Raw genomic sequence first — 55,909 nt, 5'->3', positions numbered from 1 at the left:
GGCAGGGCGGGCCGGGCGCCCTGCGGGCCCCGGCCGCCGCCCGTGCCGCCGGGGCGGGCCGGGGGCCGGCCGTTGCGGCGCTCCTCGATCAGGCCGACCGCGTGCTCGGGCAGCCAGGCGGAGGCGGTGCCGCTGTCGTCGGAGCCGGAGCCGAAGAGGTGCGGGGCGAGCTGGGCCTGGAGGTCGGCCGGGTTGGGGCGGGCGGTCGCCTCCATCTGCATGCACGCCTCGATGAGCGGGCGCAGCTCGTCCGGGAGCCCCTCCAGGTCGGGGCCCTCGCGCAGCAGCATGAACACCGTCTCGACCGGGTTGGCCCCGTGGAAGGGCGGATGCCCGGTGGCGGCGAAGACCAGCATCGAGCCGAGCGAGAAGACGTCGCTGGCGCCGGTGACGCTGCGCGAGTCCTTCGCCTGCTCCGGGGACATGTAGGCGGGGGTGCCGACGGCGACGTTGGTCATCGTCAGCCGTGTGTTCGACACCCCGGAGGCGATGCCGAAGTCGATCACCCGGGGGCCGTCCTCCACGACCAGCACGTTGGACGGCTTGAGGTCGCGGTGCACGAGGCCGGCGCCGTGGATCGACTGGAGCGCCTCGGCGACGCCCGCGGCCAGCCAGCGCACCGCCTGGGCGGGCATCGGGCCGCACTCGTTGACGATCTCCTCCAGCGAGGGCGCCGGGACGTAGGCGGTGGCGAGCCAGGGCACGGCGGCACGGGGGTCGGCGTCGACCACGGCCGCGGTGTAGAAGCCGGAGACCGCGCGGGCCGCCTCCACCTCGCGGGTGAAGCGGACGCGGAAGAGCTGGTCCTCGGCGAGTTCCGTGCGGACCGTCTTGATCGCCACCCGCCGGCCCGACGCCGAGCGCGCGAGGTAGACCAGCCCCATGCCGCCGGCCCCTAGCCTCCCCAGCACCTCGAACGGCCCGATGCGCCGCGGATCGTGCTGCGTCAGCTGATCCACCACTTGCCTGCCACCTCCCCGTACGAGCCGCGTCGCCCACATCCGGACGCGACCGAAGTGCAGCGTCTCACCACCCCGCCGCCATCGCGGCACGCCCCCCGATTGTTCCTGTCCCGGGCGCTGCTGGCGAACCCCCGGACAATCCGGGTGTCTCGCCAGAATCCCGGGCGAAGGACGGCGGGGGGCGGGGCGCGGGGGCGCTTCAGCGTTGCAGTACGGCGAAGGAGGCGCCCTGACCGTCGGAGACCACGGCCACCCGCCCGTAGGACGTCTCGAACGGGGGGACCTGCACCCGTCCGCCGAGCCGGGCCGCCTCGCCGAGCGCCGCCTCGCAGTCGCGGACCAGGAAGTGGACCAGGAAGTGCGGCGGCATCTCGGCGGGGAAGACGTCGAGGACCCGGGCGCGGCCGACGTCCGGGTCGGCGCCGGGGCCGAAGAGGGCGTCGTGGAAGAGGTCCCCGTAGAAGGCGTTGGCGGCCCCGGTGTCCCGGGTGTACAGCTCGGCCCACACGAACGCCCCGGGCACCCGGCGCCTGCCGAAGCCCGGGAAGGGGCGCAGGTCGGTGGTACGGGGGCGGGCGGTGCCCGTACCCGCGGGGGCGCCGGCGCCGCCGGACGGGGTGCCCTCGGCGGGCGGCGCGTGCCCGGCGTCCTCGGCACCCTCGGCGTGCCCGGCGTCCCCGGCGGCGGGGGCGGCCTGCCCGGCGGCGGGGGCGGCGTCCCGTGCGCGGCCGGGGGCCGGTCCCGCCTCCCACAGGGCGAAGACGGCGTTCTGCGGGTCCGTGACCAGGGCCGCCGTGCCCAGGTCGGCGACCGGGTGGGGCGGGACGACGACCGTGCCGCCCGCCGCCCGGATCCGCCCGGCCAGGGCCCCCGCGTCGTCGGCGGCGAAGTACACCGTCCAGACGCTGGGCAGCCGCCCGTCCGTCTTGGGGACGAGCGCGGCGACCGGTTCGCCGTCCAGCAGCGCCCACACCGACCGGTCCTCGCGGCCCGTCTCCTCGAAGGTCCACCCGAACAGCCCGCCGTAGAAACGCTTGCCCGCCTCGATGTCGGAGAGCTGCGCGTCCACCCAGCAGGGGACGCCTTCCGTGTACGCGGACACCCTCTCCGCGGATGCACCTTTTTCGGCCATGCGGTCAACGTAGCGGTCCCTCCGGCACGCCGCAGACCAGGAATCACCCGTACATATCGCCCCCGCACCCCATTTGCAGTCGGCCGAATCGCGCTCCCACCCCCCGTCGGTAAGCTGACGGCATGACAGGACAAGTGCGTACCGTCGACGGCCGCGTGGCCGGTCGGCGTGGGCAGGCGACCCGGCAGAAGCTGCTCGACTGCCTCAGCGAGATGCTCCGTTCCTCTCCCTACCGGGATGTCAAGGTCATCGACGTCGCGCGCAAGGCCGGCACCTCCCCCGCGACCTTCTACCAGTACTTCCCGGACGTCGAAGGTGCCGTGCTGGAGCTGGCGGACGGCATGGCCGCCGAGACCTCCGACCTCTCCGCGCTGCTGGCCGGCCGCTCCTGGGCGGGCAAGGCCGGCTGGCAGACCGCACAGGAACTCGTCGACGGGTTCCTGGAGTTCTGGCGGCGCCACGACGCGATCCTGCGGGTCGTGGACCTGGGCGCGGCCGAGGGCGACAAGCGGTTCGCCAAGATCCGGATGAAGGTCCTCAACGCGGTGAACTCCTCCCTGTCGGAAGCGGTCGCCGAACTCCAGGCCAAGGGCCGGGTCGACCCGGACGTGAACCCGGCGGCGGTCGCCGGTTCGCTGGTCGTCATGCTCGCCGCCGCCGCCTCGCACCAGAAGGGCTTCACCTCCTGGGGCGTCAAGCAGGCCGAACTCAAGCCCACCCTGGCGCTGTTGACCTACCTCGGTGTCACCGGGAGGAAGCCCGCCCGGTAACCCCCGCCCAGCTCCGAGCGACGCCGCGGCAGCCTGTCATCCCTGCCCCACCGCACCGTCCGCCCTCCACGTCCTGTCCCGCAGGCGGTGGCCCACCCCGAGAGTGGGCCACCGCCTGTCGTGCTTCCGGGGCCCCGCGGCCCCTCCCTCCCCCACCGCCGAAGGAGACCGTGATGGCCCTCACCCGCGAAGAGCGCGAGGCGTTCCTGGCCGAGCCCCACGTCGCCGCGCTCTCGGTCCACGCCGGGGCGGACCGCGCCCCGCTGTCCGTGCCGATCTGGTACCAGTACGCGCCCGGCGGCGAGGTCTGGATCATGACCGGGGCGGAGAGCCGCAAGAACCGGCTGATCCAGGCCGCGGGCCGGTTCACCCTGCTGGTCGACCGGGTCACGCCCACCGTCCGCTACGTCTCGGTGGAGGGTCCCGTCGTCGACACCGCCCCCTCCACCGCCGAGCGGCTGCGGGAGCTGTCCGCCCGCTACCTGCCGGCGGACAAGGTCGACGCCTACGTCACCGCCGCCGCGGCCGGCCACGGCGAGCAGGTCGTGCTGCGGATGCGGCCCGAGCACTGGGTCTCCTCCGACCTCGGATCGCTCTGACCCGGCCGCCGCCCCCGGCCCCGGCCCTCTCCGTCCGGCCCGGCGACCGGGCCCGCGCCGCGGTGACCGCCGGCCCGCCGGCCGCGTGACAATCGGGCCATGGGAACCGATCTCGACGTACTGCTGCGCTCGCTGCGGGTGTGGGACCCGGACGTCACCGGCCTGCCGCCCTTCGACACGGCCGCGGCGCCCGGCGAACCGCTGGAGCTGTTCACCCGCTGGTTCGGTGAGGCCGTGGCGGCCGGGGAACGCGAACCGCACACCATGACGCTGGCCACCTCCGACGCCGAGGGCCGCGCCGACGCCCGCATCGTGATGCTGCACGGCGCCGGCGCCGACGGCTGGGCCTTCGCCTCGCACGCCGACAGCCGCAAGGGCGGCCAACTCGCCGCCCGCCCGTACGCGGCGCTGGTCTTCTACTGGCCGGTACTCGGCCGCGAGGTGCGCGTGCGCGGACCGGTGGCCACCGCCCCGGCGCGGGAGGCGCGGGCCGGTCTGGGCGCCCGTTCGACCGGCGCCCTCGCCGCCGCGCTCACCGGCCGGCAGAGCGCGCCGCTCGGCTCGGCGCGGGAGCTGGCGCGGGCCTCGGAGGCGGCCTGGGAGCGGGCGGCCCGGGAACCGGACGCGCCGGTGCCGTCCTGGACGCTGTACCGGCTGCGTCCGGAGGAGGTGGAGTTCTTCCAGGGCGAGGCCCGCCGCCGCCACGTGCGCCTCGTCTACCGGCGCACTGGCGAGGGGCCCTGGGAGCGCGGGCTGCTGTGGCCGTGACCGGCGCTCAGGGCAGGGCGGGCGCCTCGGGCTCCTCGTCCCCCGCCAGCCGGGCGTGCAGGTGGGCGTCGCGGAAGGCGTCCTGACGGCCGGCTTCGAAGAGGGCGCCGCGCATGGTGCCCTCGTGGCGGTACCCGCAGCGCTCGGCGACCCTGCACGAGATCACGTGTCCCACCGCGTGGCCCAGTTCCAGGCGGTGCAGGCCCAGTTCGGCGAAGGCCCAGCGGGAGGCGAGGAGCAGGGCGCGGGTGGCGACGCCCCGGCCGCGCGCCTCGGGGAGCACCCAGTAGCCGACCCGGGCGAGCTTCATCGGGCGGTTGATCTCGTTGACGCCGATGTGCCCGAGCGCCGTGCCGCTCTCCGCGCCGGTGATCCGGAAGGAGGCGGACCGGCCCTCCCCCGCGTCGAGCGCCCGCGCCCGCAGCGATCGGCGGGCCGCGTCCGGCCCGGTCAGCACGGTCAACGGGGTGTTCCAGCGCAGGAACTCGGGGTCCTGGAGGCCGCGCAGCCAGGTCCGTACGTCGGCGTCGGAGCCCGCGTCCCAGGCGCACAGGCGCAGTCCGTGTCCGCGCGGCTCGGTCAGGGAGGGGGCGAGGGTGCGCATCGGTGTGTGGGCCATCCGCCCATTCAATCCGACCGGCCCGTCCCCCGGCCCGCCGTCCCGACGCGACGGCGCGACGGCGCGACCGCCCCGGGGAGGGGCCGGCGGGACAGTCGTGATCGATTCGCAACCGATTTCGGTCTTGACCGATACCCATCAAACCGGTGCGATATTACGCTCGGCGCATGGCCGACTCCTCCGCCTCCGCCGAGCCCCCCTCCGCTCCGTCGCGGACCGCGCCCGCGGACCGCCCCGTGTACGTCGTCGGCGCGGGACCCGGCGGTCTCGCCGTCGCCCACGAACTGCGCGCCCGGGGACTGCGCGCCGTCGTCCTGGAGCGGTCCGACCGCGTGGGCGCCTCCTGGCGGAGCCACTACGACCGGCTCCGGCTGCACACCACCCGCCGCCTGTCCTCGCTGCCCGGACTGCCGATGCCCCGCCGCTTCGGCCGCTGGCCGGCCCGCGACGACGTCGTGCGCTACCTGGAGAAGTACGCCGAGCACCACCACCTGGAGATCGTGACCGGCGTCGAGGTCTCCCGCGTCGAGCCGCTGCCCGACGGGGGCTGGCTGCTGCGCGGCTCCGGGGGCCGTGAGCTGACCGGCGCCGCGGTCGTGGTCGCCACCGGCCACAACCACACCCCGCGGCTGCCCGACTGGCCCGGCCGCGACACGTACACCGGCGAGATCCTGCACGCCCGTGACTACCGCAACGCGGCCCCCTACGCCGGCCGCGACGTCCTCGTCGTCGGCGTCGGCAACACCGGTGCCGAGATCGCCGTGGACCTGGCCGAGGGCGGCGCCGCGCGGGTGCGGCTCGCGGTGCGCACGGCACCGCACCTGCTGCGCCGCTCGACGGCCGGCTGGCCCTCCCAGTACACCGGTGTCCTGGTGCGGCGGCTGCCGGTCGGCCTGGTGGACCGGCTCGCCCGGCCGGTGGCCCGGATCAGCGTGCCGGACCTGTCGGCGCACGGGCTGCCGCGCCCCCGTACGGGCCTCTACAGCCGGGTCGCCGAGGGCGCGATACCGGTGCAGGACGCCGGGCTGATCGCCGCGGTGCGCGCGGGCCGGGTCGAGGTGGTGGCGGCCGTCGAGGGGTTCGAGGACGGCGAGGTGCTCCTCGCCGACGGCGAGCGCGTCGCCCCTGACGTGGTCCTCGCGGCCACCGGCTACCGCCGCGGGCTGGAGCCGCTGGTGGGCCACCTCGGGGTGCTCGACGAGCGGGGCCGGCCGGCCGTGCGCGGGGGCCGCTCCCCCGAGGGGGCCCCCGGGCTGTACTTCACCGGCTTCACCAACCCGATCAGCGGCATGCTGCGCGAGTTGGCGCTCGACGCGGAGCGGATCGCGCGGGCCGTCGCCCGCCGGGACGCCAAGGGCCGCTCGGGTCCCGTCTCCCGCCTCCCCCGCTGACCCCCGCCCCGCCCGCGCGGACCGGAGGTCAGGCCGGTACGGGCACCGGCCGGCGCCGGATGACCAGCGCCGTCAGCGCGCGACCTGGCAGGTGCCCGGCGCCGCGCCCCGCCCCCCGGTGGGGTCGGTCGCCGGTCGGGGCGGCCGGAGGCGCCCCCCTGGAGCCCCCGGCCTCCGTGCCCGTTCGCGACGGTCGTCCACAGGCTGTGGACGGCGGGCCGCCGGCCATCCCCCCCTGCACCGGCGACGGCGTGGCGATGTCCGCCCCGAGCATGGCACCGCCCGCCGCCACTCGGCTCCGGCGCTCCCGCCCCGGCTTCTCCCCGACCCCCCGAGTCGTCCCCCGGGAGAAGCGACGCCGCATCACGACCCACACTCGTCGAGGGCTCCCGTCACCGAACCCTCGTCGTCCCCTCACGGCGAATCGTTGCCTACAGCGTGAGGAAATGGTCACGATCCGTCAACAGGGCCCGGGGTATTCCTCCCGTATGCCCGGTTGGTGTGGTGCGCGCACGGAAGCACGCCCCGGCGCACCACAGCATCTCGCCGCGAGGGAACGGGAGTCCGTGCCCCCGGCGCACCCGAGGGGCCCACCCCCGGTGCGCGGGGCGCCCGCACCCCGGGGCCCCACGGCCCGCCGCAGGGCCCGGAAGAGGGGGCGTCAGACCGCCTCGTACGCCAGACCGCCGTACGGCACGACGCCGGTGCCGCACGCCGCGGGCGCGGAGGTGCCGCCCGTGCGGTCGAGTTCGCACCAGACGCGCTTGCCGGCGCCCTCGCGGCTCCAGCCCCAGCGGTCGGCGAGCCCCTCGACGAGGGCGAGGCCCCGGCCGCCGGTCGCGTCGCCGCTCGGGCAACGGGGCGCCGGGGCACGGCCGCTGATGTCGTCCACTTCGAGGCGGACGGTGGCCCCGTCGGCCGCCTCGGCCGGCAGGTGCAGCCGCAGCACGGCCGGACGGCCGGTGTGCACCACGGCGTTGGTGACGAGCTCCGAGACGAGCAGGGCCATCGTCTCGGCGAGCGACTCGTCCGCCGCTATCACGGACGCGGCGAGCCGGGAGCGCGCCCACCTCCTCGCGCGCCCCACCTCTGCGGGGTCGGGCCGGATCTCCAGCTGCACTTGAAGCACCTGCACCGCTCACACCATCCGAACCGGCGGACATGAAGGCTCTCGCCTCATGAGGGCCACGATCGTAGCCATTCTCTGCATGGCCAGAACAAAGGCCGACTCGGGGATCACGGACCGTGATCCCCCTGTGGGACAGCATGGTTGACGTACAGTCACGCCAACAAGCGCTTCGGGCATATTCCCGCGCGAAGGAGTACCCGTGCGGCATACTGTGCGACGCTCGCCGCGGGGAGTCGAACAAGCGGCGGCGGACGGCCGTTCCGCCCTGCGGGACAAGGCGTGTGCCGCCGGCGGCGGAGCCGTCGCCACCGCCGCTCCGGCGTGGCCGGGGCCCGGGACCAGTCGCATCCCGCCCAAGGTACCGGAGTCCGGCGCCGACTCCGGGCCGTGACGGGTCACGCGCCGGACACGACCCGGTGTCGACGCTCCGTGACGCCCTGTCGCCACGATCCGTGACATCCGGCGGCCGGGCCGCCGCCGGAATGCCACCTTCGGCGACGCGTCGAACGCGTCGGACGCACCAGGGCCCCTCGCTCGGATCACGCCGGGCTCGCAGGATCCGGCCTGATCCACACGAAAGACCTAGTCGGGGACCGTGAAGTAGCGCGCGAACGCCGGGACGACCTCGGCCTCCCCGATCCGCCCGTCGCCGTCGGTGTCGAGCGCCGCGGCGGCCGTGCGGGCCGCCTCGCCGGGGACGCCGAGGACGGTGAGCACGCGGGCGGTGTCCGCGACGGTGGCGGTGGGGCCGCCGTCCGCGGCGGCGACCCGCAGGGCCGCGCGCAGGAAGGGGCGGGCGATCTCGCCGAACCGCTCCGGGTTGTCCCGCAGCCGCTTGACCGCGCCGGTGACGAACTCCTGCCGGGTGATGCGCTGGTCGCCGTCCCGGTCCGCGATGCCCGCCATGCCCTGCCAGAACGCCTCGGCGCCGTCGTAGAGCGCCTGGCCCCGGTCGGAGCGGGCGGCGACGCCGAACTCGGCGAGCAGCGCCTTGGCCGCCGTGCTGAAGTCCTGCCGGTCGATGCAGCCGTTGCCGTCCTGGTCGAAGGTGGCGAACCGCGCGGCGATCCGGCGCTCGTGATCGTTGCTGACCATGTCTTCTCTGGCCGCCTTACGTCGAGGTCGAAGGGTGATCTCGATCGGAGCGTACGACGCCGGGGCGCGGACCGCCGCGTGATCGCGTCCCGTCCACCCGTGAGGGGAGGCGCAGGTCACACGCGGGGGTGCCGTCAGGCGGAGAGGGGGCGCGGTTCGTCGCCGGTCGCGGAGTCGAGGTCGGGGTGGACGTCGAAGAGCCGGCGGACGCCGAGCGCGGCGAGGACCCGGTTGACGTGGGAGCCGTCGGCCGCCCCGCGGGCGGGCAGGATCAGGCGCAGCCGGCCCTGGCAGGAGCGGATCAGCCGCCGGGACGCGATGAGGACGCCGACCCCGCTGGAATCGCAGAAGAGGACCTCCGTGAGGTCCAGGACGAGGCTGTGCCGGCCCTCCGCCACCTCGCCGTGCACCCGCTGCCGCAGCACCGGTGAGGTCACCATGTCCAGTTCGCCCGACACCTGGAGCACGGCCCACTCGCCGCGCTCGCCGCCGGTCACGTTGAACGCCACCACCATGCCCTTCATTCGCCGGAACGTCTGGTTTCACCCGAAACGGAAGCCATGGCTACGCTTCTTGGCCGCGCACCTGCCCACCGGCCGTTCCCGCAAACCCGGGGCAGAAAACGGACGCTGATCAAATACGGCTTGTTTCGTATGCTTTCGATCCAGTTCAATCGAATCCGGTCACACGAGGGAGGGTAAGCGACCGTGCGGGGGTACTGCCAAGTGCCCCTACCACGGACAGCCCGCCAGGGGCGCGCATTGGCACAAAGGGGAGTGCGCCGTCCCGCCCGCCCATTACATTCGGCGGGAACGCACGACGAGCACCACGGGCACGACAGGGCACGAGACGAGCCGGGGGTGAAGGGGCAGCATGGCGAAGAAGGAGACCCCGCCGCGCTGGGACCGCACGATGCAGCGGCGCCTGGCACGCGGCGAGGCCGCCGCCCTCGGCGAGCTGTACGACCGGTTCGCCTCGCTCGTGCACGGGCTGGCACACCGCGTCCTCGGCGACGAGACGGCCGCCGACCGCATCACCCGCGACGTCTTCGCCCACGTCTGGGAGCACCCCGACACCTACGACCCCGCCGAGGGGCCGCTGCGCACCTGGATCGCCGGGCTCACCCACCGCCTGGCCGTGCAGCGGCTGCGCGCCGCCGAGACCGCCGCCCTCGCCCGCGGCGGGCCCGGCACCGCCGAGGAACTGGAGCACAAGGTGCGCCACGCCTCCGTCGCCGCCCGCGCCGACTACATCGTCCAGTCCATGCCGGCCCCGCTGCGCGCCGCCCTGGAACTGGCCTACTTCCAGCGCCGCGACTACCGGCAGACCGCCGCCGACCTCGGCGTCACCGAGGACGAGGCCCGCCGCCGGCTCCGCCTGGGCCTGCAACTGCTCGCCACCGCCCGCGAGGCGGCCACCCCCGGGCCCCCGCCCGGCCATCGGGGCACCACCCCGCCCGGTTACGGGGGCGCGGCGTGAGCGGCGCGCACCACGAGCACGGGGGGTACGACGGCGCGGGCGCACCGGAGCCGGCGCCCCGCGTCCCCCTGCCGCGCGCCTCCGCCGAGGGCGGAGCCCGCCCGCTGCCCGCACCGGCGCCCGCCGCGCCGCCCGTCCTGGAGCACCACGTGCTGACCTCCCTCCTCGGAGCCTGGGCCCTGGCCGCCTGCTCCCCCGAGGAGGCCGCCGCCGTCGACGCGCACCTCGGCGACTGCGAGGGCTGCGCCGAGGAGGCGCTGCGCCTGCGCGAGGCGGTCGGGCTGCTCCAGCGGCCGGAGAGCCTCGACCTGGACCCGGCGTTGCGCACCCGCGTCCTCGACGGCTGCCTGGAGCGCCGCCCGCCGCGGGTCCCGGTGCCCGAGTGGGCCACGCCCTACGACGCCGAGACGGCCCGGCTGGACGCGCTGCTCCAGGACATCGGGGACACCGAGTGGCACGCGCCGGTGCGGCTGCGCTGGTTCGAGGCGGACGACGAGGCGAGCCGGCACACCACCGTCGCCGGGGTGATCGCCCACCTGCTCACCGTCGACGGGCTGGTCGCCCTCGCCCTCGGCCTGCCCGACCCGCTCGCCGGCATCACCGCGCCGGCGCCCGAGCCCGCGAGCCGTACCGAGGCGTACTGGCGGGCGTCGCGCCGGCCGCCCACCCGCGCGGTGCGCCGGCCCTGGCGGGAGCAGAGCCACGACATCGTGCGGACGGTCGGCTTCACCGGCGGCGAGGGCCCCGCCACCGGCGGCATGCCGGTCTCCTACGGCGGTTTCGCGCTGCCGTTGCGCGACGCGATGCTGGACCGGGCCTTCGAGTGCTGGGTGCACGCGGAGGACATCGCCGAGGCCGTCGACTACCCGTACGAGCCGCCCGCGCCGCGCCACCTGCACGGCATGATCGACCTCGCCGCGCGGATGCTGCCGACCGTGCTCGCGGCCCGCCGCCGGGAAGGGCCCGCCACCGCCACGGCCCGCCGGCACCTGGTCCCGGCGGGCGAGCCGGGGCGCAGTCTGCGGCTGGAGATCGAGGGCTCGGGCGGCGGCGAGTGGCTGATCCCGCTGGACTCCCCGGGCGCGGTGGGCTCCGCCGACCACGAGGTGGCCCATGTCGCCCTGGACGGCGTGGAGTTCTGCCGGCTCGCCGCGGGGCACGTACCGCCGGCGGACGCGGCGGCCGGGCAGGTGGGCGACCGGGAGGCGATCCGGGACGTGCTGTTCGCGGCGGCGAGCCTGAGCCGGATGTAGCGCCCGCCCGGGTCCCGCGGAGCGACGGTCACCGGGGCGCACGGCCCCGTGCGGCGTACGGGCGCCGGCGGCGGTCGGCCGACGGGTCAGCCGAAGACCACCGTGCGGTGGCCGTTGAGCAGGATGCGCCGCTCGGCGTGCCACTTCACCGCCCGCGCCAGTGCCTGGCACTCCACGTCCCGCCCGATGGCGACCAGTTGGTCCGGGGTGACGTCGTGGCCGACCCGCTCCACCTCCTGCTCGATGATCGGCCCCTCGTCCAGGTCGGCCGTCACGTAGTGCGCGGTCGCGCCGATGAGCTTGACGCCGCGGGCGTGCGCCTGGTGGTAGGGCTTGGCGCCCTTGAAGCTCGGCAGGAAGGAGTGGTGGATGTTGATGATCCGCCCGTTGAGCTGCTTGCACAGGTCGTCGGAGAGGACCTGCATGTAGCGGGCGAGGACGACCAGTTCGACGCGCTCCTCGCGCACGATCTCCAGGAGCCGTGCCTCCGCCTCCGCCTTGGTGTCCCGGGTCACCGGCACGTGGTGGAAGGGGATGCCGTAGGTGCCCACCAGTTCCGCGAAGTCGGTGTGGTTGGAGACGACGGCGGCGATGTCGACCGGCAGCGCGCCGGTCCGGGCCCGGAACAGCAGGTCGTTAAGGCAGTGGCCGAAGCGGCTGACCATGAGGACGACGCGCATCCGCTCGTCGGCCCGGTGGATCTGCCAGTCCATCCGGAAGGCGTCGCCGATGGCGGTGAAGCTGGCCCGCAGCTTGTCGACGGTCACCGGGGCGTCCGCCGAGAAGTGGACCCGCATGAAGAACAGTCCCGTGTCGTGGTCGCCGAACTGCTGGCTGTCCTCGATGTTGCAGCCGGTCATGAACAGGTAGCTGGAGACGGCGTGCACGATGCCCTGCTTGTCGGGGCAGGACAGGGTGAGGACGTACTGGTCGGCCGGGGCGGCGACGGGGGCGGACTGCTCGTTCATGCGGGACAGGGTCCCACACCGGGTCACGGCGCCGGAGGGCGTCCCGCTAGGCGGACCGGGTCAGGAGGTGGAGGACCTCCAGGGTGCGGGGCTCCGTGTCGGGGTCCTCGCCGTCGCCGGTGGCGAGCCGCACGTGCGCGTCCCGGGCCGCCCGGACCGCCTCGGGCCAGTCCGGGTGGTCGAGGTACGCCTGCACCGGCGCGTCGGGCCCCACCTGGTGCATGATCCGCAGCACCCGCAGCACGGCGGTGTCGACGAGCGCCGCCTCCTGGGAGTCGCGGAAGATGGTGCCCACGTACTTCTCCGCCGACCAGTGGTCCAGCCAGGTGTCCTCCACCAGCCGGTACACCGCGTCGGTGACGTCCCCGTAGCCGTCCACGCCGGCCAGCCAGACGTCCCGCTGGAAGGCGGGGGTGGAGAGCATGTGCAGCGCGGAGCGCACCTGGCTGCGCCAGCGCCACCAGGGCATGTCGTTGAGTGGCATACCGCCCATGGTGGAGGAGCGACGGCCGCGACGGGAAGTGTTCTCCGAACCTTGCACGATCACCGATCGTACGTTTTCCCCGCCGGGCGCCCCCGCCGCCCCCGCTCTTCACCCCGGCGTCACCATGCGTCGACCCAGCGTCACCTGCCGGTTGGCCGTGTGGGGGAATCGTGCGGGTCCATGACCGGTAGGCAGCGCTTGAGCAGGATCCTCCTCCCCGGCCCCCGCGGCACCCGGGGCCCCGTCGGCCCGTCCCGCCGCTGGACCGCCGCGGGCGCGCTGGCGGCGGCCGCCGCGCTCACCGCCGGCTGCGGGGTCGTCCCCGGGACCACGGGGGGACTCGGTCACGCCCCGGTCACCGTGATGACCTGGGCCCCGCAGGAGACCAACGCGACCAACAAACCCGGCATGCCCGCCCTCGCCCGCGCCTACGGCCGCTGGGTCAACGCGCACGGCGGCCTCGCCGGACGCCCGCTGAACGTGCTGACCTGCAACGTCCGCAACGACGGGGTCTCCGCCGCCCGCTGCGCCCGCGCGGCCGTGAAGCAGGGCGCGGTCGCCGTGGTGGGCTCCTACAGCCAGCACGCCGACTCCTTCCTGCCCGTGCTGGAGGGCGCCGGCATCCCGTACCTCGGCGGCTACGGCATCACCAACGCCGAGTTCACCAGCCCCCTGTCCTACCCGGTCAACGGTGGGCAGCCCGCGCTGCTCGCCGGTCTGGGCAGCGCGCTGGCCGAGTCCTGCGGGCCGGTCGCGCTGGTACGTCCCGACACCCTCGCGGGCGACCAGTTGCCCCCGCTGCTCGACGCCGGGCTGACCTCCGGCGGGCACGCGGCGGCGCACGACCAACTCGCGCGGGAGGACGCCACCGAGTACGACGGCCAGTCCGGCCTGGCGCTGCGGACGGCCTCCGCCGACCCGGCCGCCGCGGGGTGCGTGGTGCCCGCCCTCGGGGACCGCACCGGCACCTTCATGGACTCCTTCCGGCGGGCCCGCCGGGACCACCCCGCGGTGCGCACGGCGACCGTGCTCGGCAGCGTCGACCAGTCGACGATCAACACCTCGGGCGGCGCGTCGGGGCCCTACGAGGGCGCGTACGTGACCGGTTGGTACCCGCCGGTGGACGACCCGGGCTGGGACACGATGAAGGAGGTGATCCAGGAGGAGGCGTTCGGCGACAACACCGTCGACCCGGCGGACGCCGGGGTGCAGACCACCTGGATCGCCTACACGGTCCTGCGCGGCATCGTCGAGTCGCTCGGCTCCCCCGAGGACGGGGTGAGCGCGTCCTCCCTCACCCGCGCGCTCAACGGCGGGCTGTCGGTGGGCACCGGCGGGCTCACACCGAAGCTGCGCTGGCGGTTCCAGGACAAGCTGGCCTCGGTCGGCTTCCCGCGGCTGGTCAACGCCGAGGTCACCCTGCACGTCGTCCGGGAGGGCCGGCTGGTCTCGGCCCGGGAGGGCACCCTCGACACGACGCCGATCCTGCGCAGCGCCCGGGTCCGCTGACCCGGGCGGGCCCGGCGCCGGGTCAGAGCTGGGTGGGCTCGCGCTGGGTGAGGCCGTACCGCTGGGCGATGGCGTTCCACAGCTTGGCGGCCTTGGCCTTCTCGGCGGTGGCCGTGCCGCTCTCCCGGTTGCCCGCCTGGGTCTCGGAGGTGGTGCGGGCCTTGCCCTTCTTGCAGCCCTTCTTGCCGGCCGTCTGGTCGGCCCAGGCCGCGTAGTGGTTGTCGGCCGCCTCCGAGGCGTGCCACGCCTTGGTGAGGGCGTCGGTCAGCTCGGCGTGCCGGGGCAGCCGGTCCACGGAGAGTTCGGAGAGGCTGGTGACCAGCCCGGCGCGCTGCGCGGCGGCCTCGCGCAGGTCCTCGGCGGCCTGCTCCAGGTTGTTGCAGGACTTCACGTCCGCCACGGCCTGGATCACCGTGGCGCGGCTGCTGCCGCTGTCGGCGAGGAGCTTGTCCAGCGCCTCGGCCTGTTCCCGGGCCGGGTCGGCGGGCGGCTCGGACGGGGCGGGGCTCTCGGGTTCCGCGGAGACGGGCGCGGTGGCGGAGACCGTCTGCCCGTCGGCCCGGTCGTCGCCGCCCCCGGCCATCAGGGCGCCCGCGCCGACGCCGACGACGGCGAGGCCGACACCGACGGCCGCGAAGAGCGGGGCGCGCGAACCGGTACGGCCCCCGCCGCCCCGGCCGCCGTCGCCGCCGCGTCTGCGTCCGCCGCCGCCACGGCCCGGGGGACGGCCGGGGCCGCCCGCCGGGGGCATGGCGTGGGGTACGTCCATGACCGGCATCTGCTGGGTGGAGGAGGAGCCGCCGTCGGCGCCGCGGAAGAGGTTGTCGAACTCGGCGGGCGGCTGCCGGCCCTCGTCACCGTAGGCGGGGCCGCCGGGGACGGGCGGGATGTACTGCGTGGCCTCGGCGTCGGAGCCGCCGTGCGGGGCCGGTCCGGACGGGACCGGCGGGATGTACTGGGTCGCGTCGGCGTCTGCTCCGGGGGGCTGCTCGGGGGGCAGGGCGCCCGGTCCGACGGGGGGTATGTACTGCGTCGCCCCTTCGTCGGATATCGGCACCGGCGGCAGGAACCGGGTGGCGCCCTCGTCGGCGGGGGGCGGCACGGACGCCTGGCCGCCGTACTGGCCGTGCCCGCCGTGCTGTGGGCCGTGACCGCCGTGCGGGCCGGGTGAGCCGTGCGGGCCGGGTGAGCCGTGCGGGTCGTGCGGGTCGTGCGGCGGGTAGTACGGGGCCGGGGCGCCGTAGGCCGGTGCCCCGTAGCCCGGGACGCCCGCGTCCTCCGGGGGCAGCGGGCCCGGAGGCGCCTGGGGCGGCAACGCGCCCGGGGCCTGCGGCGGGGGCGCGGACCACGCCTGCGCGCCGACCTCCGGGGCGCCCCAGGGCTGGGCACCGGGCGGGGTGGGCCAGCCCTGGTCGGCGCCGGGGGCCTGTCCGGGCTGCGCGGGCCCCCACGGCTGGTCCCAGGTCTGGCCGCCGGGCGGCGCCGAGGCGGGGGCGGGCGGGCCGGCCTGCGGTCCGGCGGAGGCGCCCGCCGAGCCCGGCAGCAGGGGCTCGCCACCGTCCGAGGGCAGCACGATGCCTTCGTGCGCGGGCCGCGCCGAGGGCTCCTCGCCCTGTCCGCTCTGCGTCACCGGGACTCCTGTGCGTGGGGGACCGTTCGAAATCGTCGGCTCACGCTACCGGTACCCCGGGCCCGTCGGCACGCCGCACCGGGCCTCCTCCCCTTCCCTGTGACCGCAGTAACAAAACCGGGCCGCGGCACGCTGTTTTCCCCTTTCCGCCGCGCACCGCGCCGCGTGCCGCGCGTTCGTCCGCCGTCCGCCCGCGGTTCACGCCGCCACAGGGAGATCCAGCCGGGCCCCGAACTCCCGTACCACCGCCTCCTCCCGGTACGGCTCCAGCCGCTGGCGGAAGTCCTCCAGGTACTCCGTGCCGCGCTGCGAGCGCAGCCCCTCCAGGAGGTCCACCGCCTTCAGCGCGGTGTGGCACGCCTGCTCGACCTCGCGCTGCTGCACCTGCGCGGTGGCCAGCAGCACCTGCCCGATGGCCCGGCGCCGGACCCGGGTGGCGGGGTGCCCGTCCAGGGCGTCCCGGGCGCAGCGGGCCGCGGCGTCGGCCTGCCCGAGGTCGCGGTGGCAGTGCGCCAGTTCGTCGGCGAGGTACGCCTCGTCGAAGTGGGCGATCCACGCCGGGTCGTCCCCGGAGCCCGCGTCGGCGGCCGCCAGCGCGTCGACGGCCCGGCCCGCGGACTCCTGGGCCGCTCTCGCGTCCCCGAGAAGCGCGTGGCCCCGCGCCTCGGCAGCGTGGAACATCGACTCGGCGCGGGGGGTGACCCGCCCGCGCGCGCCCTCCTGCGCGGCCCGCGCCAACTGGGCGATCTCCCGCGGGTTCCCGAGCTGCGCGGCCAGGTGGCTCATGGACGCGGCGAGCACGTAGCCGCCGTAGCCGCGGTCGCCGGCCGCCTGCGCGAGCCGCAGGGACTGGATGTAGTACCGCTGCGCCAGGCCCGGTTGGCCGGTGTCGACGGCCATGTACCCGGCCAGCTCGGTCAGCCGGGCGACCCCGGCGAACAACTCCCGCCCGACGGCCTCCCGGTAGGAGCCCGCCAGTAATCCGGAGACGACGCTGTTGAGGTAGTGCACGACCACCGGGCGCACGTGCCCGCTGCCGTGTTCGTGGTCGAGGTCCACCAGCGCCTGGGTCATGGCGCGTACGGCGGCCACGTCGGACCGGCCCACGCGCGGACCGGCCGACCGCGACACCTGCGGGTCGGGCGCGGAGATCAGCCAGTCGCGGCTGGGCTCGACCAGCGCCGAGGCGGCGACGGACGAACCGGACAGGAAGTCCCGCCGGCCCACGTCGCTGCGCCACAACTCGCAGACCTGCTCGATGGCTCCCAGCACCGTCGGCGAGAACTGGAGGCCGACGCCCGACGCGAGGTTCTTGCCGTTGGCCATGCCGATCTCGTCGATCGTGACCGTCCGGCCGAGCTTGCGTCCGAGCGCCTCGGCGATGATCGCCGGTGCCCGGCCGCGCGGTTGCTGTCCGCGCAGCCAGCGTGCCACCGACGTCTTGTCGTACCGCAGGTCGAGCCCGTGCTCGACCCCGCACATGTTGACCCGGCGGGCCAGGCCCGCGTTCGAGCAGCCCGCTTCCTGAATGAGCGCCTGCAGCCGTTCGTTGGGCTGCCGCGCGACGAGAGGCCTTGCGGCCATGGCGTACCCCCATGCTGTCTCGGCGGAACGAAAAGATCCGGCCGGGGAGATCAATGCCCCGTCGATGTGCCGACAATGCCAGACTTGCCAGGATTGCCGGGGTAACGGCCGGCGCCGGCCCCAGAGCTGGCTACCCAGCTCCCTTCGCGGAACCTCCCGCGCGCCCCCGTGGATGCATCCGTGCGCCCCGGGGCCGGGCCGGTGCTCCTCCCCCGCGCAGGCGGTCCGGCCTGCGACGACGACCCCCCGGGCACTGGGCGGCACCGACCGCGGGGCGGGATCGGCGGGCGGGGCGTAACCCGGCGTGAGCAGGGGAGTTGAGCTTCGCGTGGAAGACACTCTCGCGCCGGCCGAGGCCGCCCAGATTCCGCAGCAGCGCGGGGCATCGCTGCTGGAGACCGCCGCTCGTTACGCCGAGGAACGCCACTGGGAGGTGGTCCCCGGCGCCTGGCTGGAGACCACCGACGGGGTGCCGCGGTGCTCGTGCGGGGACCCGGCGTGCGCCAGGCCGGGCGCGCACCCGGCGCGCGAGGACTGGGCCGCGCAGGCGACCGGCAGCGTGAGCACCGTGCGCCGCATGTGGCAGGCGCGCCCGGCCGCGTCGATCCTGCTGCCGACGGGGCGGGCGTTCGACGCGCTGGAGGTGCCGGAGACGGCCGGGTTCCTCGCGCTCGCACGGATGGAGCGGATGGAACGGGCGATCGGCCCGGTGACGCTGGCCCCCGACCGCAGGATGCGGTTCTTCGTACTGCCGGGCGCCGCGGCGAAACTGGCCGATCTGGTACGCGGGATGGGGTGGTCGCCGCCCTCCCTGGACCTGACCGCGCTCGGAGAGGGCGGCTACGTCGCCGCCCCGCCCACCCGCTACGGGACGCGCGGCGCCGTGCTCTGGGCCCGCCGCCCCACCCCGGCCAACCGCTGGCTGCCGGACGCCGAGGAACTGGTGCCCTCCCTCGCCTACGCCTGCGGCCGGGACCGGTAGCGCGCCCGCGCCCGGCCGGGGGCACCCACGTCCGCGTAGGGTGCCTGTGACGGAGGGAGTGCACGGTGGGCGAGAGCGCCGTACGGGTACGGGGACTGTGGAAGCGGTTCGGTCAGCAGGTCGCGGTGGCCGGGGTGGACCTCGATCTGCCCGCGGGCAGGTTCATCGGCCTGGTCGGGCCGAACGGGGCCGGGAAGACGACGACACTCTCCATGGTCACCGGGCTGCTCCGGCCCGACCAGGGCTCCGTCGAGGTGGTCGGCCACGACGTGTGGCGCGACCCGGTCGAGGTGAAGGCGCGGATCGGGGTGCTGCCGGAGGGGCTGCGGCTCTTCGAGCGGCTCTCCGGACGGGAACTGCTCGCCTACTCCGGCCGGTTGCGCGGACTGCCCGGCGCCGAGGTCGACAAGCGCGCCGGCCAGCTTCTGGACGTCCTCGACCTGGCCGGCTCCCAGCACAAGCTGGTCGTGGACTACTCGACCGGCATGCGCAAGAAGATCGGCCTGGCGGCGGCGCTGCTGCACAACCCCGAGGTGCTGTTCCTGGACGAGCCCTTCGAGGGCGTCGACCCGGTCTCCGCGCAGACCATCCGCGGCGTCCTGGAGCGCTACACCGCCTCCGGCGCCACCGTCGTCTTCTCCTCGCACGTGATGGAGCTGGTGGAGTCGCTGTGCGACTGGGTGGCGGTGATGGCCGCCGGCCGCATCCGCGCCACCGGGCCGCTGGCCGAGGTGCGCGGCGACGCCCCCTCGCTCCAGCAGGCGTTCCTCGAACTGGTCGGCGCGGGCGGCCGGGACGCCGGTTCCGACCTCGACTGGCTGGGCGGCGGCGTCCGATGACCACGGCGACCGCGCCGCGCGCCGCGCTCCCCACCGCCGCGTCCCTCACCCCCGTCCTGATCCGGCTCAAGCTGTCGCTGCTCCGCAACGGACTGCGGCAGTCCGGCGGGCGCAAGGCCGCCTGGATCGCCTCGGCGGTCGTGGTCCTGCTCTTCACCGCGCTCCAGACCCTCGGCCTGATCGCGCTGCGCGGACACGCCCACGCGGACGCGCTGATCGTGCTGATGGCAGCGGTACTGGCGCTGGGCTGGGCGGTGATGCCGCTCTTCTTCAGCAGCGGCGACGAGACGCTGGACCCGACCCGGCTGGTGATGCTGCCGCTGCGGCCCCAGCCGCTGGTGCGGGCCCTGCTGGTCTCCTCGCTGGTCGGCATCGGGCCGCTCTTCACGCTCTGCGTCTTCGCCGGTTCGGTGGTCGCCCTCGCGCACGGCGCCGCCGCGTTCGTCGTCGGCGTGATCGGCGTGGTCCTCGCGGTGCTGGTCTGCGTGACCCTGGCCCGCACCGTGGCCGCCGCCAACACCCGGCTGCTGACCAGCCGCAAGGGCCGCGACCTCGCGGTGCTCAGCGGTCTGGTCGTCGCGGTCGGCGCGCAACTGGTCAACTTCGGGGCGCAGCGCCTCGGCACCGGCGGTCTGGCCCAGCTCGAACCGGCCGCGGACGTGCTGCGCTGGGTGCCGCCGGGCACCGCGGTCGGCGCGGTGGCCGCGGCGAGCGAAGGGCGGTACGGGACCGCGCTGGCCCAGCTCGCGCTGACCGCGGCGGCGCTGGTGCTGCTGCTGTGGGTGTGGTCGCGCCACCTGACCCGGCTGATGACCTCGCCGGACGGTTCGACGCTGGCCGCCGCGGACGACCGGCCGGCCCGCGAGCGCGGCTCGGCGGGGCTCGCCCGGTGGCTGCCGGCCGGGCGGACCGGCACCACCATGGAGCGCACCCTGCGCTACGTGTGGCGCGACCCGAAGACCAAGTCGGCCTGGGTGACGGCGCTGGCGATCGGTCTCATCGTGCCGGTCTTCAACGCCTGGCAGGGCACCGGCTCCGTGTACTTCTCCTGCTTCGCCGCCGGGATGCTCGGCATCCAGATGTACAACCAGTTCGGCCAGGACACGTCCGCCTTCTGGCTGGTGGCGATCACGATCTCCTCGTCCCGGGACGCCTACGTGGAACTGCGCGGCCGGGCGCTGGCGCTGCTGCTGGTGACCCTGCCGTACGCCACCCTGGTCACCGTCGTGACGACGGCGATGCTGGGCGACTGGGCCGCGCTGCCGCCCGCGCTGGGGCTCTCCTTCGCGCTGCTCGGCGCGATGCTGGCGACCGGCGCGTGGACCTCGGCACGCTTCCCTTACTCCATCCCGCAGGAGGGGTTCAAGAACGTCGCCCCCGGTCAGGTCGGACTGGCCTGGATCTCCATCGTGGGCGGCATGGTCGGCGCGGCCCTGCTCTGCGCGCCGGTCATCGCGGCCACGATCTGGCTGAACGTGAGCGCGGCCGGCGAGAGCTGGCGCTGGCTGCTGCTGCCGGCGGGCGCGGCCTACGGCGGCGCGCTGACCCTGCTCGGCCTGCGCATGGCGGCGCCCCGCACGGCGGCCCGCCTCCCGGAGATCCTCGCGGCGGTCAGCAAGGGCTGACGGGCGGCCGACCCCCCGGCGGCTCCGCCGCACCCCGCCGTGGGCCCCCACCGGGGCGGGGCCCGTCACACCCCACACGCGTGGCCCGATACAGGCCCCGACCGGGTCGGACTCACCGGCCGTCCGCCTGGCCAGGCGTTTCAGCCGGGTGCGGTGCGGTCGAGAGCGCGATCGATGATGTCGGCGATGAACGCGGAGGTCACCGTTTCGCCCTCGTAGGTCGCTCGGACGAGGATCGCGCCGACGAGCATGGCGAGGCAGGGCTCGACGTCGTCGGGCTGGAGATGCGCAGCGAGGACGCCCCGGACTCCGGTCGTGGCGGTCTCGTACAGGCGGTCCCGCAGGTCTCGCGCGCCTTCGTCGTGGCCGGCGCGTTCGATGACGCCTGCCATCAACCGGTCGTACCGGCCTTCTGACAGCGTCAGCGCAAGCGCGCTCAGCGAGTCATGGAGGTCTTCATGGAGATTTCCGTTGGCCGGCGGATGGGTCGTGTCCTCGCAGATGGAGGCGATCGCATCCCGCATGAGATCGACGGAGGTGGGCCAGTGCGTGTAGATGGTCGCCTTCGAGTACCCGGCCCTCCGGGCGACCTCGGCGTGCGTCGTCGCCTCCCAGCCTTCCTCCAGCAGTGACGCGGCGCTCGCTCTGATGACGTCGCGCCGCGTGCGCGCCACACGCGGATCTCTGGGCCCACCGGACGACTTTGCCACCCCAGGAGGATAACCCTTCTCGATCCGGGCGACCACTATTGAACATGCAGTACATTAATGAACTGCCCGTCCAATATCTGTCCGAGCGGTCCGGAACGCGGGCTCGCCCCTGCGCGCGCCGCCCACCTCCTCCCGCACCGTCCCGCAGGCCGGTTCCCTTGAAGGAGCTCCTCGATGACTTCCTCAGTGCCACACACCCAGCAAGCGATCGTGCAGAGCCGCTACGGAGCGGTTCGTGACGTGCTCGCACTGTCGGAGGCGGTTCCCGTCCGCGCTCCAGGACCCCAGGAGGTGCAGGTTCACGTCCGGGCGGCAGCGGTCAACCCCATCGACTGGCAGATGATCGAGGGGAACCGGCGCCTCGTCACCCGCCGCCGCTTCCCGTTCACGCCGCTGTTCGACCTTGCCGGTGTCGTCACCGCGGTCGGGGATCAGGTCACCTCGTTCCGCGTGGGTGACCGAGTACACGCCGACAACGAGGTCGGCGGAGGCGGCGCCTCGGTGTACGTCAATGTGCACTCGCGGCTGCTCGCCCACGCACCGGCAGGGCTGGACTTCGCCGAATCCGCCGCGGTCCCGCTCGCGGCGCAGACAGCGATGACCTGCCTCGACCGCGGCCGGGTCACGGCCGGAACCCGTGTCGCGGTGATCGGGGCATCCGGAGGCGTCGGCCACTTCGCCGTCCAGATGGCACGTGCGGCCGGGGCCTTCGTACTCGGTGTCGCCGGCGCACGCAACCAGGAATTCGTGCGGTCCCTGGGGGCGGACCAGGTCATCGACAGGAACGCGACCGATGTGGCGGCCCGCTTCGGCGCGGACTCGTTCGACGTGGTGGTCGACTGCGTCGGCGGACGCGAGCAGTGGACGCAGGCGCGGCGGGTCCTGCGTCCGGGAGGACGGTTCGTGACCATCGCACGCGACGAGGACGGCGTGGTCACACCCGCCTCCGCGGCCCGGCTCCTGACGACGATCACCGCTCGCAGGGTCCGCGGCGCGGGTCCGCGGGGAACAAGGTACGTTCCCGTCTTCCTCAAGGCTTCCGGGACCCTTCTGCGGCGTGTGAACGAGCTGATCGAAGGTAGCCGGGTCCGCGTTCGCATCTCTCGTTCCTTCCCCCTGACGCTGGAGGGCGTGAACGCGGCAGTCGACGAGAGCCGCACGGGACGCGTCACCGGAAAGCTGGTGCTCCAGCGATGACATCCCGGTTCCAGGACCGCGAACGGGCCGCTGCTCCGGGCTTCGCCTCCCCCCTCCGGCTACCCTGCGGCATCACTCTTCCCAACCGTCTCGTGAAGGCGGCGATGGAGGAGCAACTCGCGGGCAGGGGCGGCCATCCCGACGCCCGGCTCGTGACGCTCTACCGCACCTGGGACAGGGGCGGTGTGGGAATGATGCTGACGGGACACGTCATGGTCGACCGGTCGGCCGTCGCACAGCCGGCCGACATCGTCCTGGACGCCACCAGCGACCTCGCGCCCTTCCGGGAGTGGGCGGCGGCCGCGGAGACGAGCTCGTTCTGGATGCAGATCAACCACCCGGGCAGAGTCGTCCAGCGGGACACCGGTTCGCGAGCACTGGCGCCCTCGGCGGTGCCCGTGGACATCGGCCCGCTCTCGAAGCTCTTTCCGGCACCGGAGCCGATGACAGCGAGCGACATCCGGGACACCGTGGAGCGGTTCGCGGTCACGGCGGAGCTCGCGGACCAGGCGGGATTCGCCGGTGTCGAGATCCACTCCGCGCATGGATACCTGCTCGCCCAGTTCCTCTCCCCGCTGGTCAACAAGCGGACCGACCAGTGGGGAGGCTCCCTCCGCAACCGTGCCAGGCTGCTCCTCGACGTCGTCGCGGCTGTCCGCGCGCGCGTGTCACCGGGTTTCGGCGTCGCCGTCAAGCTCAACTCGGCAGATTTCCAGCGTGGCGGCTTCGACCTCGAAGACGCGCACCACGTCATCGAGTGGCTCGGCGACAGTGTCGACTTCGTCGAGCTGTCCGGCGGGAGCGTCGAGTCGCTCGCCACGGCCGGTCACCCGGCAGACGAGCGCACCCTGGAGCGCGAGGCCTACTTCCTCGAGCTCGCCGGAGAGCTCGTCGCGGACGCTTCGATTCCCCTCATGCTCACCGGCGGGATCCGACGGGCACGGGTCGCAGAGGACGTGACAGCGCGCGGGTTCTCTCTCGTCGGTGTCGCGACTGCGCTCGCGCAACAGCCCGACGCCCCCCTGCGCTGGCTCGCGGGCGAGGACGGCGAGGTCCCGGCCCCCCGCTCCTCCCTGCGGTCCACATCCCTTCGCGCGGCAGCGGTACAGGCGAGCATCACCTCGCGGCTGCATGATCTCGGCCGCGGCCGTTCAAGACCGACGCTCGCCCCGGCCGCCGCCCTCATCGTTGACCGATACCGGCGATCCCGCGCGGTTCGCCGCTACCGTCGGGAGCGATCGGCGGCACTGTAAGACGTCCGGCCCGCCGCGTGGCTGTTCGTTGTCACAGATTGGTCCTTCGGTCGGTGCCGGCATGTGGTGACCTGGGCAGGAGTGGGGCGAGGAGTCGCCGTTGCCCGGTGCTCCGGATCGTGGCGGAGCGGCGGGTCAGCCGGGCTACGCCCACGCCGGGCACAGGCCCCGCGGGGCGGGCTCCGGCCCACCGGGGCCCTCCTCGCCCCTCGGCCAAAGCGGCGCCCCTCGCGGCAGGGCGCGGTGTCTGCCGGGGGCGAGGCGCGGCCCCGTCGGGCCGGGAGGCCCCGGCGGCCGGGTCAGGGGTGGCGGAGGCCGTCCAGGAAGGGGGTTATGGCCGAGCGCCATGCCTCCGGCTGGTCGTAGTGGACGAAGTGGCCCGCGTCGGCCACCTCCGCGTACCGGCCGTGTGGCAGGACGCGGACCATCTCCTGGGCCTCGGCCCGGCCCAGCTCACCGTCGAGGCCGCGCACGACCAGGGTCGGGCAGCGCACCTGGGCCAGCTCCTCCCAGTGGGCGTCGTAGACCCAGGTCTCCCGGGAGCGGAGCATCTGCTCCGGCTCGAAGACGGGCCGCCAGCCGTCGGGGGACTCGGCCATCACCTCGGCGAAGAACTCGCCCCGGGCCGGGTTGGGCCGCTCCACCCGCGGATCGTCCCCGCCGAACCACTTGCGCACGTCGGCGAGGGAGGCGAAGGGCACCGGCCAGGTGGCGAACCACTCGGTCCACTCCTGCTGGGAGGCGGCGCCGAGCGCCGAGGCCCGCATGTCGCAGACGACCAGTCCGCGGACGAGGTCGGGCCGCTTGGCGGCGAGCTGCCAGGCGGTCAGCGCGCCCATGGCGTGGCCGATGAGGACGGCCGGGCCGAGGCGGAGCTGCTCCAGGGTGGCCTCGACGTCCCCGATGTACGCCTCACGCGTGTACGCGGCCCGGGGCGGCTTGTCGCTGCGGCCGTGGCCGCGCTGGTCGAGGGCGACGGCCCGGTACCGCGCGGAGAGCCAGCGCGCGGTGGGGGCCCAGTGCGAGGCCCGCCCCATCAGCCCGTGCAGTAACAGCACCCCCGGCAGCCCGCCGGGCCCGTCCCGCGGGGGGTCCGCGTCGGCCTTGGGCGGGTCCCCGAACTCCCAGGCGGCGAGGCGTACGCCGCCCGCGCCGGTCACGTCGATGCGCCGCGCCATCCGTCCTGGCACCCCCAAGCTCCGCTCGCACCGGTACCGCCCCACCCGGGCCGGCCGGTCCTGTGCACCGTGTCCTGCCTGCCGTGCCGTGCCGTCCGGCCCGACGTCCGGACGACCTCCGCAGAGTATCGAATGTCCATTCGAAAATGCCGTCCCGTCGGGCAACACCCCTCCATCGAGTGACACCGTCAGGGATTGATCGCCGTCACCGAGGGGAGATCTCCACCGGGAGGCGGACCGCTCGGGGAAAACGGTCCGAGGGGAACGACCCTGAGAGCTCGGGGCTCCGGGTCGACACAGGGGAGGACAGGCCCCGGCGCCACACGGCGCCGGGGCCTTCTCCGTCTCTCCGACACGTCCCGCCCCCTCCCCCAGGCCCGCCCGGCGCCACCGCCGGGGGCCCGGCCCCGAGCCCTCATGTCATATGCCTCATGCGACAGCGTGGCACGCGAACCGGCCGGGCGCTGCCGTTCGGCACGGGAATCCGGGATTCGACGCGATCCGCCCGGTGCCGCGGACCGGCCACCGGACGACGGCGCGCGGGCCGCGGGACGGCCCGGGTCAGCGCTTGGCGACGAACACGTGCGAGGCGACGTCCGCCGCCAGCTCGGCCGCCTCACCGCCGCTGCCCACCAGCACCCCGCCGGCCGACTCGGTCACGCTCACCACCGAACCGGGCTGCACACCCGCCCGGCGCAGCGTGTACATGAGCTGCGCGTCCGTCTGGATCGGCTCGCCGATCCGGCGCACGACGACCGTCTTGCCGTCGGTCCCGGGGTCGAGGTCGGCCAGCGAGACCATGCCCTCGTCCAGGAAGGGGTCGGCGCCGTCCGGCTCGCCCAGCTCCTCCAGGCCCGGGATCGGGTTGCCGTAGGGGGACTCGGTCGGGTGGCGCAGCAGCTCCAGCACGCGGCGCTCGACGGCCTCGCTCATCACGTGCTCCCAGCGGCACGCCTCGGCGTGCACCTGCTCCCACTCCAGGCCGATCACGTCGACGAGCAGGCACTCCGCGAGCCGGTGCTTGCGCATCACGCGCGTGGCCAGCCGACGGCCCTCCTCCGTCAGCTCCAGATGCCGGTCGGCGGCGACGGACACCAGCCCGTCCCGCTCCATGCGCGCCACCGTCTGGCTCACCGTCGGGCCGCTCTGGTCGAGCCGCTCGGCGATCCGGGCGCGCATGGGGACCACACCTTCCTCCTCCAGCTCCAGAATGGTGCGGAGGTACATCTCCGTGGTGTCGATCAGTCCGGACATACGTGCCCCTTGATGAGATCTTCCGGGAGCCGCGGCCCCGGCGTGTGCGCTGGCCCTGGATTCAATTCTGACGCATACCACCGACAACCGGGCCGCGCTGTGAAAAGCCGCGGACCGCCCGGGCCCGGCGGCCGTGTTGACACCGTACTGGTCCAGACCGCACGGTGATCCGCGACGCAGGCACACCGAAGGGGCTCCGCATGAGCGACCGCAAGCCGGCCGGCCAGTTCCTCGACGCGGCGATCGGGCTGCTGCAACGGGTGCGCGAGGAGGAGGCGGACGCCGTCGAGACAGCCGGCACGCTGCTCGCCGACACCGTCCAGACGGGCGGCAGGCTCTTCGCCTTCGGCGCCGGGCACTCCTCCCTCGCCGCCCAGGACGTGGTCTACCGCGCCGGCGGGCTCGCCCTGATGAACCTGCTCGCCGTGCCCGGGGTCGTCGGCGTCGACGTGATGCCGGCCACGCTCGGCTCCGCCCTGGAGCGGGTCGACGGACTGGCCTCGGCGGTCCTGGACGCCTCCCCGCTCCGCGCGGGCGACGCCCTGGTGATCGTCTCCCTGTCCGGGCGCAACGCGCTGCCCGTCGAGATGGCGCTCGGCGCCCGCGCCGCGGGGGTCCGGGTGATCGGCGTGACCTCGGTGGCGTACGCCTCGGAGACGGTGTCGCGGCACTCCTCCGGCACGTTCCTCAAGGACCACTGCGACGTCGTCCTGGACTCCAAGATCGCCGTCGGGGACGCGGAGCTGAGCCTCGACACCGTCCCGGCGCCGTTCGCGCCCGCCTCCACCGTCGTGACCTCGGCCCTCATGCAGGCGATGGTGGCGACCGCCGCCGCCGTCCTCGCCGAACGCGGCGTCGAGCCCCCGCTGCTGCGCTCCGGCAACGTCGACGGCGGCCTCGAATGGAACGACCGCGTGCTGGACCGGTACGGGGACCGGATCTTCTACCGCAGGTGAGCGGCGCGCGCCCCGTCGCGGGGCCCGGTGACGGCCGGCCCCGCGCCCGCGCCGCGGGGCAGGCGGCCTCCGGGCCGGTGCGTACGGGCCACACGGACCGCCGCTCTTCCGGCCGGTCCCTCACGTGCCCGACAGGTCCAGGAGCGTGGCGATGCGGACGGCGACGTCCTCGGCGTAGACCGCGTCGGGGCGTTCGAAGGCGCTGCGGCCAGCCCCGCGCAGGAAGGTGACGACGCCGAGCGTGCGGCCCCGGCTGCGCAGCACCACGCACAGGGCGTGCACCGCGTCCCCGGGCCACTGCCGGGCCGCCGCCCACTCCCGGGCCCGTTCCGCCGACACCGCCTCCCTGCCGCCGCCGGAGCCCGCGCCGGCCCTGACCGAGCCCGCCCGCTCCACGCACTGGAGCGCCGGGTGCCCGTCGGGATAGCGGACCGGGAGCCCGGCCGACGCCGGCGGCACGCCGGGGGCCGGGGTGCCGGAGGGGGTGGTGACCACCCGGACCAGCCGCACCGGCCGGTCCTGCTCACCGTCCCGCAGGGGCCCGCCGGCCACCCGGTCGATGAGGGCGTGGTCGGCGAATCCGGCCAGCGCGAAGTCGAGGTGGACGGTGGCCGCCTCCGCCGGGTCCTCGCACTCGGCCGCGGCCCGGCCCGCCCGGTGGAGCTGGTTGGCGCGGAAGCGCAGCAGGGCGGCCTCCTGCTCGGCCCGTTTGGCGTCGGTGACGTCCTGGAACAGCCAGCCCACGCCGAGCGGAACCGGTTCTTCGGCGAGCGGCGAGGCGAGCCGGACGAAGCCGCTGCGCCAGCACCGGCGCCGCTCGCCCTCGGGTCCGCGCACCGTCACCCACATCTCGGCGGGGGCGGGCGGGGCGCCCTCGGCCAGCACGTGGGTGAGCGCGTTCTCCAGTTCCTCCACGCCCTGGGAGAGCAGGTCGCCGAGGGGGCGGCCGAGGACGGAGGTGCGGCCGGCGCCGAGCGCGCGGGCCGCGTGCGCGTTGACCACGGCGGGGCGCAGGTCGACGTCGACGAGGACGACGCCCCAGCCCGCCTCGTCCAGCAGGGCCTCGCTCAGCGCGATCGAGCGTTCCAGGTCGATCTGGGCGTGGACCTCGCTGAAGGCGCAGTACACCCCCGCGGGCCGTCCGTCGGGGCCGCGGACGGCGGCCGACTGGGTACGCACCAGCACCCGTCCGCCGTCCTTGGTGAGCAGGGCGAACTCGTGCACCTGGCGGCCGGGCGCCCGCATCGCGGAGAGCAGCCGCTCCTCCACCTCGCCCGCGTCGGCGCTGCGCACCGCCCAGCCGGCGAAACCCTGCCGGCCGACGGCCTCCTCGGCGCTCCAGCCGAGGACGCGCTCGGCCTCGCGGTTCCAGTGGGTGACGACGCCGTCCGCGTCGAAGGCGCACAGCGCCGCGTCCATGCCGTCGAGGAGCGCCGCGAGCAGATCCGCGCCGACCCGCTCGGGCTCGTCCGGCCCCAGCTCGTCGGTGGTCCCACTACGCCGGGAAGCACTCACCTGGACCCCCTGCAGGCTGCGTCCGCCGCGCGGTACGTCGTGTCGTCACTGGCTCTCATTCATTACTGGCCTTCATTCAACTCGAACGTGATGCAGCACACATCCTGTTCCCGCAAGAAGGCGGAAATCGTTGCCCCGCGGAAACCCGGCATACGCCTCCGGAACGCGGCACCGGCGGGGTTCCCGGAAAAAGGCGTTGAGGGACGGCCGAACGGTTCCTAGGGTGTGAGGTACACGAGAAGGGAGGTGGTTCGGCAGATGTACGACAACCGGACGCGTGAGGTGGCTGCGGGCTAGCGGTCCGCCACCGACACGCTGCGGTGCCGGACCAGCGCGCGATCGAGGCGCGCGGCCGGCCCAGTCTCCAGCAGTCACCCGACCCGCGAGTCGCCGGTACGTCCGGCCGGCTCCTCCCCCGGGAGGAACCAGACTCGCGGGTCGCCCGCGTTCCGGGGGCGCGGTCAGCCGGCGATGCCGGCGTAGCCCTCGACGTCGCGGGGGTCGCGGGGGCCGGGGCCGACGTAGCGGGCCGAGGGGCGGACCAGGCGCCCGGTGCGCTTCTGCTCCAGGATGTGCGCCGACCAGCCGGCCGTGCGGGCGCAGGTGAACATGGACGTGAACATGTGCGCCGGGACCTCGGCGAAGTCCAGCACGATCGCGGCCCAGAACTCCACGTTGGTGGCGAGGACCCGGTCGGGGCGGCGGTTGTGCAGCTCGGCCAGGGCCGCCTTCTCCAGGGCCTCGGCGACCTCGAAGCGGGGGGCGCCCAGCTCGCGGGCGGTGCGCCGCAGCACGCGGGCGCGGGGGTCCTCGGCGCGGTAGACCCGGTGGCCGAAGCCCATGAGCCGCTCGCCGGCGTCCAGGGTCCTGCGGACGTACCCCTCGGCGTCCCCGGTGCGCTCGATCTCCTCGATCATGTGCAGGACGCGGGAGGGGGCGCCGCCGTGCAGCGGGCCGGACATGGCGCCGACCGCCCCGGAGAGGGCCGCGGCGACGTCGGCGCCGGTGGAGGCGATGACGCGGCCGGTGAAGGTGGAGGCGTTCATGCCGTGCTCGGCGGCGGAGGTCCAGTAGGCGTCCACCGCGGCCACGTGCCGGGGGTCGGGCTCGCCACGCCAGCGGATCATGAAGCGCTCGGTGATGGTGCGGGCCTTGTCGATCTCGGCCTGCGGGACCATCGGCAGGCCCTGGCCGCGGGCCGACTGGGCGACGTACGACAGGGCCATCACGGCGGCGCGGGAGAGGTCGCTGCGGGCCTGCTCGGCATCGATGTCCAGGAGCGGTTTCAGGCCCCAGACCGGAGCCAGCATGGCGAGCGCGGCCTGGACGTCGACGCGGATGTCGCCGGAGTGGACGGGGAGCGGGAAGGGCTCGGCGGGCGGCAGGCCGGGGTTGAAGGCGCCGTCGACGAGCAGGCCCCATACGTTGCCGAAGGAGACGTGTCCGACGAGGTCCTCGATGTCGACGCCGCGGTAGCGCAGGGCGCCGCCTTCCTTGTCGGGTTCGGCGATCTCCGTCTCGAACGCGACGACTCCCTCAAGCCCGGGTATGAAGTCGGACATCAGGCGGCTCCTTCGATCGTGTTCGTGAGGGGAGAGGCGTGGCGTGAGCGGACGGCGGGTGTGACCGGCGCTCGGTGGGTCCGCTGTCACACCAGGCGACTCACGGCTCCCTCGTCACTCCTGTGATGCCCCGTTCGGCCGGCGGTCATCCAACGCGAACGGCACCAGCACGATATCCCTGAGTGCCACTTTTGGGGAGGGGGTGCGGCACTCAGTGCCACGAGGGTGACTGATCCCACCCGCGCGACCACGGTGGGTGACCGCCGGTTCCGCGGGGGACGGACCGCCTCCGGGGCGTCCCGGGATGGGGCAGGATGACGGCGTGACCGACCGCGACGCCGTCCCCTTCGATCTCGCCTCGATGCGCAAGCAGTACCGGGCGGAGGGGCTCTCCGAGACCGAGCTGGCCGCCACCCCCGTCGAGCAGTTCGCGCGCTGGTTCCGCCAGGCCGCGACCGAGGGCGGGCTGTTCGAGCCGAACGCCATGGTGGTCTCGACGGCGGACGCCGGGGGCCGCCCCAGCTCCCGCACGGTGCTGCTGAAGCACTTCGACGAGCGCGGCTTCGTCTTCTACACCAACTACGGCTCCCGCAAGGGCCGGGACCTGGCCGGGAACCCGCACGTCTCGCTGTTGTTCCCCTGGCACCCGATGGCCCGGCAGGTCATCGTCACGGGGGTGGCCCGGCGCACCGGGCGGGACGAGACGGCCGCCTACTTCCGGACCCGGCCGCACGGCTCCCAGCTCGGGGCGTGGGCGAGCGAGCAGTCCTCGGTGGTGGCGGGGCGCACGGCGCTGGACGCCGCCTACGACGAGCTGGCCGGCCGCTACCCCGAGGGCGAGCAGGTGCCGGTGCCGCCGCACTGGGGCGGGTACCGGGTGGTGCCGTGGACGGTGGAATTCTGGCAGGGCCGGGAGAACCGGCTGCACGACCGGCTGCGCTACGTGGCCGCGGCGGACGGGGCCTGGCGCGTGGAGCGGCTGGCCCCCTGAGCGCGGCGGGACGGCCGGGCTCAGGGGTCCGGCCCGGTGCGGTCTCCCGGGCCCGGCCCGCCCCGCGCCCGCGCTCAGCCGCCGTCCGGCGCCCCGCCCAGGGCGTCGTCCAGCAGCCGGGCCCACTGGTCGACCACCCGGCGGCGCCGGGGGCCGTCGTCGGTGAGGAGGGTGGCGAGCCCCAGGCCGCGGGCCATGTCCAGCAGCCCCTGCACGCTCTCGCGGACGCCGGGGCGGGACTCGTCGGCGCCGAGCAGTTCCACCGCGATCCGGTGGCTCTCGCGGCCCACCCGGGCCTCCAGCTCGGTCACCCGCGCCCGCAACTGCTCCTCGTTGGAGGCGGCCACCCACAGGTGCAGCGCCGCCCGGAAGAGGGGCCCGGTGTAGAGGTCGACCAGGGCGGCGACCACCGCGCGCCGGTCCCCCGCGGCGGCCCCGTCGGGGAAGAGCGTCCGCAGCGCCCCGGAGCGCTCCTCGGCGACGTACTCGACGGCCGCGGTGAACAGGTCCTCGCGGGTCGGGAAGTGGTGCTGGGCGGCGCCCCGCGAGACCCCGGCGCGCTCGGCGACGACCAGGACCGTGGAACCGGCCCAGCCGTGTTCCGCCAGGCAGGCCACGGCGGCCTCCAGCAGCCGTCGCCGGGTGGCCCGGCTGCGGTCCTGCTTGGGGACTCGTTCCGCACGGTCTGCCGTGCTCACACCACCCATTCCGGTTCCCGTCGTTCGAGGAAGGCCGTCATCCCCTCGCGGGCCTGCGGGGAGGCGAACAGCCGGGCCGAGAGTGCGGTCAGTTCGGCCGCGTCCCGGTCGAATGCCTCCAGCACCCTAGCCGTGAGCAGCCGTTTCGTCGCGGCCAGGGCCTCGGGTGAGGCGCGGCGCACACCGTCGAGGACCGGCGCGAGGACGGCGTCCACGTCGTCGCCGGCCGCCGTGACCACGCCGGTCCGGGCGGCCTCGGCGGCGTCGAAGCGCTCCCCGGTCAGGCAGTGGCGGGCGAGGGCGCGGGGCTCGGCGCGGGGCAGCAGGGGCAGGGAGATGAGGGCGGGGGCCACGCCGACGCGGACCTCGGTGAAGGCGAACGTCGACGCGGTGGAGGCGGCGGCGATGTCGCAGGCGCCGAGCAGACCGAGGCCGCCCGCCCTCACGTGGCCGTCGACGCGGGCGAGGACCGGCCGGGGCAGTGCGACGATCCGGCGGAGCAGGGCGGTGAGCGCCGCGGGGTCGGGCGGGTCGCGCAGGTCGGCGCCGGCGCTGAAGGCGGGCCCGGTGTGGGTGAGGACGACGGCCCGCACGTCCGGGTCGGCGGCGGCGTCGGCGAGCGCGTCGGACAGGGCGGCCACGAGGGCCCCGGAGAGGGCGTTGCGGCGTCGCGGGGCGTCGAGGGTGAGGGTCTCGACGCCCCGGTCGCGGGTGCGGACGACGCTCACGGGCGCTCCCGCAGGGCCCGGCGGAGGATCTTGCCGCTGGCGGCGCGGGGCACCGCGTCGAGGAAGGTGACGCGGCGGACGCGTTTGTGGGGGGCGACGCGGTCGGCGACGTAGCGGCGGACCTCGTCCTCCGTGAGTCCGGCGGCGTCCGCCCGGCGCACGACGTGGGCGTGCGGGATCTCGTTGCCGTCGGCGTCCAGGGCGCCGACGACGGCCGCGTCCGCGATGCCGGGGTGGCCGAGGAGCAGGGCCTCCAGTTCGGCGGGCGCCACCTGGAAGCCCTTGTACTTGATCAGTTCCTTGACCCGGTCGACGACGAAGAGCCAGCCGTCCTCGTCGACGTGGCCGACGTCGCCGGTGTGCAGCCAGCCGTCCGGGTCGATCATGGCGGCGGTGGCGTCGGGGCGGCCGAGGTAGCCCTTCATGACCTGGGGGCCGCGGATCAGGATCTCGCCCCTCTCGCCGGTGCCGAGGTCCCGTGCGGGGTCGTCGAGGGAGACGACGCGCATCTCGGTGCCGGCGATCAGCCGGCCGACGGTGCCGGGCGGTGCCTGGTCCATGGCGTCCAGGGGGACGACGTGGGTGCCCGGGGAGAGTTCGGTCATGCCGTACGCCTGGCCGACGGGCGGCAGGCCGAGCCGCCGGGAGCAGGCGGCGGCGAGCGCGGCGTCCAGCGGGGCGGCGGCGGAGACGACGTACCGCAGGGACGAGAGGTCGTAGGCGGCGACCCGGGGGTGCTTGGCGAGGGCGAGGACGAGGGGCGGGGCCACGTAGAGGCCCGTGATGCGGTGGTCCTGGACGGCGGCGAGGAACTGCTCCAGGTCGAAGCGGGGCAGGACGACGACGGTGGCGCCCTGCCGCAGCGGGGCGTTCATGAGGGCGGTGAGCCCGTAGATGTGGAAGAAGGGCAGTACGGCGAGGACGCGGTCGCCGGGGGCGGCGGGGATGGCCGGCTGGAGCTGGGCCAGGTTGGTGGCGAGCTGGCGGTGGGTGAGCATCACGCCCTTGGGCGTGCCGGTGGTGCCGGAGGAGTAGGGCAGGGCGGCGACGTCCTCGGCCGGGTCGATGGCGACCTCGGGTGCCGGGGCCTCGGGCGGGTCGGCGAGCGAGCGGTGGCCGGCGGCCCGGTCGCAGACCATGATCTCCTGGATGCCGCCCGCGAGGGCGGCGGCCCGGCGGGCCGTGTCCAGCAGCGGTGAGACGGTGACGATCCAGCGGGCGCGGGCGTCGGCGAGCTGCCGGGCGAACTCCTCGGCGGTGGCGAGCGGGTGGCTGGTGGTGACGGTGGCGCCCGCCCGGATGGCGGCGTGGAAGGCGACCGGGAAGGCGAGGGTGTTGGGGCTGTGCAGGGCGAGCACGTCGCCCTTGCGGACCCCCGCCCCGGCGAGCGCGGCGGCGGTGCGCCGGTGGAGCCGGTCCACCTGCGCGTAGGTGAGGGTGGTGCCGTCGGTGCCGTCGATCAGGGCGGGGGTGTCCCCGAAGCGGGCGGCGCCGCCGAGCACGGCCTCGTGGAGGGGCAGGTCGACGGGCGGGACATCGGCGTACTCACTGCGGAACACGGTTCCTCCTCGCTCCGCGCGGTGCCGGGCGGGCACCGGCTCGGTGCTCAGTACGACTTGGGCAGGCCCAGGGTCTGGTGCGAGACGTAGTTGAGGATCATTTCCCGGCTGACCGGGGCGATCCGGGCCACCCGGGAGGCGGTGATCAGCGAGGCGAGCCCGAACTCGCGGGTCAGGCCGTTGCCGCCGAGGGTGTGCACGGCCTGGTCGACGGCGCGGACGCACGCCTCCCCGGCCGCGTACTTGGCCATGTTGGCCGCCTCGCCGGCGCCGGTGTCGTCCCCGGCGTCGTAGAGCCGGGCCGCCTTCTGCATCATCAGGCGGGCCAGTTCGAGGTCGATGTGGGCCTGCGCGAGCGGGTGGGCGATGGCCTGGTGGGCGCCGATGGGCGTCTTCCAGACGGTGCGTTCGCGGGCGTAGGCGACGGCGCGGGCGAGGGCGTGGCGGCCCATGCCGACGGCGAACGCGGCGGTCATGATCCGCTCGGGGTTGAGCCCGGCGAAGAGCTGGAGCAGCCCGGCGTCCTCCTGCTCGCCCACCAGTGCCGAGGCGGGCAGCCGGACGTCGTCCAGGACGAGTTCGAACTGCTTCTCGGCGGCGCGCAGTTCCATGTCGATCGGGTGGCGGCCGAAGCCGGGGGTGTCGCGCGCCACGATGAACAGGCACGGCTTGAGCCGCCCGGTGCGGGCGTCCTCGGTGCGGCCGACGACGAGGGTGGCGTCGGCGATGTCGACGCCGGAGACGAAGACCTTGCGGCCGGTGAGCACCCAGTCGTCGCCGTCGCGGCGGGCGGTGGTGGTGATGCGGTGGGAGTTGGAGCCGGCGTCGGGCTCGGTGATGCCGAAGGCCATGGTGCGGCTGCCGTCGGCGAGGCCGGGGAGCCAGGTCCGCTTCTGCTCCTCGGTGCCGAAGCGGGCGATGACCGTGCCGCAGATCGCCGGGGAGACGACCAGCATGAGCAACGGGCAGCCAGCAGCGCCGAGTTCCTCCAGGACGATGGAGAGGTCGGCGATGCCGCCGCCTCCGCCGCCGTACTCCTCGGGGAGGTTGACGCCGAGGTAGCCGAGCTTGCCGGCCTCGGCCCACAGGCCGGTGGGGTGGGCGGGCTCGCCGTCGGGGCGGGCGAGGTGGGCGCGGCCGTGGCGCTCGCCGAGGGCGGCGACCGCGGCGCGCAGGGCCTGGTGCTCGTCGGACTCGATGAGGGTGGTCATACGGCTCCTTCGGCTGCGGGTGGATGCTCTCTTCGCGGGCGGTGCCGGGGGGGCGAGGACCCGGCGGTCTCAGGTCTCCTGGACGACGGCCAGCAGGTGGCCGGCCTCCACCCGGGTGCCGGGCGCGGCGCGCAGGGCGGTGAGGGTGCCGTCGGCCGGGGCGGTGACGCGGTGCTCCATCTTCATCGCCTCCAGCCACAGCAGGGGCTGCCCGGCCCGTACGGACGCCCCCTCGGCGACGCCCTCCGCGAGGCGGACGACGGTGCCCGGCATGGGGGCGAGCAGGGAGCCGGGGGCGTGCCGGAGGCCCGGCTCGGGGAAGCGGGGCAGGGCGGTGAGGACGTCGGCGCCGACGTGGACCCGGTCGCCGTGGCGGGCGACGCGGTAGGTGCGCCGGACGCCGTCGGCCTCCAGGACGACGCGGGTCGGGTCGGCGTGCAGCACGCGGACGCCGTCGGCGGCGAGGCCAGTGCGGGTGTGCCGGTAGCGGACCTCGTGCTCCTCGCCGGCCAGGGCGTACCGCTTGACCTGCGGCTGGGAGGGCAGGTTGCGCCAGCCGCCGAAGCGGGAGCGGGACGGGTCGCGGGCGTCGGCGAGGGCGGCGGCCAGCGGGGCGAGCGGGTCGGGGGCGGGCGTGGTGAGGGCGGCGAGGTGGCGGTCGTAGAAGCCGGTGTCCATCCGGCCACCGGTGAACTCCTCGTGGCGCAACGAGCGGACGAGCAGGTCGCGGTTGGTGGCCGGGCCGTGGATCTCGGCGCGTTCCAGGGCGCCGGCCAGCCGGCGGACGGCCTCCGCGCGGGTGGGGGCGTGGGCGACGGCCTTGGCGAGCATCGGGTCGTAGTGGACGCCGACGGTGTCGCCGTCGGCGTAGCCGGTGTCCAGGCGGACGCCGTCCGGGACGGCGAGTCGGTGCAGCCGGCCGGTCTGCGGGGCCCAGCCGGCCGCCGGGTCCTCGGCGTAGAGGCGGGCCTCGACGGCGTGGCCGCGCGGCGCGGGCGGTTCGGGCTCCAGGGCGTGGCCCTCGGCGACGCGGAGCTGGAGGGCGACCAGGTCGATGCCGAACACGGCCTCGGTGACGGGGTGTTCGACCTGGAGCCGGGTGTTCATCTCCAGGAAGTGCGCCCGGCCGTCGGCGACCAGGAACTCGACGGTGCCGGCGCCCGTGTAGTCGACGGCGCGGGCGGCCTCCACCGCCCGGCGGCACAGTTCCCGTGCCAGCTCCGGCGGCAGTCCGGGGGCCGGGGCCTCCTCGATGACCTTCTGGTGGCGCCGCTGGAGGGAGCAGTCCCGGGTGCCCAGCGTCCACACGGTGCCGTGGGTGTCGGCGAGGACCTGCACCTCGACGTGGCGGCCGTTCTCCACGTACGGCTCGACGAAGACCTCGCCGTCGCCGAAGGCACCCCGTGCCTCGGCGCGGGCGGCGTCGAGGGCCGCGTCGAGGTCGGCCCGCCGCCGCACGACGCGCATGCCGCGCCCGCCGCCGCCGGCCGCCGCCTTCACCAGCACCGGCAGGTCCGCGTCGGTGACCCGCTCCAGGGGCGCGATGCCGAGCAGCCGTTTGGCGCGGGTCTTGGACGCCATCGCCTCGATCGCCGCCGGGGGCGGTCCGATCCAGGTCAGGCCCGCGTCCCGGACGGCCCGCGCGAATCCGGCGTTCTCGGAGAGGAAGCCGTAGCCGGGGTGGACGGCGTCGGCGCCGGCGGCGAGGGCGGCCTTCACGATCAGGTCGCCGCGCAGGTACGTCTCGGCGGGCGCCGCCCCCGGCAGCCGTACGGCGGTGTCGGCCAGCCGGGTGTGCCGGGCGTCCTCGTCGGCGTCCGAGTACACGGCGACGGTGCGGATGCCCAGGTCGTGGCAGGTGCGGACGATACGGCAGGCGATCTCGCCCCGGTTGGCGACGAGCAGGGAAGCGATCATGGGGCCCCTCACATCCGGAAGACGCCGAAGCCGCCGCGCACGCCCTCGTAGGGGGCGGTGTGCAGGGCCGACAGGCACAGGCCGAGAACGGTGCGGGTGTCGCGCGGGTCGATGACGCCGTCGTCGTAGAGCCGCCCGGACAGGAACATCGGCAGCGACTCGGACTCGATCTGCTGCTCCACCATGGCGCGCAGCGCGGCGTCCGCGTCCTCGTCGTACGCCCGGCCCTTCGCGGCGGCCGACTGGCGGGCGACGAGGGAGAGCACCCCGGCGAGCTGCTGGGGGCCCATCACGGCGGACTTGGCGCTGGGCCAGGCGAAGAGGAACCGGGGGTCGTAGGCCCGGCCGCACATGCCGTAGTGGCCGGCGCCGTAGGAGGCGCCGAGGAGCACGGAGAGGTGCGGGACGCGGGAGTTGCTCACCGCGTTGATCATCATGGCGCCGTGTTTGACGATGCCGCCCTGCTCGTACCGCTTGCCGACCATGTAGCCGGTGGTGTTGTGAAGGAAGAGGAGCGGGATGTCGCGCTGGTTGGCGAGCTGGATGAACTGGGCGGCCTTCTGCGACTCCTCGCTGAACAGCACCCCCTGGGCGTTGGCGAGGATGCCCAGCGGGTAGCCGTGCAGGCTCGCCCACCCGGTCGTCAGGCTGGCGCCGTACAGCGGTTTGAACTCGTCGAAGTCGGAGGCGTCGACGATCCGGGCGATGACCTCGCGCGGGTCGAAGGGGGTCCGCAGGTCCTCGGGGACGATCCCGAGCAGTTCCTCCGGATCGAACCTCGGGGGCTCGGCGGGGCCCGGATCGGGGTACGCCTTGCGGTGGTTGAGGCGGGCGACGACCCGCCGGGCCTGGCGCAGCGCGTCGGCTTCGTCGACGGCGAAGTGGTCGGCGAGGCCCGAGACCCGCGCGTGCATGGCGGCACCGCCCAGCGACTCGTCGTCGCTCTCCTCGCCGGTGGCCATCCGCACCAGCGGCGGGCCGCCGAGGAAGACCTTCGCCCGCTCCTTGACCATGATCACGTGGTCGGACATGCCGGGCACGTACGCGCCGCCGGCCGTGGAGTTGCCGAACACGACGGCGACGGTGGGGATGCCGGCCGCCGACAGCCGGGTCAGGTCGCGGAAGACCGCCCCGCCGGGGATGAAGATCTCCTTCTGGGAGGGCAGGTCGGCGCCGCCGGACTCGACGAGGCTGACGCAGGGCAGCCGGTTGGCGAAGGCGATGTCGTGGGCGCGCAGCGCCTTCTTCAGGCTCCACGGGTTGGTGGCGCCGCCGCGCACGGTGGGGTCGTTGGCGGTGATCAGGCACTCCACGCCCGCGACGACGCCGATGCCGGTGACGAGGGAGGCGCCGACGGTGTGGTCGCTGCCCCAGCCGGCCAGCGGCGACAGCTCCAGGAAGGGCGAGTCGGGGTCGAGGAGCAGTTCGACGCGTTCGCGGGCGAGCAGCTTGCCGCGTTCGCGGTGGCGGGCGACGTACTTCTCGCCGCCGCCGGCGAGCGCCTTGGCGTGTTCGGCGTCCAGGTCGGCGAGGCGGGCGAGCATGGCCTCCCGGTGGGCGCGGTACTCCGGACCGGCCGGGTCCAGGGCGGAAGACAGGACCGTCACAGCAGGACCTCCGGGATGTCGAGGTGGCGGGAGCGGAGCCATTCGCCGAGCGCCTTGGCCTGCGGGTCGAAGCGGGCCCGCGCGGCGGCGCCCTCGCCGAGCAGCCCCTCGACGACGAAGTTCAGGGCGCGCAGCCGGGGCAGGGCGTGCCGGGTGACGGGCAGGTCGCGGGCCTCGGGCACCAGCTCGCGGAACCGGTCGGCGGTCAGTTCGTGCGCCAGCCAGCGCCAGGCGTCCTCGGTGCGGGCCCAGACGCCGACGTTGGCGTCGCCGCCCTTGTCGCCGCTGCGCGCCCCGGCGATCCGGCCGAGCGGGGCCCGCCGCACCGGCCCGGCGGGCAGCGGCTCGGGCGGCTCCGGCTCGGGGAGCGGCCCGGGTACGGCGGTGACGGGCGCCGGGGGCACCGCGACGCGGCTGCCGTCGGGCAGGACGGCGGTGTGCCGCACGGTGTCCTGCGGGACGTACGCGGCCTCGAACACGCCGTAGGGCGTGGCCCTGCCGGGCGGGGCGGTGACGTGGAAGCCGGGGTAGCTGGCGAGGGCGAGTTCGACGGCGGCGCCGGTCAGGGCCCGGCCGACGACGTCCTGGTCGGCGTCGCGGGCCACGAGGCGCAGCAGGGCGCTGGCCGTCTCCTCGGTGGGGGCGTCGGGGCGGTCGGTGCGCACCAGTTCCCAGCGGACCTCGGCGGGCGGCGACGCGGCCAGCGCGTCGGTCATCTGCTCGCGGACCAGGGCGGCCTTCGCCTCGATGCCGAGGCCGGTGAGGACGAAGACGACCTCGCCCCGGAAGCCGCCGAGCCGGTTGCGGCCGACCTTGAGGGTGGGCGGCGGGGCCTCGCCGCGTACGCCGTCGATCCGTACCCGGTCGGGCCCGTCCCCGGTGAGGCGGACGGTGTCGAGCCGGGCGGTGACGTCGGGACCGGCGTACCGGGCGCCGGCCGTCTCGTACAGCAACTGGGCGGTGACGGTGCCGACGTCGACGTGGCCGCCGGTGCCCTCGTGCTTGGTGATGACCGAGGTGCCGTCGGCGTGCACCTCGGCGAGCGGGAAGCCGGGGCGGCGCAGGGCACCGGGGTGCTCCTCGAAGAAGGGGTGGTTGCCGCCGGTCGCCTGGGTGCCGCACTCCAGCACGTGTCCGGCGACGACCGCGCCGGCGAGCCGGTCGTGGTCTTGCGCGCTCCAGCCGAAGTGGGCGGCGGCGGGCCCGGTGACCAGGGCGGCGTCGGTGACCCGGCCGGTGACGACGACGTCCGCGCCCGCGCGCAGGCAGGCGGCGATGCCGAAGCCGCCGAGGTAGGCGTGGGCGGCGAGGCTGCCGGGGTGGGCGGCGGTGAGGTCGTCGCCCTCGACGTGGGCGACGCGGACCGGGATGCCGAGGCGTCCGGCCAGGTCGCGTACGGCATCGGCGAGTCCGGCCGGGTTGAGCCCGCCGGCGTTGGTGACGATCCGCACCCCGCGCTCGTGGGCGAGGCCGAGGCACTCCTCCAGTTGGCGCAGGAAGGTGCGGGCGTACCCGGCGTCCGGGTGCCTGAGCCGGTCGCGGCCGAGGATGAGCATGGTCAGTTCGGCGAGGTAGTCGCCGGTGAGCACGTCGAGGGGGCCGCCGGTGAGCATCTCGCGCATCGCGGCGAAGCGGTCGCCGTAGAAACCGGAGGCATTCCCGATCCGCAGCGGGGCCGTGCCCTGCCGGGCGGACTCGGGTGCCCGCGCGGCCGGTCCCTGCGCGGCCGGTCCCTGCGCGGCCGGTGCCCGCGCGGCCGGTCCCCGCGGGGCGGCGGCGGTCATCGCGGCTCCCCCGCGGTGCCCCGGGGCGGGCGGCCGGCCCCGGGCGGGCCGGCGAAGGACTGTGCCAGGTCCAGCCAGCGGTCGGCGTCCGGACCGGTCGCGGTGAGGGCGAGGTCGGCGCGGTGGGCGCGCTGGGTGGTCAGCAGGCAGAAGTCCAGCGCGGGCCCGGTGACGCGCTGGGCGGCGTCCTCGGGGCCATGGGTCCACGACGCGCCGTCGGGGCCGGTGAGTTCGACGCGGAACGGCTCGGCCGGCGGGGTCAGCCCGTGCGCCACGAAGGCGTGGTCCCGGGTGCGGACACCGAGCCGGGCCACGTGCCGCAGCCGTCCGGTGGGCCGGTGTCGGGCACCGAGGGCGTCCGCGATGTCCAGCCCGTGCGCCCAGGTCTCCATGAGCCGGGCGGTGGCCATGGTCGGGGCGGCCATCGGCGGGCCGTACCAGGGGATACGCGTGCCGGACGGCACCTCGCGCAGCGCCCTGGCCAGCGCCGCGCGCCCCTCGCGCCAGCGGGCGAGCAGTGCGGCGGGCGGCAGCGCGGCGCCCTCCGCGGCGCCCTCGTCGACGAAACCGCCGGGGTCGGCGAGTGCCTTGTCGACCAGCGCCCGGAAGCCCGCCTCGTCGGTGACGGCCACCAGGGCGGACCGGTCGGTCCAGGCCAGGTGCGCGATCTGGTGGGCGAGGGTCCAGCCCGGCGCGGGCGTGGCGAGGGCCCACCGCTCGGGTGCCAGCGACGCGACCAGCGCGTCGACCTCCCCGCTCTCCTCGTCCAGATCGTCGAACACGGGCGTCGGATCGGCCACGGGACGCTCCCCTCGAACACGGCGCGGCGTGCGAGGAGCATGGCAGGGGGCCAAGAAACAATCAAGCGTGCTTGCATGAATTACTGACACGCGGCTCCGGCCCCGTGCGGCCGTGGACGGGACGGGAGTCGGGCGGGACGCGCGGCGCGCCGCCAGGGACTACGGGGGAGGCACCGCGCCGGCTGCGGGCGGCGCGGCGGGTACGGGCACCGCGCCGGGTGCGGGCGGCACGCCGGACGGGCGGCGCGGCGGGGCACGGGCGGACCCGCGGCCGTGGGCGGCGGGCAGCGCGGGACGGCACTCCGGGGCGCGGGAAGGACCGGCCCCGGCTCGCTCAGGGTTCGGCCGGGACCGGTTGGGGCTTGCGCTTGCCGCGGCCGATCTGGGTGCGGACGGCGCCCATGCTGGCGGCGATGACCAGGGCGATGGCGGCGGCCTGGGGGACGGAGAGGGCCTGGTCCAGGATGAGGAAGCCGGCCGTCGCGGCGAGGGCGGGCTCCAGGCTCATCAGGATGGCGAAGGTGGGCGCGGGCAGCCGGCGCAGCGCGAGCAGTTCGAGGGTGTAGGGCAGGACGGAGGAGAGCAGCGCCACCGCTCCGCCGAGCACGAGGGTCGTCGGGTCGATCAGCTTGCTCCCCGACTCGATGATGCCGAGCGGCAGGAAGAGCACCGCCCCGACGGCCATGGCGAGGGCGAGCCCGTCGGCCTGCGGGAAGCGGCGCCCGGTGCGGGCGCTGAACACGATGTACGCGGCCCACATCCCGCCCGCCGCCAGCGCGAAGGCCGCGCCGAGCGGGTCGAGGCTGTCGAAGCCGCCGCCGCCCAGGAGGAACACGCCGCCCAGCGCGAGGGCCGCCCAGAGCAGGTTGACCAGCCGCCGGGAGGTCAGGACGGAGAGGGCGAGCGGGCCCAGCACCTCCAGGGTGACCGCGGGGCCCAGCGGGATGCGGGCGACGGATTGGTAGAAGAGGCCGTTCATGCCGGCCATGGTGATGCCGAAGACGATCACCGTGCCCCAGTCGGCGCGGGAGTGGCCGCGCAGCCCGGGGCGGCAGACCAGCAGGAGCACGACGGCGGCGACGGCCAGGCGGAGGGTGACGATGCCGAGCGCGCCGGCCCGGGGCATCAGGGTCACCGCGAGCGCGCCGCCGAACTGCACCGAGATCCCGCCGGCCAGGACCAGGCCGACGGGACCGAGCGCCGCCAGACCGCCCGGGGCGGGACCCCGGCCGGTGGGCCGCGCGGCCGGCGCGCTCGTCGCGGGGGCGGCCGGAGCCTGGGTGCCGGGGGTGGTGCTGGGCGTACTCACGGGACCTTCCGGAAGGACGGGTGGGGACGGGCGGGACGGAAGCGGGACGCGGGAGGCCGGGGAGCCGATCATGGTTCAGCTCACTGCACGGCCCGGTCCAGGGTAATGGACCGGGTCAGGTGTATGGCCCCGTGACGCAACTGTCCTGGCCCGGGGTTCCGCTGTCAATCGGCGTCCGGCGCGGGGCCCGGGAACGGACTCGTGCCCGCCCCGGCACCAGGGGCCACCGCCCCTGGTGCCTCCCTGTGCGATGCCCGTCGCTCCGGTCACCCCAGCCACTCAGAACACGCCCGTCACGCCCGTCACGCCCGTCACGCCCGTCACGCCCGTCACCTCAGTCACCTCAGTCGCTTCCGTCACCTCAGTCGCCACTCCCCCGCTCCCCCGTCTCCCGTCCCTCCCCCGGACCGCCCTCCAGCGCGTCCGCCAGCACCTCCGCCAGGTGCCGCCCCCGCACCCCCGCCAGTTGCTCCAGTTGGGTACGGCAGGAGAAGCCGTCCGCCAGGACCACCGTGCCGGGCCCGGCCTCCCGCACGGAGGGCAGCAGCCGCTCCTCCGCGCAGGCGACCGAGACCTCGTGGTGGCCGCGTTCGAAGCCGAAGTTGCCCGCGAGGCCGCAGCAGCCCCCGCTCAGCTCGCCCGTGAGCCCGGCGGCCTCCCGCAGCCGCCGCTCGGCCGCGTCGCCCAGCACCGCGTGCTGGTGGCAGTGGGTCTGCCCGGCCACCGGCCGGTCCACGGCGGGCGGCGTCCAGCCGGGCGCGTACCGCTCCAGCGCCTCGGCGAAGGTGACGACCTGCCCGGCGAGGCGCCGCGCCCGGGGGTCCTCGTGCAACAGCTCGGGCAGGTCGGTGCGCAGGGCGGCGGCGCAGCTCGGCTCCAGCACGACCAGCGGGGCGCCGGACTCCAGCACCGGGGCGAGCAGGTCGAGGGTGCGGCGCAGCACCGCGCGGGCCCGGTCGAGCTGGCCGGTGGAGACGTAGGTCAGCCCGCAGCACACCCGGCCCCGGCGGGCCGGCAGCAGCGCGGCCGGGGTCCGCGAGCGGCCGTCCCCGAGGGCGCCGCGCCACCGCCGTGTCGGCGGCAGCGCCACGCGCAGCCCGGCGGCCTCCAGCACCCGTACGGCGGCCCGTCCGACGGACGGCGACAGATGCTCGGTGAAGGTGTCGGGCCAGAGCACGACCAGCTCGCCCCGCTCACCGGCGGGACGGGCGGGACGCCGCCCGTGCCACCAGCGGCTGAACGGACGCGCGGCGAGCCTCGGCACCTCCCGCTCGGCGGCGATCCCGCCGAGCCGTTTCGCCGCCGCGGCGACCGGGCCGACCCCCGCGAGGGCGTTGACGAGCGGGGCGGCGCGCAGGCGGGAGGCCCAGCGCAGCCACACCGGCAGCCACCCCATGGCGTAGTGGGCGGCGGGCCGGCGGCGCCCGGCGTAGTGGTGGTGCAGGAACTCCGCCTTGTACGTGGCCATGTCGACCTCGACCGGGCAGTCGGAGCGGCAGCCCTTGCAGGACAGGCACAGGTCGAGCGCGTCGCGGACCTCGGTGGAGCGCCAGCCGTCGGTCACCAGTTCCCCGGCGAGCATCTCGTGCAGCAGCCGCGCCCGGCCCCGCGTCGAGTGCTCCTCCTCGCCGGTGGCGCGGAAGGACGGGCACATCACGCCCGCGCCCGCCGCCTCGGTCGTCCGGCACTTGGCCACGCCGACGCAGCGCCGGACCGCGGCGGAGAAGTCGCCCCCGTCGGCGGGGTAACCGAAGACGACGTCCACCGGGCGGCGGGGCAGGACGGCGAAGCGCAGGTCGGCGTCGAGCGGCGCCGGACGTACCAGGATGCCGGGGTTGAGCAGGTCGTCCGGGTCCCAGACGGCCTTGGCCCGTTCGAAGAGGGCGACCGTCTCGGCGCCGTACATGCGGGGCAGCAGCTCGGCCCGCGCCTGCCCGTCGCCGTGTTCCCCGGAGAGCGAGCCGCCGTGCGCGACGACCAGGTCGGCGAGGTCCTCGGAGAAGCGGCGGAAGCGGGCGATCCCGGGCCCGGTCAGCAGGTCGAAGTCGATGCGGACGTGGATGCAGCCGTCGCCGAAGTGCCCGTACGGCGTGCCGCGCAGCCCGTGGGAGGCGAGCAGGGCGCGGAAGTCGCGCAGGTAGCCGCCGAGCCGGACCGGGGGCACCGCGCAGTCCTCCCAGCCGGGCCACGCCTCCGTGCCGTCCGGCATGCGGGTCGCGGTGCCGGAGGCGTCCTCACGGATCCGCCACAGCGCCCGCACGCCCGCCGGGTCGGTCACCACCCGCGCGTCGACGACGTCCGCCGCCCGCACCACCGCGTGCGCCCGCGCACGGGCCTCCGCCTCGGTGTCCCCGCCGGTCTCCACGAAGAGCCAGGCCCCGCCGCGGGGCAGCCCGGCGGTGGCCGGCACCAGATCGGCCGCCATGCCCTCCACGGTGAGCGGGCCGAGCGGCAGCAGCCCGGCCGCCGCCTCGGCCGCGGCGCTCTCGTCGGCGTAGCCGAGGACGGCGAGGGCGGCGGCGCGGGGCGCCTCGACCAGGCGGACGGTGGCCTCGGTGAGCACGCCGAGCGTGCCCTCGGAGCCGCAGAAGGAGCGGGCCACGTCGGCGCCGCGCTCGGGCAGCAGGGCGTCCAGGGCGTAGCCGGAGATGCGGCGGGGCAGGTCGGGGAAGCCGGTGCGCAGCCGGGCCAGTTCGCCGTCGGCCAGTTCCCGCAGCCCCTCGGGGGCGCCCGCCCAGTCGGGCCCGAGCCGGAGCGTGCGCCCGCGCACCGTACGGACGGTCAGCTCGCGCACGTTGTCCGCGGTGGTGCCCCAGGCGACGGAGTGCGAGCCGCAGGCGTTGTTGCCGATCATGCCGCCGAGGGTGCAGCGGCCGTGGGTGGAGGGGTCGGGTCCGAAGCGCAGCCCGTGCGGCGCGGCGGCGTCCTGGAGCCGGTCGAGGACCAGCCCCGGCTGGACGACGGCGGTGCGCGCGTCCGGGTCGAGGGAGAGCACCCGGTTCATGTGCCGGGTGAAGTCGAGGACGACGCCGGTGCCGGTCGCCTGCCCGGCGATGGAGGTGCCCCCGCCGCGCGCCACGACCGGCACCGCGTGCGTCCGGCACACCTCCAGGGCGGCGGCCACGTCGTCGGCGTCGCGGGGCGCGACCACGCCCCGGGGCACCCGCCGGTAGTTGGACGCGTCCATGGTCGTCAGGGCGCGGGACGTGGTGTCGAAGCCGACCTCGCCCCGGACCGCGGCGCGCAGTGCTGCCTCCAGATCGCTCATGGCACCAGGATGCGCCCCGCGCGCGCCGGGGGCGTGCGGCGGGTGTTCACGGGCCGGAGATCGTGTCTCACCGGACGGACATGGCGCCGTGCGGTTTCCCCGAGGCAGTACGCTCCGGATCGTGGCTGAGATCCGGATTCCCGCTGACATCAAGCCCGCCGACGGACGTTTCGGCGCGGGCCCCTCCAAGGTGCGGACGGAGGCGCTGGACGCCCTCGCCGCGACCGGCACCTCCCTCATGGGCACCTCCCACCGCCAGGCCCCGGTCAAGAACCTGGTCGGCAGGGTCCGCGAGGGCATCCGCGAACTGTTCTCGCTCCCCGACGGCTACGAGGTGGTCCTCGGCAACGGCGGCTCCACCGCGTTCTGGGACGTGGCGACGCACGGCCTGATCGAGAACAGGTCGCAGCACCTCAGCTTCGGCGAGTTCAGCTCCAAGTTCGCCAAGGCCGCCAAGCTCGCCCCGTGGCTCGCCGCCCCCTCCGTCGTCTCCGCCGACCCGGGCACGCACCCCGAGGCGGTCGCGGAAGCGGGCGTGGACGTGTACGCGCTCACCCACAACGAGACCTCGACCGGCGTGGCGATGCCGGTCAAGCGGGTCGAGGGCGCGGACGACGGCGCCCTGGTGCTGGTCGACGCCACCTCCGGCGCGGGCGGCCTGCCGGTCGACATCGCCGAGACCGACGTCTACTACTTCGCCCCGCAGAAGTCCTTCGCCGCCGACGGCGGCCTGTGGATCGGCGTCTTCTCCCCGGCCGCGATCGAGCGCGCCGAGCGGATCCACGCGAGCGGCCGGCACATCCCCGAGTTCTTCTCGCTGCCGACGGCGATCGACAACTCCCGCAAGAACCAGACGTACAACACCCCGGCGCTCGCCACCCTGTTCCTCCTCAACGAGCAGGTGGAGTGGATGAACGGCCAGGGCGGCCTGGACTTCGCCGTGCGCCGCACCGCGACCTCGGCGCGGACGCTGTACGGCTGGGCGGAGGACGTCAAGTTCGCGGAGCCCTTCGTCACCGACCCGGCGCAGCGCTCGCTGGTCATCGGCACGATCGACTTCACCGACGACGTGGACGCGGCGGCCGTCGCCAAGGTGCTGCGCGCCAACGGCATCGTCGACACCGAGCCGTACCGCAAGCTCGGCCGCAACCAGCTCCGCGTGGCGATGTTCCCGGCCGTCGACCCCGCCGACGTCGAGGCCCTGACCAAGTGCGTCGACCACGTGGTCGAGAACCTCTGACCGACGACCGACGAAGGGCGCCCGGCGGGGTTTCGCCGGGCGCCCTTCGCCGTCCGCTCACGGTGCCTGGGCGAACTGCCGCAGAAAGGCCCCCCAGCCGTCACGGGAGACGCTGAGCACGGGACCGTCCTCCCGTTTGCTGTCCCGGACGACCCGGCGGCCGGAAACCGTGTGGGCGACCTCGACGCACTCGCCCATTTGCGCGGAGTAGGAAGACCTTCCAAAAGGGCCTGACGACGTACTGCGTGGCCCGGACCGTCTGGTCCCTCAGCTCCTTCGGCTCCGGCAGTTCGTAGATCCACACGTGCGGCCAGGTGCCGCCGAGGTTGTCCCCGATGTCGCCGACGAAGATCCGGTCACCCGGGCCGATGGAGATCGCCTCCACGTCCCGGGGCGAGCCGATGCCGGACAGGGTGAGCGTGGCGACCGTCTCGCCGGTGGAACCGTCCACCGCGTAGAGGTAGGGCCCGTCGCCGCTGTCGTTGTGGGTCCAGTAGACCCCGGGGTGGAGGCGGGAGGCGGCGAGGCCACTGGACTCGGTGATGCGCGGGTCCCGGATCGTGAACCCGGCGTCGCCGTCCACCCCGTCCGCGGCGGCCGGGGCGGCGAGGCCGCCCACGAGGAGGACGGCGCCGACCTCGACCGCATCGAGGCCCGCGCCAACCAGGCCGCCGCCCTGGTGCGCACCGTCGCCGACCGCGCCACCGCCCCGACAGGGGGCACGGCCGAGCAACTGCTCGCCGAGACCCGGCAGGCCCGCGCATGGGCCGCGCCCGCGCCCTGCTCGACGCCGGCCGCACCGTGCCCGACGTGATCGAGGGCGCCGACGCCGACACCCTGTATGCGCTGCGCGCCGAACTGCCGGCCTACCTCGTCGCCCGGCACACCAAGCCGCAGGGCCTCGCGGGCGCCGAGTTCACCGAGCCCGACCCGGCGCGCGTCGTGCACACGGTCGAGCGCGCGCTCGCCGACCGCCTGCCCACCGAGCAGAGCGCGGCACTGCACGCCCGCCTCAACCTCGACGCCATCAAGCCCGGCCTACGCGAAACCCTCGCCGGACCGCGCCGCGAAGTCGACGGCACCGTCGACCAGCAGGCCGCCCCGCTCTCCGCCGCGTAGGTGCCGACCGGCCCGCCACGTCCCAGGGACGACGAAGCCCCGCCCGGAAGCGTCCGGACGGGGCAGGGGGTCGGCAGAGAGTCAGCCGCGCCGAGGCGGGGCGGTCTCCGCGGGGAGCGGGCCGGGGGCGAGGTGGGGCGCGCAGTCGGGGCAGGCGGGCGCGCGCGAGAAGGTCGGCCATTTCGTCAGCCCCTATTAGCTGATGGGCACTCCGCCCCGGTGACGACCTAGCTGTATTGATCACGAGCGTTGTTGCCGGGGCTTTCTTGTGGGCCGACCTAGACCCACCCGTAAAAGCCCATAAAGGGCTGCATGAGCCTGTCAGGGGGTGTCAGGGGGCAGTCGGCCGGATACCGTCGGCCCATGGAGTACGGGCCGGATGACCAGGTGGAGCGCGACGCGCCAGAGGCGCCGTTTCAGCAGCTCGCGGGGATCTTGCGCGCACGCGTAAGGCGCGGCGACGGGAAACCCAACCGCGCCATGCCCAGCGAGAACGCCCTCGCCGACGACTACGGCCTGTCCCGCCCGACCGTCGCCGGGCGATTGCCGTGCTCACCGAGGAAGGACTCGTATACGCGGCGTCGGGGCGCGGTACGTACGTGGCCGAGCAGAAGCCCGAGCCGGCGCCCGAAGAGTCCACCCCGAGCGCGTGAGGAAGCCCCGCCCGTCCGCCACGGGGGAACGACGGACGGGGCGGCATCGAGGCTGTCAGCCCGCAGTCACGCCCAGGTGAGGCGTTGTCCGTCGGGGCCGACGTGCAGCCGCATACGGTCGGCAGGCGGGCGCCCGTCCGCCTGCCACTGCGTGACACGCTCGGTGATCTCGTCCCACAGACGCGCCGTGCCGCCCTGCCGGACCATCCACCGGCCGCCGTCTTGGAAGGCGACCGCCCACGCCTTGGCGTCCACGTCGATCACGACGTGTTCCGTCCGGCCGTCGCGTTCCAGTGTGAGCCGCTGTGCGCGCGGCGCGGCGAACTGCGCGACGAACCGGGCGGTCCAGTCGTCGAGCGCATCCGCGCCCAGTTCGGCGGGCACCGCGTCGCCCTCGCTGAGGTTCGGCAGAATGCCCAGCGGGGGCGGAAGGTGCGGACGGGCCAGCATGAACGAGACCTGTCCGCCGAGAACCGGGCCGCTGGCCGTGCCGTCGTCGGAGACCGTGAGCCGCACCAGTTCGGATGCGTGCATCCATCCGCCGACCGTCACCAGGACCTCACCGCCGGGGCGTGTCTGCGCGAGCCAGTCAGCCGGCACGGTGTGCACGCCGCACGTGGCGATCACGCGGTCATACGGGCTGCCCTCTTTGTAGCCCGCCAGTCCGTCACCGACCACACGGGCAGGCCAGTACCCGGCGCCCGCGAGCGCGATTCCGGCACGGGTGGACACCTCGGCGTCGACCTCGACCGTGGTCACGTTGTCCTCGCCGACGACATGGCAGAGCAGCGCGGTTGAGTAGCCCGTGCCCGTGCCGATCTCCAGAACGCGCGTCCCCTCGGTCGCCCGCAGCTCTTCGAGCATCCGCACGACCAGACTCGGCAGGGTGGACGACGACGAGGGGGCCGCCGCGATGCGCCCCTCGACCTGGTCGGGGAAGACGCCCCCGGCCACCTGCGTCACAAGGGTGTCGTCTTCGTAGATCCGCGCGAGTCCTTCCGCGGAGTCTCCGGCCGCGGGCCGGTGCCAGCCGCCGTCTTCGTACTCGAACCAGCCGCGCGCGAGGAACGCCTCGCGGGGCACCGACATGACGGCCGCCCCCCATTCCGGGCTGTGCAAGGCACCGGTCTTGGACAGGCGCCGCGCGAGGTCGGCCCGTAGGTGTTCCGACGGCAGGGGTTCACTCATGCTGACTCGCTCCGTTCTCCAACAGGTCTGCGATTGCGTGTGTGATCGGCAGTCCGGCCGCGTCTTCGAGCCACGCCCATTGGCCGTTGGGGTTGCACTCCAGAAACCACCATGCGCCGTCCGCGGTCACGGCGAAGTCGAAGGCGCCGAAGTTCAGCCCGAAGGTGGCGAGGAACCGCGCCAGCGCCCCGCGTATCTCCTCCGGGCAGGCGACCGGCTCATAGGTGAGGCTCTGGTACTCGGCTCTCCAGTCCACGACCCCAGGCGGCGCGGTGATCCGGGCGCTGAACACCTGCTCGCCGACGACGACCGCGCGCACGTCCGCCACCTTGGGCACCTGTGCTTGGAACAGGTGCGCGCTGTGGCTCACCGCGCCGTCGCTCTCGCCCGCCTCGACCGGGGCGGCCCAGATTCCGGCGGGCTCGCCCTCGACCTCGTACGCCGCCGCGTGCAACGGCTTGTAGATGGTCGGCTGTGCGGCGCAGAACGCCTTGGCCTCCCCCGAGTCGTTCGTGATCAGGGTGGCCGGGACCGTGAGCCCTGCCCGGGTCGCCGCGTCGAGCTGCGCGGGCTTGTACTCCGCCCGCGCGATGGCCTGCGGGTGGCTCAGGTACAGGCACCCCGGCAGCGCGCCCAGCACGCCGCCCAGGCCGCGCCGGTTCTCCTGCGCGGCGAACCGGGCCGCCTGCTCGCCGCTACCCGTCGGGTAGGGACTCGGCCGACGGTGGTACAGGGCGCGCACGGCGGACAGGTCGGCCGTACGTTCCCCGACCGTCAGCCGCCCGCCCCAACCGTCCGCCCCGGCGCGCGCGGCGAGCACCACGGGCGCCGGAAAGTCGCGCCCCGGGTCGAACCGGAGGACGGGCACCCGGCGCCGGTTCAGTTCCGCGATGACCAGATCAGCGGTTGCGTCCTCGAACTCCGTGCAGACCAGCACCGGGCGTCCGTCCATGGCGCTGCCCCTAGTCCTGTGTCGCGTCGTGGCCGGAGTCGCTGTCTACCTTGCCGTCCTTCCCGACCTGCGTGGGCGGGTAGGTGTTCACGCTCGTTCCGTGCTTGCCGAGTTCGGCCGGCGTCATCGTTCCGTCCTCCCCGACCCATCGGCCGGTCTGCGTGGCCGGGTCGATGCCCGCGTACCGCCAGGGCGAGGGGGAACCGTTGCGCAGCGGAGCCATACGGCGCAGCCCCCACGGGGCCGGTGCGGTGGTCTCCGTACCTGCGAGGCTCGTTTGCAAGTCTCCTCCTTGGTCGCTTCGTAGGTGGCTGTGGTGCAGGACCCGCCCCGGTCGGCGCTCGACCTGTCCAAGGGTTGCGGGCGGTGATCCAACCGGGGCGGGGGTGGTGCCCGCTCCCCTGCCGGGGGTTGGTGTGGGAGAACCGGTTGACAGGTCATCCCCGGCAGGGGGCGGAGTCTTCACAGGTAGATCTGTCGTTTGCAGTCCCGGCAGCAGATCTTGCCGTCGCGCTTCTCGGTCTGCCGGTGCTCACACGTCTTGGTCTTGGTCATCGCGCCCCCACCGGCAGGGCCGCGGCGTACAGGTCACGGCCCCGGCGGGGTGCCCGGTGACGGCCGCCGGAACCAGCCGCGGGCAGGGCACGCGGCGGGGGCACGTGGGCGGGAACGGCGAGGGTGGCGGACTGCGCGGCGCGGTCGCCGTGCCCGTCCCGGTCGTGCGCCTGGACGCGCACCATGTGGTCAAGCTCCGCAAGGCAGGGGCCACAGGCATACACGTCACCGGTCGCGCCGGGCGTGGTCACCGAACCGACCCACAGCACGGCCACGCCCTCACGGCGGCAGAACAGCCAACACGCCCCCGTGAGCCACGCGTTACCGTCGCCGACCTGTGCGACCAGGGGCCACGCGTCGCGCCAGGGGCGCTCAACGGACGGGGCGAACATCACACCGTGCCTCCGTTCGCCCCCGCCAGTTCGGCCAGTTCGCCAGTTCGGCCAGTTCCGCCGGGGGCCGCATCACCGCGTAGTCGCCGAAGTTCCGGCGGTAGCGCCGGTGCCCGGTCTCCTGCGTGTGCCGACGCTGCCACTCCTCGACCGGCCCCGGGTCACTGTGCGTGCCGGACGCGGCCCCGCACTCGGATTCGTCGCCGGACACGCAGCGCGCTTCGTACTCCGGCTCTGCCGTCGCGTCCTGCTCGATGGTGAACGGGACGTAGCGGAACACGCGCCGGCTCACCGCGCCGCCCCCTGCTGCTCGCCCTCGTTCGACCGGAGCGCAGCGGTAAGCGCGCGGGCCGTGGCCACGTTGCAGCGCCCCAAGTCGATCAGCGCGAGCGGGGCAGGCCCGGCGCACGAAGCGGCGTCGAGCCCGAGGGAGGGCAGTCGCACCCCCGCCGCCCTGAGCGCGTCGCGCCACTCGTCGCGCGCCCGCTCAGCGTCTCTGACCTTGTCCGTGGCCGTCTGCTGCCTGCCTGCCGTCGCCATGCCTGCCACTCCGTACGCCGTTGGTCGTTCGCCCCTCATGCGGGGCGGGTACTTACGTTGTGTACTCCCAGCATCACCAGCGAGACGTACGCTCAACAGGTCGGAAGGCTTTCCAAGCCACTTGGAAAGAATGGGAGTTGAACGGATGACCGAAGCGTCACCCGAACTGAACGGTGAGCCCGCGAATGGCCTTGAGTGGTTCGGGCGTGAGGTTGAAGCGGCTCTAGCCCACAAGGGAGCCACCCAGCGGGAGCTAGCCGACTTCACGGGCTACAAGGAGCCGTACGTATCCAAGGTCAAGAACGGCAAGGCACTGCCGTCGATGCACTTCGCCGAAGGGTCTGACCGGTTCTTCAACACGTCCGGCTACTTTGCCCGGTTGCTGGTCCGGGTGAGCGAGCACGGGCACCCTGGTTGGTTCGTGCCGTACATCAACTTGGAGAAGCAGGCCAGCCGGGTTGAGGACTACTCCAACGCGCTGATCATGGGCATGTTGCAGACTCCGGCCTACGCGGAAGCCACGTTCCGGGCCACGCACCCGCGCGAAACTGACGACCAGATCAAGACCCGAGTTGAAGCGCGGTTGGCCCGTCGAGAGGTCATGGAGCGTGACGCCCCGCCCCTGCTGTGGGTGATCTTGCACGAATCGACGCTGCGAACAGAGGTAGGCGGCCGGGCTGTCATGGCTGACCAGCTCCGCCACCTTGCCTCAGACGCAGGTAACCCCCACGTCACGCTTCAAGTTCTTCGCTTCAACGCGGGTGCCCCCGCGTCGTCCCTACCGTTTACCCTGCTTACACCAGACGACGGGGCAACAGTCCTGTACTCGGAGAGCAGGGGGCAGGGGCACGTGACGGACTCCGCGACGGCGGTAGACAACGCGCGCACGACGTATGAGCGTCTGCGGGCTTCCGCTCGCGACCCCGAAGAGTCCTTGGCTCTGATTCGAGAAATCGCGGAGGAGTACGCCAGATGAGCAGCACGCACGGCCCCCGACCCCTGCGGTGGGTCAAGAGCACGTACAGCGGTGGCGAAGGTGGCCAGTGCATCGAGTGGGCGCCGGAGCACGCGGCGGCCACTGGTGAGTTCCTGGTCCGTGACAGCAAGGGCCCGAACGGCCCGCACCTGGCCCTGACCCGTGAGGGGTTCGCCGGCCTCGTGGAGTTCGCCAAGCGCCACGGATGACCCGCGCCCCCATCGGCCCCCGAGTGACCGGCCCTCGCCACACGGCGGGGGCCGTTGTCATGCCAGCACAGGGCACCATCCCGGCGCCCGCCTGGCGCAGATTGTCGCCAGTGCGGAGGGGCGACCAAGACGGGTTGGCGCCATCGCAGCACGGTTGACCTGCACGTTTCCGCCTGCCAGTACCGGGGGTTGCGAAAGAGGATTAGCAACCGCCCCTCACCGGCCCCCCGGGACCGGGGGGTTGGTCCGGTCAGCGGGGGCGGCGGAGGCGGCGGAGGCCGAAGAACGCGGCGCACACCACGAGCAGGCCGACCGCACCGACACGGAGCGTGCCCTCGTCCGTGCCCCCGTCCTCCGAGGCGGCGGCGCCGGTGCCGCCGGAGGGCGTCCGGGGGCCGTCCGACGGCCCGCCGCCGGGCGCGTCCTGGGCCCGCACCGGGCTGTTCGCCCCCTCCATGCCGAGCAGGATCTTCGTGCCGTCGGCGGTGTAGGTGACGGACTCGCCCTGGCCGAGGGGCACGCTGATGCGGCCCTTGCGCCGGATGTCGCCGCCGTTCCACTCGTACCAGAGGCCGCCGAAGTAGCCCCGGACCACGAACCGTTCGCCGTCCGGCGAGAACGCGGCGTCGGTGGCCCACAGGTCGACGGCGGGGCCGCGCCGGAAGACGTTGGTGCCGGAGGGGGACAGTTCGGCGGGGCCCTCGTAGAGGTGGCCGCCGTCCTCCTTCTTGTCGATGAGGTACACCCGCCCGGTGCGCGGGTGGACGAGCAGCGACTCGGCGTCGCGGGGACCGTCCTCGTAGGTGACGACGTACTGCGTGGCCCGGACCGTCTGGTCCCTCAGCTCCTTCGGCTCCGGCAGTTCGTAGATCCACACGTGCGGCCAGGTGCCGCCGAGGTTGTCCCCGATGTCGCCGACGAAGATCCGGTCACCCGGGCCGATGGAGATCGCCTCCACGTCCCGGGGCGAGCCGATGCCGGACAGGGTGAGCGTGGCGACCGTCTCGCCGGTGGAACCGTCCACCGCGTAGAGGTAGGGCCCGTCGCCGCTGTCGTTGTGGGTCCAGTAGACCCCGGGGTGGAGGCGGGAGGCGGCGAGGCCACTGGACTCGGTGATGCGCGGGTCCCGGATCGTGAACCCGGCGTCGCCGTCCACCCCGTCCGCGGCGGCCGGGGCGGCGAGGGCGCCCACGAGGAGGACCGGGGACAGCAGGGCGAGGGGTCGGCGCATGCGCCAAGCCTGCCATCCCGCCCGCCCGCACACCGCCCGCGCGCCGCCCGTCCCAAAAGTGGGGTACCACACGGGGGTTCGCCCGGGTGTCGGGGCTCACATCGCGCGCGCCCCGGTGATCGTCCATCATGAGCGGATGCTCAGGTTCATGCCCGTCGGGGACTCCATGACGATCGGGAGCGCGGGCGAACACACCTGGCGCTACCGGCTGTGGCAGCACCTGTGCGCCGCGTACGGCGGTCCCTTCACCCTCGTCGGCCCGCGCGAGGCCCTGCACGACCGGATCACCGACGAGCCGACCTCCCACGCCTACGCCGACCCCGGCTTCCCCCGCTCCCACCTGGCCGGCTGGGGCGAGGGCTGGTGCCACATGGCCCCGCTCGTCCGGGAGGCGGTGCGCTCCTGCCGCGCCGACGTCCTCCTGGTCTCGCTCGGCCTGATCGACCTCGGCTTCTACACCAACGCCGAGCAGACCGCCGACAACGTCCGCCTCTTCGTCGCCGAGGCCCGCGCCGCCAACCCGCGCGTGCGCGTCGCCG

General features: G+C 74.7%; 52 protein-coding genes and 1 pseudogene (2 of these 53 running past the window's edge). 19 read left to right on the top strand and 34 right to left on the bottom strand.

Annotation, left to right across the window (positions count from 1 at the left end; all coding sequences use genetic code 11):
* A protein-coding gene (locus tag VM636_RS17390) for a PQQ-binding-like beta-propeller repeat protein (protein WP_030419400.1) crosses the window boundary here: on the bottom strand, nt 1-962 show its start. It extends 1,390 nt beyond the left edge of the window; only the first 962 of its 2,352 coding nucleotides appear in the window; it begins with the start codon at nt 960-962; its stop codon lies beyond the left edge, outside the window.
* Between the two features lie 199 nt (nt 963-1,161).
* Entirely contained in the window at nt 1,162-2,094 is a 933-nt protein-coding gene (locus VM636_RS17385) for a VOC family protein (protein ID WP_159042132.1), read from the bottom strand.
* Nucleotides 2,095-2,228: 134 nt separating this feature from the next.
* Here VM636_RS17385 and VM636_RS17380 point away from each other — a divergent pair, with 134 nt between their 5' ends.
* The 3 genes from VM636_RS17380 to VM636_RS17370 all read left to right on the top strand — a co-directional run bounded on the left by VM636_RS17380 (nt 2,229) and on the right by VM636_RS17370 (nt 4,231).
* Nucleotides 2,229-2,864 (top strand): TetR family transcriptional regulator, encoded by a 636-nt coding sequence (locus VM636_RS17380; RefSeq protein ID WP_053914053.1) that lies wholly within the window; start codon nt 2,229-2,231, stop codon nt 2,862-2,864.
* A 173-nt stretch (nt 2,865-3,037) separates the two neighbouring features.
* Entirely contained in the window at nt 3,038-3,463 is a 426-nt protein-coding gene (locus VM636_RS17375; RefSeq protein WP_030419403.1) for a pyridoxamine 5'-phosphate oxidase family protein, read from the top strand.
* A 99-nt stretch (nt 3,464-3,562) separates the two neighbouring features.
* Entirely contained in the window at nt 3,563-4,231 is a 669-nt protein-coding gene (locus tag VM636_RS17370) for a pyridoxal 5'-phosphate synthase (RefSeq protein WP_053914052.1), read from the top strand.
* 7 nt (nt 4,232-4,238) lie between these two features.
* Here VM636_RS17370 and VM636_RS17365 read toward each other — a convergent pair whose 3' ends face one another.
* Nucleotides 4,239-4,850 (bottom strand): GNAT family protein, encoded by a 612-nt coding sequence (locus VM636_RS17365; protein WP_078855818.1) that lies wholly within the window; start codon nt 4,848-4,850, stop codon nt 4,239-4,241.
* 167 nt (nt 4,851-5,017) lie between these two features.
* Between VM636_RS17365 and VM636_RS17360 the strand changes: the two genes are divergently transcribed.
* Entirely contained in the window at nt 5,018-6,241 is a 1,224-nt protein-coding gene (locus tag VM636_RS17360) for an NAD(P)/FAD-dependent oxidoreductase (RefSeq protein WP_030419406.1), read from the top strand.
* A gap of 661 nt (nt 6,242-6,902) precedes the next feature.
* On the opposite strand, the gene VM636_RS17355 is transcribed toward VM636_RS17360, so the two are convergent.
* The 3 genes from VM636_RS17355 to VM636_RS17345 all read right to left on the bottom strand — a co-directional run bounded on the left by VM636_RS17355 (nt 6,903) and on the right by VM636_RS17345 (nt 8,980).
* A complete protein-coding gene (locus tag VM636_RS17355) occupies nt 6,903-7,361 on the bottom strand; it encodes an ATP-binding protein (RefSeq protein ID WP_030419407.1) in 459 nt (152 codons plus the stop codon).
* Nucleotides 7,362-7,952: 591 nt separating this feature from the next.
* Nucleotides 7,953-8,465, bottom strand: a complete 513-nt coding sequence (locus VM636_RS17350; RefSeq protein WP_030419408.1) for an EF-hand domain-containing protein — start codon at nt 8,463-8,465, stop codon at nt 7,953-7,955.
* Between the two features lie 134 nt (nt 8,466-8,599).
* Nucleotides 8,600-8,980, bottom strand: coding sequence for an STAS domain-containing protein (locus tag VM636_RS17345; RefSeq protein ID WP_030419409.1), 381 nt, complete (start codon nt 8,978-8,980; stop codon nt 8,600-8,602).
* A 358-nt stretch (nt 8,981-9,338) separates the two neighbouring features.
* Between VM636_RS17345 and VM636_RS17340 the strand changes: the two genes are divergently transcribed.
* A complete protein-coding gene (locus tag VM636_RS17340) occupies nt 9,339-9,944 on the top strand; it encodes a sigma-70 family RNA polymerase sigma factor (RefSeq protein WP_030419410.1) in 606 nt (201 codons plus the stop codon).
* Nucleotides 9,941-11,197 (top strand): zf-HC2 domain-containing protein, encoded by a 1,257-nt coding sequence (locus tag VM636_RS17335; RefSeq protein ID WP_053914051.1) that lies wholly within the window; start codon nt 9,941-9,943, stop codon nt 11,195-11,197. The genes VM636_RS17340 and VM636_RS17335 overlap by 4 nt, the downstream gene beginning before the upstream one ends.
* 86 nt (nt 11,198-11,283) lie before the next feature.
* On the opposite strand, the gene purU is transcribed toward VM636_RS17335, so the two are convergent.
* The gene (gene purU / locus VM636_RS17330) at nt 11,284-12,165 is read right to left on the bottom strand and encodes a formyltetrahydrofolate deformylase (RefSeq protein ID WP_030419411.1); all 882 of its coding nucleotides are present in this window, start codon (nt 12,163-12,165) and stop codon (nt 11,284-11,286) included.
* 46 nt (nt 12,166-12,211) lie between these two features.
* A complete protein-coding gene (locus tag VM636_RS17325) occupies nt 12,212-12,658 on the bottom strand; it encodes a hypothetical protein (protein WP_051821246.1) in 447 nt (148 codons plus the stop codon).
* A 171-nt stretch (nt 12,659-12,829) separates the two neighbouring features.
* On the opposite strand from VM636_RS17325, the gene VM636_RS17320 reads away from it, so the two are divergent.
* Nucleotides 12,830-14,158: an ABC transporter substrate-binding protein gene (locus VM636_RS17320; protein ID WP_053914050.1), complete on the top strand. Its 1,329-nt coding sequence runs from the start codon at nt 12,830-12,832 to the stop codon at nt 14,156-14,158.
* Nucleotides 14,159-14,180: 22 nt separating this feature from the next.
* Here the strand turns inward: VM636_RS17320 and VM636_RS17315 are convergent, their stop codons facing one another.
* Nucleotides 14,181-15,788, bottom strand: a complete 1,608-nt coding sequence (locus VM636_RS17315; RefSeq protein WP_053914049.1) for a hypothetical protein — start codon at nt 15,786-15,788, stop codon at nt 14,181-14,183.
* Between the two features lie 198 nt (nt 15,789-15,986).
* Nucleotides 15,987-17,372, bottom strand: coding sequence for a hypothetical protein (locus VM636_RS17310; RefSeq protein WP_030419415.1), 1,386 nt, complete (start codon nt 17,370-17,372; stop codon nt 15,987-15,989).
* A gap of 328 nt (nt 17,373-17,700) precedes the next feature.
* Here VM636_RS17310 and VM636_RS17305 point away from each other — a divergent pair, with 328 nt between their 5' ends.
* The 3 genes from VM636_RS17305 (at nt 17,701) to VM636_RS17295 (ending at nt 20,818) form a co-directional block, all read left to right on the top strand.
* A complete protein-coding gene (locus VM636_RS17305; RefSeq protein ID WP_338485080.1) occupies nt 17,701-18,354 on the top strand; it encodes a bifunctional DNA primase/polymerase in 654 nt (217 codons plus the stop codon).
* Nucleotides 18,355-18,419: 65 nt separating this feature from the next.
* Nucleotides 18,420-19,193 carry an ABC transporter ATP-binding protein gene (locus VM636_RS17300; protein ID WP_030419417.1) on the top strand — a complete coding sequence of 258 codons (774 nt, stop codon included), beginning with the start codon at nt 18,420-18,422 and terminating at the stop codon, nt 19,191-19,193.
* Nucleotides 19,190-20,818, top strand: coding sequence for a hypothetical protein (locus VM636_RS17295; RefSeq protein ID WP_030419418.1), 1,629 nt, complete (start codon nt 19,190-19,192; stop codon nt 20,816-20,818). Before VM636_RS17300 ends, VM636_RS17295 begins: the two co-directional genes overlap by 4 nt.
* A gap of 140 nt (nt 20,819-20,958) precedes the next feature.
* On the opposite strand, the gene VM636_RS17290 is transcribed toward VM636_RS17295, so the two are convergent.
* The gene (locus VM636_RS17290; protein WP_030419419.1) at nt 20,959-21,528 is read right to left on the bottom strand and encodes a TetR/AcrR family transcriptional regulator; all 570 of its coding nucleotides are present in this window, start codon (nt 21,526-21,528) and stop codon (nt 20,959-20,961) included.
* Between the two features lie 174 nt (nt 21,529-21,702).
* On the opposite strand from VM636_RS17290, the gene VM636_RS17285 reads away from it, so the two are divergent.
* Both VM636_RS17285 and VM636_RS17280 read left to right on the top strand, forming a co-directional pair.
* The gene (locus tag VM636_RS17285) at nt 21,703-22,725 is read left to right on the top strand and encodes an NAD(P)-dependent alcohol dehydrogenase (RefSeq protein WP_037857778.1); all 1,023 of its coding nucleotides are present in this window, start codon (nt 21,703-21,705) and stop codon (nt 22,723-22,725) included.
* A complete protein-coding gene (locus tag VM636_RS17280) occupies nt 22,722-23,978 on the top strand; it encodes an NADH:flavin oxidoreductase/NADH oxidase family protein (protein WP_051821247.1) in 1,257 nt (418 codons plus the stop codon). Before VM636_RS17285 ends, VM636_RS17280 begins: the two co-directional genes overlap by 4 nt.
* Before the next feature lie 299 nt (nt 23,979-24,277).
* Here VM636_RS17280 and VM636_RS17275 read toward each other — a convergent pair whose 3' ends face one another.
* Together VM636_RS17275 and VM636_RS17270 are read right to left on the bottom strand one after the other, a co-directional pair.
* A complete protein-coding gene (locus tag VM636_RS17275; protein WP_030419422.1) occupies nt 24,278-25,156 on the bottom strand; it encodes an alpha/beta hydrolase in 879 nt (292 codons plus the stop codon).
* Between the two features lie 561 nt (nt 25,157-25,717).
* Nucleotides 25,718-26,410 carry a metal-dependent transcriptional regulator gene (locus VM636_RS17270; RefSeq protein WP_030419423.1) on the bottom strand — a complete coding sequence of 231 codons (693 nt, stop codon included), beginning with the start codon at nt 26,408-26,410 and terminating at the stop codon, nt 25,718-25,720.
* A 200-nt stretch (nt 26,411-26,610) separates the two neighbouring features.
* Here VM636_RS17270 and VM636_RS17265 point away from each other — a divergent pair, with 200 nt between their 5' ends.
* Nucleotides 26,611-27,366, top strand: coding sequence for an SIS domain-containing protein (locus VM636_RS17265; RefSeq protein WP_030419424.1), 756 nt, complete (start codon nt 26,611-26,613; stop codon nt 27,364-27,366).
* Nucleotides 27,367-27,486: 120 nt separating this feature from the next.
* Here VM636_RS17265 and VM636_RS17260 read toward each other — a convergent pair whose 3' ends face one another.
* Nucleotides 27,487-28,881, bottom strand: coding sequence for a PAS domain-containing protein (locus tag VM636_RS17260; RefSeq protein ID WP_030419425.1), 1,395 nt, complete (start codon nt 28,879-28,881; stop codon nt 27,487-27,489).
* Nucleotides 28,882-29,342: 461 nt separating this feature from the next.
* Nucleotides 29,343-30,443 carry a citrate synthase 2 gene (locus VM636_RS17255; RefSeq protein ID WP_030419426.1) on the bottom strand — a complete coding sequence of 367 codons (1,101 nt, stop codon included), beginning with the start codon at nt 30,441-30,443 and terminating at the stop codon, nt 29,343-29,345.
* Between the two features lie 304 nt (nt 30,444-30,747).
* On the opposite strand from VM636_RS17255, the gene pdxH reads away from it, so the two are divergent.
* A complete protein-coding gene (gene pdxH, locus VM636_RS17250; protein ID WP_030419427.1) occupies nt 30,748-31,434 on the top strand; it encodes a pyridoxamine 5'-phosphate oxidase in 687 nt (228 codons plus the stop codon).
* A 74-nt stretch (nt 31,435-31,508) separates the two neighbouring features.
* Here pdxH and VM636_RS17245 read toward each other — a convergent pair whose 3' ends face one another.
* The 10 genes from VM636_RS17245 to VM636_RS17200 all read right to left on the bottom strand — a co-directional run bounded on the left by VM636_RS17245 (nt 31,509) and on the right by VM636_RS17200 (nt 46,315).
* Nucleotides 31,509-32,141, bottom strand: coding sequence for a TetR/AcrR family transcriptional regulator (locus VM636_RS17245; RefSeq protein WP_030419428.1), 633 nt, complete (start codon nt 32,139-32,141; stop codon nt 31,509-31,511).
* Nucleotides 32,129-32,860: an enoyl-CoA hydratase family protein gene (locus VM636_RS17240; protein WP_030419429.1), complete on the bottom strand. Its 732-nt coding sequence runs from the start codon at nt 32,858-32,860 to the stop codon at nt 32,129-32,131. Before VM636_RS17240 ends, VM636_RS17245 begins: the two co-directional genes overlap by 13 nt.
* Complete coding sequence (locus tag VM636_RS17235; protein ID WP_338485073.1) at nt 32,857-34,419, bottom strand: 4-coumarate--CoA ligase family protein; 1,563 nt, start codon at nt 34,417-34,419, stop codon at nt 32,857-32,859. The genes VM636_RS17240 and VM636_RS17235 overlap by 4 nt, the downstream gene beginning before the upstream one ends.
* Nucleotides 34,420-34,466: 47 nt before the next feature.
* A complete protein-coding gene (locus VM636_RS17230; protein WP_053914047.1) occupies nt 34,467-35,630 on the bottom strand; it encodes an acyl-CoA dehydrogenase in 1,164 nt (387 codons plus the stop codon).
* Nucleotides 35,631-35,699: 69 nt separating this feature from the next.
* Complete coding sequence (locus VM636_RS17225; RefSeq protein WP_030419432.1) at nt 35,700-37,547, bottom strand: biotin carboxylase N-terminal domain-containing protein; 1,848 nt, start codon at nt 37,545-37,547, stop codon at nt 35,700-35,702.
* Nucleotides 37,548-37,555: 8 nt separating this feature from the next.
* On the bottom strand, nt 37,556-39,154 hold the full coding sequence (locus tag VM636_RS17220) for a carboxyl transferase domain-containing protein (protein WP_030419433.1): 1,599 nt from the start codon (nt 39,152-39,154) through the stop codon (nt 37,556-37,558).
* Nucleotides 39,151-40,938, bottom strand: coding sequence for an acyclic terpene utilization AtuA family protein (locus tag VM636_RS17215; RefSeq protein ID WP_078962722.1), 1,788 nt, complete (start codon nt 40,936-40,938; stop codon nt 39,151-39,153). The genes VM636_RS17220 and VM636_RS17215 overlap by 4 nt, the downstream gene beginning before the upstream one ends.
* Nucleotides 40,935-41,738, bottom strand: a complete 804-nt coding sequence (locus tag VM636_RS17210; RefSeq protein WP_338485070.1) for a TIGR03084 family metal-binding protein — start codon at nt 41,736-41,738, stop codon at nt 40,935-40,937. The genes VM636_RS17215 and VM636_RS17210 overlap by 4 nt, the downstream gene beginning before the upstream one ends.
* Nucleotides 41,739-42,072: 334 nt before the next feature.
* Nucleotides 42,073-43,047, bottom strand: a complete 975-nt coding sequence (locus VM636_RS17205; protein WP_053914045.1) for an EamA family transporter — start codon at nt 43,045-43,047, stop codon at nt 42,073-42,075.
* 361 nt (nt 43,048-43,408) lie between these two features.
* A complete protein-coding gene (locus VM636_RS17200; RefSeq protein WP_030419437.1) occupies nt 43,409-46,315 on the bottom strand; it encodes an FAD-binding and (Fe-S)-binding domain-containing protein in 2,907 nt (968 codons plus the stop codon).
* A gap of 121 nt (nt 46,316-46,436) precedes the next feature.
* Between VM636_RS17200 and serC the strand changes: the two genes are divergently transcribed.
* Complete coding sequence (gene serC, locus VM636_RS17195; protein WP_053914043.1) at nt 46,437-47,555, top strand: phosphoserine transaminase; 1,119 nt, start codon at nt 46,437-46,439, stop codon at nt 47,553-47,555.
* A 57-nt stretch (nt 47,556-47,612) separates the two neighbouring features.
* On the opposite strand, the gene VM636_RS17190 is transcribed toward serC, so the two are convergent.
* Nucleotides 47,613-47,753, bottom strand: coding sequence for a DUF397 domain-containing protein (locus tag VM636_RS17190; protein ID WP_338485067.1), 141 nt, complete (start codon nt 47,751-47,753; stop codon nt 47,613-47,615).
* Nucleotides 47,754-47,787: 34 nt separating this feature from the next.
* Nucleotides 47,788-48,222: pseudogene (locus tag VM636_RS17185) on the bottom strand (WD40 repeat domain-containing protein); the annotation flags it as partial.
* A gap of 95 nt (nt 48,223-48,317) precedes the next feature.
* Between VM636_RS17185 and VM636_RS17180 the strand changes: the two are divergent.
* Nucleotides 48,318-48,674, top strand: a complete 357-nt coding sequence (locus VM636_RS17180) for a hypothetical protein (protein WP_338485065.1) — start codon at nt 48,318-48,320, stop codon at nt 48,672-48,674.
* Nucleotides 48,675-49,393: 719 nt separating this feature from the next.
* Here VM636_RS17180 and tgmC read toward each other — a convergent pair.
* From tgmC to VM636_RS17150, 6 genes are all read right to left on the bottom strand, one after another.
* Nucleotides 49,394-50,515 carry an ATP-grasp peptide maturase system methyltransferase gene (gene tgmC / locus VM636_RS17175; protein ID WP_030419443.1) on the bottom strand — a complete coding sequence of 374 codons (1,122 nt, stop codon included), beginning with the start codon at nt 50,513-50,515 and terminating at the stop codon, nt 49,394-49,396.
* Entirely contained in the window at nt 50,508-51,467 is a 960-nt protein-coding gene (gene tgmB / locus VM636_RS17170) for an ATP-grasp ribosomal peptide maturase (RefSeq protein WP_338485063.1), read from the bottom strand. Before tgmB ends, tgmC begins: the two co-directional genes overlap by 8 nt.
* A 10-nt stretch (nt 51,468-51,477) precedes the next feature.
* On the bottom strand, nt 51,478-51,750 hold the full coding sequence (gene tgmA / locus VM636_RS17165) for a putative ATP-grasp-modified RiPP (protein ID WP_030419445.1): 273 nt from the start codon (nt 51,748-51,750) through the stop codon (nt 51,478-51,480).
* 268 nt (nt 51,751-52,018) lie between these two features.
* The gene (locus tag VM636_RS17160; RefSeq protein WP_338485061.1) at nt 52,019-52,207 is read right to left on the bottom strand and encodes a hypothetical protein; all 189 of its coding nucleotides are present in this window, start codon (nt 52,205-52,207) and stop codon (nt 52,019-52,021) included.
* Nucleotides 52,208-52,394: 187 nt separating this feature from the next.
* Nucleotides 52,395-52,706 (bottom strand): hypothetical protein, encoded by a 312-nt coding sequence (locus VM636_RS17155; RefSeq protein ID WP_338485059.1) that lies wholly within the window; start codon nt 52,704-52,706, stop codon nt 52,395-52,397.
* Complete coding sequence (locus tag VM636_RS17150) at nt 52,703-52,954, bottom strand: hypothetical protein (protein ID WP_030419448.1); 252 nt, start codon at nt 52,952-52,954, stop codon at nt 52,703-52,705. Before VM636_RS17150 ends, VM636_RS17155 begins: the two co-directional genes overlap by 4 nt.
* Nucleotides 52,955-53,099: 145 nt before the next feature.
* Between VM636_RS17150 and VM636_RS17145 the strand changes: the two genes are divergently transcribed.
* Nucleotides 53,100-53,930: a helix-turn-helix transcriptional regulator gene (locus tag VM636_RS17145; RefSeq protein ID WP_030419449.1), complete on the top strand. Its 831-nt coding sequence runs from the start codon at nt 53,100-53,102 to the stop codon at nt 53,928-53,930.
* Nucleotides 53,927-54,139 carry a DUF397 domain-containing protein gene (locus VM636_RS17140; protein ID WP_030419450.1) on the top strand — a complete coding sequence of 71 codons (213 nt, stop codon included), beginning with the start codon at nt 53,927-53,929 and terminating at the stop codon, nt 54,137-54,139. Before VM636_RS17145 ends, VM636_RS17140 begins: the two co-directional genes overlap by 4 nt.
* A gap of 250 nt (nt 54,140-54,389) precedes the next feature.
* On the opposite strand, the gene VM636_RS17135 is transcribed toward VM636_RS17140, so the two are convergent.
* Nucleotides 54,390-55,370 (bottom strand): WD40 repeat domain-containing protein, encoded by a 981-nt coding sequence (locus VM636_RS17135; protein ID WP_338485056.1) that lies wholly within the window; start codon nt 55,368-55,370, stop codon nt 54,390-54,392.
* A gap of 136 nt (nt 55,371-55,506) precedes the next feature.
* Between VM636_RS17135 and VM636_RS17130 the strand changes: the two genes are divergently transcribed.
* On the top strand, nt 55,507-55,909 hold the 5' portion of the coding sequence (locus tag VM636_RS17130) for a GDSL-type esterase/lipase family protein (RefSeq protein WP_030419452.1). It continues 290 nt past the right edge of the window; the window shows 403 of its 693 coding nt (coding positions 1-403); it begins with the start codon at nt 55,507-55,509; its stop codon lies beyond the right edge, outside the window.

It is taken from the genome of Streptomyces sp. SCSIO 75703, from assembly GCF_036607905.1.
GTDB lineage: Bacteria > Actinomycetota > Actinomycetes > Streptomycetales > Streptomycetaceae > Streptomyces.
This window is presented reverse-complemented; position numbering and strand designations above follow the sequence as displayed.

Excerpts from the sequence above, each read along its gene's own strand:
- VM636_RS17265 (WP_030419424.1), top strand. The coding sequence starts at position 26,611 with ATGAGCGACCGCAAGCCGGCCGGCCAGTTCCTCGACGCGGCGATCGGG.
- VM636_RS17370 (WP_053914052.1), top strand. The coding sequence starts at position 3,563 with ATGGGAACCGATCTCGACGTACTGCTGCGCTCGCTGCGGGTGTGGGAC.
- VM636_RS17225 (WP_030419432.1), bottom strand. The coding sequence starts at position 37,547 with ATGATCGCTTCCCTGCTCGTCGCCAACCGGGGCGAGATCGCCTGCCGT.
- VM636_RS17365 (WP_078855818.1), bottom strand. The coding sequence starts at position 4,850 with ATGGCCCACACACCGATGCGCACCCTCGCCCCCTCCCTGACCGAGCCG.
- pdxH (WP_030419427.1), top strand. The coding sequence starts at position 30,748 with ATGGGGCAGGATGACGGCGTGACCGACCGCGACGCCGTCCCCTTCGAT.
- VM636_RS17375 (WP_030419403.1), top strand. The coding sequence starts at position 3,038 with ATGGCCCTCACCCGCGAAGAGCGCGAGGCGTTCCTGGCCGAGCCCCAC.
- VM636_RS17280 (WP_051821247.1), top strand. The coding sequence starts at position 22,722 with ATGACATCCCGGTTCCAGGACCGCGAACGGGCCGCTGCTCCGGGCTTC.
- VM636_RS17245 (WP_030419428.1), bottom strand. The coding sequence starts at position 32,141 with ATGGGTGGTGTGAGCACGGCAGACCGTGCGGAACGAGTCCCCAAGCAG.
- VM636_RS17140 (WP_030419450.1), top strand. The coding sequence starts at position 53,927 with ATGAGCAGCACGCACGGCCCCCGACCCCTGCGGTGGGTCAAGAGCACG.
- tgmC (WP_030419443.1), bottom strand. The coding sequence starts at position 50,515 with ATGAGTGAACCCCTGCCGTCGGAACACCTACGGGCCGACCTCGCGCGG.
- VM636_RS17340 (WP_030419410.1), top strand. The coding sequence starts at position 9,339 with ATGGCGAAGAAGGAGACCCCGCCGCGCTGGGACCGCACGATGCAGCGG.
- VM636_RS17345 (WP_030419409.1), bottom strand. The coding sequence starts at position 8,980 with ATGGTGGTGGCGTTCAACGTGACCGGCGGCGAGCGCGGCGAGTGGGCC.
- VM636_RS17215 (WP_078962722.1), bottom strand. The coding sequence starts at position 40,938 with ATGACCGCCGCCGCCCCGCGGGGACCGGCCGCGCGGGCACCGGCCGCG.
- VM636_RS17135 (WP_338485056.1), bottom strand. The coding sequence starts at position 55,370 with ATGCGCCGACCCCTCGCCCTGCTGTCCCCGGTCCTCCTCGTGGGCGCC.
- VM636_RS17160 (WP_338485061.1), bottom strand. The coding sequence starts at position 52,207 with ATGGTGCGCGTCCAGGCGCACGACCGGGACGGGCACGGCGACCGCGCC.
- VM636_RS17230 (WP_053914047.1), bottom strand. The coding sequence starts at position 35,630 with ATGACCACCCTCATCGAGTCCGACGAGCACCAGGCCCTGCGCGCCGCG.
- VM636_RS17385 (WP_159042132.1), bottom strand. The coding sequence starts at position 2,094 with ATGGCCGAAAAAGGTGCATCCGCGGAGAGGGTGTCCGCGTACACGGAA.
- VM636_RS17285 (WP_037857778.1), top strand. The coding sequence starts at position 21,703 with ATGACTTCCTCAGTGCCACACACCCAGCAAGCGATCGTGCAGAGCCGC.
- VM636_RS17320 (WP_053914050.1), top strand. The coding sequence starts at position 12,830 with ATGACCGGTAGGCAGCGCTTGAGCAGGATCCTCCTCCCCGGCCCCCGC.
- VM636_RS17295 (WP_030419418.1), top strand. The coding sequence starts at position 19,190 with ATGACCACGGCGACCGCGCCGCGCGCCGCGCTCCCCACCGCCGCGTCC.
- VM636_RS17190 (WP_338485067.1), bottom strand. The coding sequence starts at position 47,753 with ATGGGCGAGTGCGTCGAGGTCGCCCACACGGTTTCCGGCCGCCGGGTC.
- VM636_RS17325 (WP_051821246.1), bottom strand. The coding sequence starts at position 12,658 with ATGGGCGGTATGCCACTCAACGACATGCCCTGGTGGCGCTGGCGCAGC.
- VM636_RS17180 (WP_338485065.1), top strand. The coding sequence starts at position 48,318 with ATGGGCCGCGCCCGCGCCCTGCTCGACGCCGGCCGCACCGTGCCCGAC.
- tgmB (WP_338485063.1), bottom strand. The coding sequence starts at position 51,467 with ATGGACGGACGCCCGGTGCTGGTCTGCACGGAGTTCGAGGACGCAACC.
- VM636_RS17270 (WP_030419423.1), bottom strand. The coding sequence starts at position 26,410 with ATGTCCGGACTGATCGACACCACGGAGATGTACCTCCGCACCATTCTG.
- purU (WP_030419411.1), bottom strand. The coding sequence starts at position 12,165 with ATGAACGAGCAGTCCGCCCCCGTCGCCGCCCCGGCCGACCAGTACGTC.
- VM636_RS17350 (WP_030419408.1), bottom strand. The coding sequence starts at position 8,465 with ATGGTCAGCAACGATCACGAGCGCCGGATCGCCGCGCGGTTCGCCACC.
- VM636_RS17145 (WP_030419449.1), top strand. The coding sequence starts at position 53,100 with ATGACCGAAGCGTCACCCGAACTGAACGGTGAGCCCGCGAATGGCCTT.
- VM636_RS17200 (WP_030419437.1), bottom strand. The coding sequence starts at position 46,315 with ATGAGCGATCTGGAGGCAGCACTGCGCGCCGCGGTCCGGGGCGAGGTC.
- VM636_RS17275 (WP_030419422.1), bottom strand. The coding sequence starts at position 25,156 with ATGGCGCGGCGCATCGACGTGACCGGCGCGGGCGGCGTACGCCTCGCC.
- VM636_RS17255 (WP_030419426.1), bottom strand. The coding sequence starts at position 30,443 with ATGTCCGACTTCATACCCGGGCTTGAGGGAGTCGTCGCGTTCGAGACG.
- VM636_RS17360 (WP_030419406.1), top strand. The coding sequence starts at position 5,018 with ATGGCCGACTCCTCCGCCTCCGCCGAGCCCCCCTCCGCTCCGTCGCGG.
- VM636_RS17150 (WP_030419448.1), bottom strand. The coding sequence starts at position 52,954 with ATGGCGACGGCAGGCAGGCAGCAGACGGCCACGGACAAGGTCAGAGAC.
- VM636_RS17310 (WP_030419415.1), bottom strand. The coding sequence starts at position 17,372 with ATGGCCGCAAGGCCTCTCGTCGCGCGGCAGCCCAACGAACGGCTGCAG.